This window comes from Pseudooceanicola spongiae, assembly GCF_014899185.1.
In the GTDB taxonomy this organism is placed as follows: Bacteria; Pseudomonadota; Alphaproteobacteria; order Rhodobacterales; family Rhodobacteraceae; genus Pseudooceanicola; species Pseudooceanicola spongiae.
Map to the genome: position 1 here is coordinate 113,158 of NZ_CP045201.1, position 56,176 is coordinate 169,333.

A 56,176-nucleotide genomic window follows, 5' to 3' on the forward strand; every position below is an offset into this window, starting at 1 on the left:
AGCGCGAGGTTCAGCCAGATCAGCGGAAAGATCCGCCAGCCGGAATGGCGCGACACGGTGACGCCGATGGTGGGGCGCTTGCGGCGGGGTTTTTGCGGCGGCTCTGTGGCGGTCACGCTGCTGCGTTTTCGCTTTTGAGCAGGGCGTCGTGGCCGGCGTCGCGCAGGATGGCGCTGGCGCGGTCGATCCAGGCATGCGGGACATGGGCGATCTGGCTGCGGTGATCGCGCCAAGCGGCGCAGAGGGCGTTCAGCGTGGTGCGATCCTCGGCCAGCGCCTCGATGGCGACCCAGAGCGCCCATTCGTGCGATACGCTCCAGCCGGGATCGTCGATGCGGCAGTCGGGCATGCGGTAGTGATAGGCGGGGCGGGCGCTGATGCCGTTGTCCTTGCCGAAGGTCTGCGTGATCAGGTCGGGGTCAAAATCGGCGATGATCGGCAGCAGGTCGAGCGCGTGATTGCGCGATGGCGCATGGGAGAGGTAGCTGTCGGCGAGGGCGCGCAGGGTCTCGGGCGGTCCTTCGGCCAGCGCATCCAGCAGGGCGCGGGGGTAGGAGTCGACAAAGGGCAGGACGCGGCGCGACAGGTCGATCGGATGGCTGTGGCGGATCAGCTGTTCGCTGAGCGCGAAGGCCGTGACGACGGACCAGATGTGATCGGCGCTCTGTGCGGCGGTCTGCACGTTCAGGTGCACGCCGTAGCCGAGCAGGATGCCCTTGTCGGTGCCATAAGCGCCGGCGTCGCGCATCGCGGCGATCAGCGCATCGAAGGCGGGCAGATGGGCGGGATCGAAGGGATCGCTGACCAGTTCAACGGGAACCAGATTGCGCGCCAGATCGAGCGCGGTTTTCGCCACTTCGCCGGAGGCGCGCTTGCGATAGGCGGTGTCGATATAGGCCTTGCAGGTGCCGAAGGGGGTGTCGGAAATCAGGTAGTCGGCCCCTTCCCGAGAGATGGCGCCGCCAGTTTCCTGCGCCACGAGGTCAGCCGTCTGCTGTTCGCTGAGGCCGCCAAACTCGACCTCGACCCCGAGGCTGCGGGGGCTGCCTTTCTCATCGAGCGGGGTCGGCAGGGAGAGGGCGGCGGGGGTGGCGTTATGTGTATCCATGCCAGACCAACGCAACCTCTGCGGGCAGGGTTCCAAGGTTGGGCGCAGACAGGGGGCAGGCGGGTGTGGGGGGAGGGCAGGCAGGGTCACCGCCGGAGCGCGAGGGATCGCTCCGGCGGCGGGCTCAGTAATCCAGCGCCTCTGGCTGGAAGCTGAGAACTTCGAACGACACGAACGCGCGGTATTCCGTTTCGGATTCCTCGGTTTCGATGCGGCTGCCGAGCTGGGTCGCAAAGGCACGGATCAGCTGCTTGCCCAGGCCGGTGGATTCGCCCTCGGCCGGTTCGCGCAGGACCTTGCCCTTTGAGTTGACCATCTGCAGGCGGGCGCGGTTGCCCTCCTGCACAAGAGAGAGGGTCAGCCAGGGTTCGCCGTTGTCGTTGCTTGTGTACTTGGCCGCATTCGCCATCAGTTCGGAGGCGAGCAGAGAGAGAGGCACCGCCTGATCGGGATAAAGGATGACGTCCTGAATCTCCATCTTGACGCGAATGCGATGGCCGCCGGAGGCGCTGGCCTGCAGCGTCTGGTTGGCCACCTCGCGCACCAGAGCACCGACGTTGACCTGCCCCTGCTGTTCGACCTGATGCAGGTTGCGGTGGATCGAGGCCATGGCCAGAACCCGGTCCTGCAGGCGCGACAGGATCGCCTTGGTTTCGGGCGAATGCGCCTTGCGGATGTTCATGTTCATGATCGAGGAGATCAGTTGCAGGTTGTTCTTGACCCTGTGGTGGACCTCTTTCAGCAGCACGTTGCGCTGACGCACGGCATTTTCCAGCTCGGCCTGATCATGCAGGATGGTTTCGGCCATCAGGATGAAATCCTGCTCCATGTGGCGCAGCTCTTCGGCGGCGTAGCGCATGGTGCGGTTGTCCTCAAACGTGCGGACCCGTTCAAAGCGGCGCATCCGGCGGCTGAGCATGCGGATATGACGCCCGGCCATGCGGTCTATGGCGACAAGGCCGACGACGACCGAGGCGATCCACATCAGCAGCGGGAACAGGATCACCGGCGCCTTGACCGTTTCCGACATCTCGGAGACCGAGGGCCAGATGCCAAGCGCGAAGACCTGATTTTCGACGACCGGCACGACGACATAGAGCTGATCCGCGCCATTGCGGCTTTGCCCCGAGAAGACGATGGGCGACAGGCCCGCCATTTCCTCAAGCGTGGAGCGGATCGGCAGCACGGATTCAGCGGTCTCTAGGCCCGTCGTCGAGGTCAGGATCTTGCCCGAGCCATTGAAGGTCATGATGTCCTTCGGGGCGGCCCCGAACCCGGCGCTCTGTTCCAGCTTGAGATTGGAGTGGGGCACCGAAATCGCGATATAGCCGGTGTACTTGCCATCGATGAACACGGGCTGCGACACGACAAGCACCGAGGTCTTGCTGACCGGGCCGTCGGTTGCGACCTGCACCGTCGGTTTCTGTTCACTGATCACGAACAGGTGGTTGGGACGTTGTGAAACATCCGCACCGATCCCCGCGGAGCCGCATCGGATCACCCCATCAATGGGGATATAGGCGGCCAGACTGAAGCGCGGCATTTCCTCGTTGAAGTCGGCCATCATCTTGCTGCAGGCGGCATCGTCGGGGGTATTGACCTGGACCGATTTGGCCAGGGCCGAGGCGGCGCCAAAGGCCTGTTGCAGCACGCTGCGCTCTCCCTCGACCCCTTGCTGGGTGAGGGCAAGCAGCGACAGCCGCGTCACCTCCTCGGCTTGCGAACTGACCTGGTTGGTCTGATAGATGGCAATGGACCCGATCGGGACCAGCGCAAGGGAAAGGACCCCCGCAATCCGAAAACTCAGACTGCGTATCCAGGGCGTGTTCGCGGAATTTGGCATTCGGGTGTGTGAACTGTCAGCGGGCTGTCATGGGTCGTGAATTGACCACGGCCATCGTCGCCGGGTCGGTCAGTTCCATCGCCTCATCATCGTTGAGATGCAGGAGTTCTGCAAGTTTGGCACGGCCACGATTAGCGCGGCTCTTGATCGTACCGACGGCAACGCCACAGGTCTCGGCGGCTTCCTCGTAGGATGCACCAAGGGCGCCGACGAGCACCAGCGCTTCGCGCTGTTCATCGGGCAGCTTTTCAAAGGCGCGCTTGAAGTCGGCCATTTGCAGGCGGCCGTCGTGGGCCGGTTTTTCGGACAGGCCAGCGGCAAAGATGCCGTCGACGTCGGGCACTTCACGACGTGTCTTGCGCAGGCTGGAGTAATACGTGTTGCGCAGGATCGTGAACAGCCAGGCCCGCAAATTGGTGCCCGCTTCGAATTTTTCGATGTTGGTCCAGGCCTTGACGATCGCATCCTGGACGAGATCATCCGCCGTGGCGCTGTTGCGAGTGAGGCCAAGGGCAAACGCCCTGAGCGCAGGAAGATGGTCGACAAGTTCGTCCCGCGGATGTTTGCTCATTTACGATCACCTTCGGCGCTGGCCGTGGTATCCTGATTTTTCAGCTGGTTGAGCAGGTCCTTGAAGCGATCGGGAATGTCTTCGTCCAGAGTGGATTGGAAAACCTTCCGGAGGCTGTCGTCGATCCCGCCTCGCTTATTTGCATTTGAGTGACTCAATGTCATGGTTCCTTTCGTCTCCGGAGAAATTCTCTGTGCTAGCGGAACCAAACGCAACCAGGTCGCGTTGGGTTCCCAAGAAAAGGACAATTAAGGGGATAAAATGTCGGTCTCTTCCGGTACTACGGATCTTTCCAGCCTCATCGGCACACACCTTCCATACCTGCGCAGATATGCGCGGGCCCTGACAGGATCGCAGAGCTCCGGTGACGCTTATGCGGCGGCCACGCTGGAAGCCATCCTGCAGGATCGTTCCGTATTCGAGGGCGGCATTGGCGACAAAGCTGCCCTGTTCAAAGTTTATCACACGATCTGGGCCAGTTCCGGGTCGCCCGTCGATATTGAGGCCTCTGGTATGGAGGCGCGCGCACAGGAACATATGGCCAAGCTAAGCCCCAACACGCGCGAAGCTCTTTTGTTGCATTCCATTGAAGATTTTAATGTCTCCGAAGTTGCAGCCATCATGAATACGGACGAGGAAGAAGTTGAATTGCTTCTGAAAACCGCCCGTCAGGAGATGGAAGACGCGATTTCCGGTCGTGTTCTGATCATTGAAGATGAAGCCATTATCGCGATGGACCTTGAGGCGCTGGTCGCCGAGATGGGCCACCGCATCACCGGCGTGGCGCGCACCCACAAGGAAGCCGTCGCTCTTGGTCGCAAGGAACAGCCCGATCTGATCCTGGCGGACATCCAGCTTGCCGACAACTCTTCGGGCATCGATGCCGTCAACGAACTGCTGGGCGAGTTTGGCCTGATGCCCGTGATCTTCATCACGGCCTTCCCCGAGCGTCTGCTGACCGGCGAGCGTCCGGAACCGGCCTTCCTGATTTCCAAACCGTACCGCGAAGATCAGGTCCGCTCGGCTGTCAGCCAGGCGATGTTCTTTGCCTCGACGGAAACGCTGAAGGGCTGAGATCTGCCCTGATACGAGATGTCAAAAAAACGCCCCGCCGGATTTTTCCGGCGGGGCGTTTTTTATAGAGGTCTGTGACCGCAGGGGGGTTCTTTTCAGAACCGATCCTCGAAATGATAGACAACAAGGGCCAGTATTCCCAATCCCATGAACAGGATAAAGAGAATCTGGGCGATCCCTGCGGATGCTGCAGCAATCCCCGCATAGCCGAACAAGCCCGCGACGATAGCAACAGCGAAGAAGACGATGGACCATAGTGGCATGGCATGTCCTTTCCTGCTGTCTGTCCAACCCCGATATGGGGTGCTCGCTAATCCAACGCCTCTCCCACAGAGCGGTTCCGGTCTGGATGGATTCAATTGGAACGATAGCGCGGTTGTGAGCCGTCACGGTATTTCTGCCACAGCGGGAGGCGGCGGGCAGGCTCAGCCGAGCTCATCACCCGCCGTGACGCCGCTGATCAGCTGATAGGACAGTAGGTCGGGGATGTCGGCGGGATCGCGCACCAGCGGCGTAACGCTGGCGGCCAGTTTGGCGAGCGCGGCGGTGTGGGTGGCGAGCAGGGCGTCGGCTTCGTCCCAGCCGATGAAGGTCAGGTGCAGCTCCGGCTTCGGTCCCGCCTGCACCATGCGCCCCATGTCGGCCGGGTGGACCGAGCCGATGCGAGGGTAGCCACCGATGGTCTGGCATTCGGCCAGCAGCAGATAGGGCGTGCCGTCGCCAGTGATCTGCACGTCGCCCGCCTGAATGGGTTCCGACGCCAGCCCGCCTGCGGCGCGGTGCCATGTCGGCTCGGTGTCGCTCAGCAGTTGCATCGCCTGACGGTTGCTGCGCGGCCCACGGGTGAAGGTGGCGGCAGTGAGGGCGGTACGCTGCGCGTCGTCGAACAGGGCGCTCTGCGGGCCAGGGATCAGGCGCACCGTGCCGCCAGTGAAGCGCGCACCGAACGGGCCGCCGGCGCGCAGGTGGCAGGCGGGGCGGTGCGGCGCGGGATCATCCGACAGGGGCAGGGTGTCGGCGGGCTGCAGCAGCGCGCCGATGCCGATGTTGAGGTGCGCGGCGCGACTGCCGAGGAACGCCTCGGTCGCGATGGCGGCGCCGGGGGTGAGATAGCCGACAACGCCACGCTCGACCCCGCCGATCTTGAGGATCTGCCCCGGTGCGATGGGGTGGGCGGCGTGCCAGCGCAGGGGCGTGCCGTCCAGCGTCGCCTTCATCGGTGCGCCGGTCAGCGCGATGCGGGTTGGGGCGGTGACGCGGAAGGTGCCCCCGATGCCCGGCATCTCGATCGCAGCGGCGGGTTTGGCGTGCAGCAGCGCCGCGGCCTCTTGCAGGGCCAGCGGGTCGAGCGCGCCACCGCGGGACAGGCCCTGCGCGCCATGCAGAGGGCGGCCCAGATCCTGCACCGACAGGCCGGGGCCGGCGGCGTCGATGATCAGCGCGGCGCTCATGCCAGATCCTCGCGCTTTGCGCCGCCGAGGGGCTGTTGGGCGAGGCTCTCCAACTCCGACGCGCTGACGCGGGCAAAGCGGATCTCGTCGCCCGCGCGCAGGGGTGTCGGGTCGCTGGAGCCCGGGCTGAAGGGGCGGAACGAGGTCCGCGCCACCTGCACCCAGCCGGTGGGCGAGGCGTTGGCAAAGAGCACCAGCTGACGGATCGCGGCGACCAGCGCGCCTGCGGGCACCGAGGTCAGTCCGGTCTGGCGGGGGAAGTCCCAGATCTGCGGCAGCAGGCCCATGTAGGGCTGACCGGGGGCAAAACCGATGGCCAGCACGCGGGGCGTGGCGGCAAGGATCTGGGTCACGGCCTCGGTCTCGCTGACGCCCGCCTGTTGGGCCGCACTGGCCAGACCGGGGGCATCCGCGCCGTCAAAGCTGAGGGGCAGGGTCCATATGCGGGTCGGAGACGTCGGGGGCAGGGCCAGCCAGTCGCGACTGTCGATCAGGGTTTGCAGGGCGTCGCGGGCCGGGGCGCGCGCACCCTCGAACCGCACCATGGTCGAGGTCAGGGCGGGCAGCACCTCAGTCACGCCCGCCAGATCGGCGGCCTCGGCGGCAAAAGCGAGGGCGGCGCGGTTGGCGGGTTCGGTAAACGCCGCGCTAAAACGCACCAGATAGGCATCCATGCCCAAAGGCAGCAGCTGCGGGGCGGGAATATGTGCCTGCGGATCCATCACCAGAGCCTTGCCTGTATAGGGGGGACAGAGGTTTCTCTTGACCTGAATGGCAAAACGCTGACAAATTGTCAACGTAATGTCACCGTAACCGCAAGCCGACCGTCAGAGTCGTGCCCGTTTATCCATCAGGAGAGAGAAATGCTGAGATTTGCTGCTGCCGTCGCCACCGGGATCTGCCTCGCGGCCCCGCTGTCCGCCGAAACCTGGAACATGCCGGTGCCCTACGGCGACACCACGTTCCACACCGTCAATATCCGTGAGTTTGCTGCCGATGTCGCGAAAGCCACCGATGGCGCGCTGGAGATCGAGGTGCATTCCGCCGGATCGCTGTTCCCCCACCCCGAGATCAAGGGCGCCGTCCGCTCGCGTCAGGTGCCGATCGGGGAATTCCTGCTGTCGCGCCTGTCGAACGAGGATGCGGCTTATGGCATCGACTCCCAGCCCTTCCTTGCGACCTCGTATGAGGATGCGAAAAAGCTCTGGGACGCGCAGAAGCCGGTGATCACCGAGCTGATGGCGAAAGAAGATCTGATGCCGCTGTTCTCGGTGCCATGGCCGGCGCAGGGGCTCTATACCAACGGCGAGATCAAGACCGTCGACGATCTGTCCGGCCTGCGCTTTCGCGCCTACAACGCCGCGCTGGAGACATTCGCGCAGCTCGCCAATGCCGCGCCGGTTCAGGTCGAAGAGCCTGATATCGCGCAGGCGTTCTCGACCGGGCAGGTTGCGGCGATGATGACCTCGCCCTCGACGGGCGCGAACTCCAAGGCCTGGGATTACGTCAACACCTATACGGCCGTGGACGCCTGGCTGCCCAAGAACATCGTCGTGGTGAACAAGAAGATGTTCGACCGTCTGCCCGAAGAGGTGCAGGCCGCTGTGCTGACCGCTGCCGCCACCGCCGAGACCCGCGGCTGGGAGATGTCGGCCGCCGAAGCCGACGCCAAGAAAGCCCTGATGCAGGAAAACGGCATGGCCATCGTGGCCCCGTCCGAGGAGCTGATGACCGGTCTCAAGGCCATCGGCGCCACCATGATGGACGACTGGAAAGCCAACGCCAGCGACGCCGGCAAGACAATCCTCAGCGATTACGAAGCAGATTGATCTCGTCCGGTCCCGCGCGTGCAGATGCGCGGGACCCTTTCGCCTTCAACGCGGTCTTTCAACAGGGGTGACGCAATGCGGCGCGGTCTGGACTTGCTCTATCTTGCGGGGGGCGTGGCGGCGGCTGCCGCGATCTCTCTGATCTGTCTCGTGGTGACGGCGCAGGTCTGTCTGAACATCCTCGCGCGCATCGGCGGGCCGGGCTATTCGTTCACCATTCCCTCCTACGCCGATTTCGCCGGGTTCCTGCTGGCCGCTGCCAGCTTTCTGGCGCTGGCCCCGACCCTGCGCGCCGGGGTGCATATCCGCGTCAACCTGCTGACCTCGCGCCTGGGCTCGCGCGCAAGCTGGGCGCTGGAGCTGCTGGTGCTGGTGATGGCGAGCGCCCTCGCGGGCTACGCCTGCTTCTACGCGATCAACCTGACCTGGGAGAGCTGGGATTTCGGTGACATGTCCACCGGCATGGTGGCGATCCCGCTGTGGATCCCGCAGCTGGCAATGGACGCCGGGCTGGCCCTGCTGACAATCGCGCTGCTGGATACATTGGTCGAGAGCCTGCGCGCAGGCCACGCCATCATCGCCGACGCGGGAGAGGCCTGATGTCCGATCCCGTGATCTTCTCGATCCTGCTGGGCGTGTTGCTGGTGATGCTGGCGGCGGGCCTCTGGGTGGCGCTGTCGCTGATGGCACTGGCGCTGGTGGCCCTGGTCTTCTTTGCCAATGCGCCGCAAGGGCTGGTGCTGGCGACAACCCTCTGGGCCAATTCGCACAGCTGGACGCTGGCAGCCCTGCCGCTTTTCATCCTGATGGGCGAGATTTTGCTCCGCTCGCGCCTGTCCAACGACATGTTCTCCGGTCTTGCGCCCTGGCTGGGGCGGGTGCCGGGGCGGCTGCTGCATGTGAACGTACTGGGCTGTGCGATCTTCGCCGCCGTTTCGGGCTCGTCTGCGGCAACGGCGGCCACCATCGGGCGCATGTCGGTGCCCGAGCTTGAGGCGCGCGGCTATCCACAAAGCCTGATCCTCGGCACGCTGGCAGGCTCGGCGACGCTGGGTCTGCTGATCCCGCCCTCGATCATCCTGATCGTCTACGGCGTGGCAACCGAGCAGAGCATCGCACGGCTGTTCGTGGCCGGGATCCTGCCGGGTCTGATGCTGGTGGCGATGTTCGCAGGCTACGTGGCCCTGCGCGCGCTGATGTCCCCCGGTCTCATTCCGGACGAAGGCGTCCACTACACGCTGCGCCAGAAACTGGCAGCCTCGCGGCGCCTGATCCCGGTGATGCTGCTGATCATCGGGGTGATGGGGTCGATCTACACCGGAGTCGCGTCGCCCACGGATGCGGCTGCGGTAGGGGTGTTCCTGGCGGTGGTGCTGGCTTTTGCTTCGGGTGGGTTCAGCTGGCGCGACCTGATGGCTGCGCTGATGTCGGCGACGCGAACCTCCTGCATGATCGCCTTCATCCTGATGGGGGCAGCGTTTCTGGCGATTTCAATGGGCTTCACCGGCATCCCGAGGAACCTCGCCGCCTGGATCGGCACGATGGAGCTGTCGCCCTATGCACTATTGGCGGTCCTGACGGTGTTCTTCATCGTGCTCGGCTGCTTTTTGGACGGAATCTCGGTCGTCGTGCTCACGACCTCGATCATCCTGCCGATGGTACAGGCGGTTGGCATCGACACCCTGTGGTTCGGGATCTACCTGGTGCTGGTCGTCGAGATGAGCCAGATCACCCCGCCGGTCGGCTTCAACCTGTTTGTCATCCAAGGGCTGACCGGTATCGATATCCTGCGCGTGGCCAAAGCCGCATTGCCATTCTTCGGGCTGTTGTTGCTGGGCGTGCTCCTGATCACGCTGTTTCCCGGGATCGTCACCGTTCTGCCCAATGCAATGGGGTAGGGGGCTCCGCCCCCGCCCGCTTCGCGGCCTCCCCCGGGATATTTCCAACAGGGAAACACTCCAGGCCGAGGCTCAATGTCATCTTGCCGAAAATACTTCCGCCGGAGGCGTTCCGGAGACATCAGGAAGAGCGCGATCGGATATTCTAGAGACTCGCAGCTGCACGGCTGGCCTGATCGTATTGGCCGGACATGGCGCGCAGGGCTGAGGCGACTTTTCGAAGTTCGTCACCGTCAAAGCCTGCGGGAAGGGTGCCGAGCAGGCATTGTTCGCGTATCTTGCGGTAGCTGAGGCAAAGTGCCTCGCCGGGCGGGGATGTGGTGTAGAACACCTCTTTGCCGCGCTTTTCGCTGTTCAGCAGGCCGAGCTTGAGGAGTTTGCGCAGGGCGTAATTCACCGTGTGGGAATCTTCGATATTCAGCAGGAAGGTGATGTCGGTGAGGCGTTTTTCTCGGCCACGGCTGTTGGTGTTGTGAAGCACCAGGATTTCGAGCGGTGACAGTTCGGGCAGTCCTGCGGCGGCCATGCACCGCTGCATCCAGCGGGTGAAGGCATTGTAGGCGATGATCAGGCCATATTCGAATTCTGACGCTTCCCAGCCCGTGCCCTCGGCCAGGTGACGGGAGGAGACGATGCGGCGGGTGTCCGTATCCATGGCGGGACCTTTCTGACGATGGCGATTTGTTGGTAAATTATCAGTAAAAGGCTGGCTCACATAGGCCTTTTTGGGCGCAAATCGTGGTGAACGGTTTCTGCCGGCGTCGGGGGTGTTTTCCGCCCGGTCTTGCCGTGCAGCGTTTCGGGTGCGATTGCGGGTAGAATGTGTACGCGGCGCAGGTGGCAGGACAGAAGGCGACAGGGATGCGGAGAAGGGGAAGGAATGTGATACGGGTTCTGGCGGGTGTGCTCGGGGCTGCTGCGGTGCTGGCCTTCGCCGGTGGGGCTGAGCGCGCCATGGCGCAGGGGTTTGGGGCGCAGACCTTCAGCGCTCTGGCACGGGTCGATCCTGCGCACAGCTGGATCCGGGATCGCAAGGGCGGGCTGGAGCTGGAGCTGGCGCTGAGCCAGGGGGTTCCCTATCGCATCTTCACGCTGGATGACCCGCGCCGGGTGGTGCTGGATTTCCGCGAGGCAGACTGGAGCGGGGTTCAGGGGGATGGCTTGCTGCGCTCTGATCTGGCCGGTGAGGCAACGATGGGTCTGGTGCGTCCCGGCTGGTCGCGGCTTGTGCTGAGCCTGAACGCGCCGCTGGCGTTGCAGCGCGCGGCGCTGAAGATTGACCCCGACAGTGGCAGCGCCGTACTGACTGCACGGTTCATCCGGGTCAGTGCGTCGGATTTTGCGGCTCGTGCCGGGGCGCCTTATGATGCGGCCTGGGCCTTGCCCCCGGCGGTGCAAAAGGCCGCTCCGCCGCGCGACGATGGTGTCTTGCGGGTGCTGCTGGACCCCGGTCATGGCGGCATTGACCCCGGTGCCATGCGTGACGGCATCCGCGAAAGCACGTTGATGCTGACCTTCGCGCGTGAGCTGCGCGAGGCGCTGGTGCGCGCTGGAGTCGAGGTCTGGATGACTCGGGAGGACGACAGCTTTGTCTCGCTGGAGGGGCGCGTCGAGAGGGCGCATGAGCTGGGCGCAGATGTGTTGATCTCGCTGCATGCGGATGCTCTGGCGGGGGGCGGCGCACGGGGCACGACGGTGCATACGCTGTCCAAGACGGCGACCGACGAGGCCTCGCGCAAGTTGGCGGAGCGGCATGAGCGGGGCGATATCCTGGCGGGTGTCGATCTCAGCCATAGTGATGATGTCGTGGCGGATGTGCTGATGGACCTGGCGCGGATGGAGACTCAGCCGCGCAGTGAAAAGCTGGCGGATGCCGTGGTCAACGGGCTGCGCAGTGCTGGCCTGCCGCTGAATTCGCGGCCCCGGCGGGCGGCGGGCTATTCGGTGCTGAAGGCCGCCGATATCCCCAGCATTTTGATCGAGGTGGGGTTTCTGTCCAGCGACCGGGACCGGGCCAATCTGCTGGATCCGGTGTTTCGGGCGCATCTTTCCGGGGCGGTGCGCGATGCCGTGCTGGCCTGGCACCTCGCCGACAAGGCCGAGGCTCCGCTGCGCCGCCAGTGATGCGCCGGGGCCCGACGCCGCAGGCGCGCGGCTGCAGCCGCCCCTTGGGCTGCAGGGCGCAGCGCAGGCGTGTTCCGGCGGATCGCGCCACTTTGCGGGGATGTGTTTTGACCCCTCCGGCACACCGCCCTATATACTGCTTTCAACCAGAAAGGCGCGCCGCCCGTGATCAGATTCGTTCTCTCCTTTTTCGGAGCCATATTTACCCTCATCACGCTGTCTGTCGCCGTGATAGCCCTGTCCATCGGGGCCGTGTTCTGGATCTATGGCCGCGACCTGCCCAGCCATGAGGCGCTGGCCAGTTACCAGCCGAAAACCATCAGCCGGATCTATTCCGGCGAGGGACGGATCATCGACGAATTCGCCCAGGAACGCCGCCTGTTCACCCCCGCGTCCGAGATCCCGGATCTGGTGAAAGAGGCCTTCATCTCGGCTGAGGACAAGAACTTCTACCAGCACCACGGCTATGACATGCGCGGCATGATGTCGGCGGCCTTTGATGCGGTGAAATCGCGCGGCAAGAACGTGCGCGGCGCTTCGACCATCACGCAACAGGTGATGAAGAACTTCCTGCTGACCGGCGATCGCAAGCTGGAGCGCAAGATCAAGGAAATCATCCTCGCCTCCCGGCTTGAGGAAACCCTGCCCAAGGACAAGATCCTTGAGCTCTATCTGAACGAGATCTTTCTGGGCCAGAACTCCTACGGGGTGACGGCGGCGGCGCAGACCTATTTCAACAAGCCGCTGTCCCAGCTGTCTCCGGCCGAGGCGGCGACGCTGGCCTCGATGCCGAAGGCGCCGTCCGATTTCCACCCGGTGCGCAACCACGACCGCCTGCTGGCGCGCCGTGACTATGTGCTGCGCGAGATGCATGAGAACGGCTATATCGACGACGGCACCTATGCCGCTTCCGTGGCCGAGCCGATCCGTTCGGTGCAGGGCGGCGATTATCCGGCCTTCCGCAGCACCCTGCCGCCACGCGATTACTTCACCGATGAGATCCGCCGCCAGCTGAGCCAGGACTTCGGCGAGGATGAATTCTTCACCGGCGGCTTCACCGTGCGCGCCACCATCGAGCCCCAGATGCAGGCCGATGCCGCCATGGCCCTGCGCCACGCGCTGGAAAAATTCGACCGCACGCTGGGCAAATGGCGCGGCACCGGCAAGAGCCTGACCGAAGAGCAGATGGCCGATGAGGCGACCTGGCGCGACGCCCTGCGCAACACCGGCGTGCCGCGCGACATTACCCTCGGGCATGAGTGGCTGCCGGCGGTGGTCTTCAACGTCGCCGATCAGACCCTCGACATCGGGATTGAGGGCGTGCCGACCGATGATGCGCGCGGACACAGCGTCCCGCGCTCCGACATCCAGTGGCTGCGCGGCGACTTCAAGGCCAACTTCAAGCGCGGCGATGTGGTGCTGGTGCGCGAAGTCACCAACGACAGTGGCGCTTTCGTCAACTGGTCCCTGCGTCAGGTGCCCGAGGTCGAGGGCGGCTTCATGGCGATGGACGTCAACAACGGTCGTGTCATCGCGATGCAGGGCGGCTTCTCCTATCAGGCGTCGGTGTTCAACCGCGCCACACAGGCCAGCCGTCAGCCGGGCTCGTCCTTCAAGCCCTTCGTCTATGCGGCGGCGCTGGATTCAGGCTATACCCCTGCAACCATCGTGATCGATGCCCCGATCGAGCTGAAGACGCCTGAGGGCACCTGGCGGCCGACAAACTCGTCGAACCAGTACTACGGCCCGACGCCGCTGCGCACCGGGATCGAGCAGTCGCGCAACCTGATGACCATTCGTCTGGCGCAGGAAATCGGCATGGACGTGGTGGCCGAATATGCCGAACGCTTTGGCGTTTATGACAATATGGGCACCTACCTTGCCAACGCCCTCGGGTCCGAGGAAACCACGCTCTACAAGATGGTTGCGGCCTATGCGATGTTCGCCAACGGCGGTGAGCGGGTCGAGCCGACGCTGGTTGACCGGGTGCAGGATCGCAATGGCCACACCATCTATCGCCACGATCACCGCATCTGCAACGAATGCCGCGAGCCGGAGCTGCCCGCAGGGCAGGGGCCGGACATCATCTCCAACAGCCAGCGCGTGATGAATGCCATCACCGCCTATCAGCTGACCTCGATGATGGAGGGCGTGGTGCAACGCGGCACAGCCGCGCGGGTCGTGCACCTGCCAGTGCCGACCGCAGGCAAGACCGGCACCACCAACGATGCCCGCGATGCCTGGTTCATCGGCTTCACCTCGAACCTCGTGGCGGGCTGCTATATCGGCTACGACAACCCGCGCCCGATGATGAACGGCCATGGCTACGGCGGCACGCTCTGCGGTCCGGTGTTCCAGGAGTTCATGACCAAGGCGATCAAGGAATACGGTGGGGCGTCCTTCAAGGTGCCGCCGGGGGGCCATTTCATCAATATCGACCGCTTTACCGGTGCACGCCTGCCCGATGGGGCCTCGGGCAACAACGTCGTGGCCGAGTATTTCCGTGATGGCGAAGAGCCGATCTTTGGTGTCGCCTATGACGGTGGTTTTGCCATGGGCTCGGATCTGCCGCTCTACCGCGAGGCGGGCGATGCCCAGCGTGGCCAGCAGATCATCACCTCCACCGGCGAGACGACGACCATCGCGCCGAAGGCGAACTTTGGCACCCTGTCTTCGGGCGGGCTCTACTGAGGCAGGCTGGCGCGCCCCTTCGGGGGTGTGCCGGCCCTGCCGCGTCGCGTGCGCTGCCCTTGCCCGCAACGGGCGCTTGGGATATCACGCGGCTCTGATACCATAAAGGAAAGGTGGCCCATGCGCGCCGAGGCCCAGAACTTTGTAGCCGAGATCGAGAAGTCGCTGGAGCTGTTGCGCCAGCGGATGGATTGGGACATGGCCCAGCACCGGCTGGAAGAGTTCAACGCCCGTGTCGAGGACCCGACCCTTTGGAACGACCCGGAAAAGGCGCAGGCGCTGATGCGCGACCGCCAGATGCTGGTCGATGCCATCGAAACCCATAACGCCATCCAGCGCGACCTGAACGACAGCGTCGAGCTGATCGAGCTGGGCGAGATGGAGGATGACCAGGAGGTCATCGCCGACGCCGAGGCGACCCTGAAGGCGCTGCGCGCCAAGGCGGCCGAGAAGGAGCTGGAGGCGCTGCTGAACGGCGAGGCCGACAGCAACGACAGTTTCCTCGAGATCAACTCGGGCGCTGGTGGCACCGAGAGCTGCGACTGGGCCAGCATGCTGGCGCGGATGTATGTCCGCTGGGCTGAGAAAAAAGGCTACAAGGTCGAGCTTCAGGCCGAGAGCGCGGGCGAAGAAGCCGGCATCAAGTCTGCCACCTACAAGATCACTGGCCACAATGCCTATGGCTGGCTGAAGAGCGAGAGCGGCGTGCACCGTCTGGTGCGCATCAGCCCCTATGACAGCGCGGCGCGCCGTCACACCAGCTTCAGCTCGGTCTGGGTTTATCCCGTTGTCGACGACAATATCGAGATCGAAGTGGCTGCGAATGACATTCGCATCGACACCTACCGCTCCTCCGGGGCCGGTGGGCAGCACGTCAACACCACCGACTCGGCTGTGCGGATTACCCACTTTCCGACGGGCATCGTGGTGACCAGCTCCGAGAAATCGCAGCACCAGAACCGTGACATCGCCATGAAGGCGCTGAAATCGCGCCTGTATCAGCTGGAGCTGGACAAGCGCAACGCAGCGATCAACGAGGCCCATGAGAACAAGGGCGATGCGGGCTGGGGCAACCAGATCCGCTCCTATGTTCTGCAGCCCTACCAGATGGTGAAGGATCTGCGCACGGGCTTCGAGACCTCGGATTCCAGCGGTGTGCTGGACGGGGATCTGGACGGGCTGATGGCGGCAACGCTGGCGATGAACGTCAGCGGCAAGAGCCGCGCCGAGGCTGCGGCCGACTGACACCTGCGACAGGTGATGGGATTGAAACCCGCGGTGGCCCTGAGCGGGCGCCGCGGGTTTTTTCGTGCGTGCATGTCTTGGGAGTGTTGCGCCTGCGGCGGGCGGGGGAAGGGGGCGCTGCCCCCTCTTGAGGCACAAAGGGGCCTCAATTCACCCCTGAAGTATTTCCGGCAAGATGACAGGGGAGGGACGTGTTGTGGGGGCCGGGCGATTGGGCCCGGCCCTTTGCATGTAGTGGGGTCAGTAGTCTTTTTCGAAGAAGATACCGAGGCTGGTTTCGCCGTCGGTCTTGACCGCGCCCTTGGCCTTGACCGTGTTGGAGAGGTCGAGGTTGATCGAGAGGCTGGTCTCGCCGTCGCCGGTGACTTCGGTTTCGGTATAGACGTTTTCGTTGATGTATTTCCCGGCTTTCAGGCTGGTCTGGCCGTCCTGCGTCGTCGAGATGTCGAGGTCGTCCAGACCGGTGCTGGAGCGGATCTTGTCGAGCACGCCGCCCTGACCGGAGCCGGTCAGCGTGGCGACGGCCGCCGCGAGGCGCGCAGCTTGCAGGGCCGAGAGGGTGTCGATGCCGCGCCCGAAGAACAGCTGCGACAGGATCTCGTCCTCGGGGAGGCCTGGGTTGGAGGAGAAGGTGACCTCCGGATCCGCAGCGGTGCCGTCGATGGCGATGGAGACGGTGTAGCTGCCGCTCTGCGAGGTGGCGACGAAGTGGATGATCGGCTCGAACCCTCCGGCGAGGCGGACGGAGCCGTCGGTGAGCTCAAGCCTTTTTGTCAGGATGTTGAGGCGGCCCCGCACGAGGTCGAATTCGCCCACCGGTTCGACGCTGGAGGTGGTGCCGAGCAATTGCAGCTGGCCGCGCAATTCAGCGTCGAGGCCGCGCCCCCGGATGAACACGGAGGTGTCCGTGGCCACCAGCAGGTTGAGGTTGAGGCCCCCGGAGGCACTGCCGCTGCCGCTGTCGGATTTGCTGTCGTCACCGATCAGCCCGGCACGTTCGCGGGTCAGACGGCTGGCGCGGGGTTCGTCGATATGGCGGATGTCGGGGATGGCTTCCTGACCGCCGAAGCCACCGGAGGACAGGCGCACCTCGGTATCCGAGAGGCCGATGCGACCGGAGATCGTGCCGCCGCCGGTCAGCCCGCCATCGATCTTGATCTGGCCGTTGAGGCGGGTGGTGGCGAGGCCGGCCTGCGTCGCGATGACGTTGTTGAGCGCCACGTTCAGCCCGGCGCGATAGGGCGCGGCAAGGCCGATAGGACCAGCGATTGTAATCTGGCCGCCCTCGGACGGGGTGGCGCGCAGATCGAGATTGGCCTGCCCACCGGAGAGCGTCACGCGCCCCGAGATGCCATCGATGACCTGTCCGAGCGTGGGCGCGACAAGGCGGGCATTGTCGAGGCTGATCTGGCCGTTGAGGGCCGCAAGCCCCGGCTGGCCGTTCATCGCGAGGTCGAAGCTGGCGGGCCCCGAGACCGAACGCGGCGCGATGAAGCTGTTGGCAAGGCCCAGCGGCGCCGCGCCCTTGATCGTCAGATTGACCGCGCCGTTCGGCATCAGCACATCGCCCGCGATCCGTGCATTCGCCCCCGCCGGGCCGTCTGCGGTGACGTTCAGCGTCGTGGCGCCGTTCGGCCCGGGCTTCGCGGTGCCGTCGAGCGACAGTGGGCCGCTGAGCCCGTCGACCAGCCGTGCGATATTGTCGAGGCGGGCGGTGAAGCTGACATCGGGCGCGCCATTCGCCACGGTGCCGCTGGCACTGGCGCTGACGGCGGTGGAGGACAGGCGGGCTTCGTTGATCTTGATCGTGCCATCTGCGGCCATGCCGACATTGGCGACAAGGCTGGTCTCGCCCCGAAACAGGGAGTCGATCTGCGGATTGCCGATGCCGATGGACTGACCAGAGCCGTTGGCGGTGATCTGGTAGCCACCATTGCTGCCGGTGACATTGGCGCTCAGCGTCAGCGGACCCGCGCGACCGCCCAGCGGGGCGGCGGAGTTCGGCAAGCTCGCCGTGAGGTCGAGGGCGAGGTCGCCGTCCTGCATCGTGCCGGTGGCCTTGGTGGTCAGCCCGGGGGTGGTGACATCGGCGCGTTTGATGGTGATCAGCCCGCCGTCGACCAGCACATCGGCGTTGATGTCGGTCTGCCCGTTCAGCAGCGCATCGACGGCTGCGATCCCGGTGCCGATATTGGCGCCGCCGCCCGACAGGATGGCGTGGATCACGCCGCCCTCTTCGGTGCGGACCTGACCGGCGAGGGTCAGCGGACCGGCCTTGCCCCCTGTGAAGACGGCGGAGTTGGCCAGACGCGCATCGACGTCCAGCGCCATGGCGGCGGGATCAATCGCACCTGAGGCGTTGAGGCGCAGCGCATCGCTCTGGATCAGGGCGCGTTCCAGCTGCATCGGGCCCTCGGTCGGGCGCAGCAGCGACACATCGAGGTCGAGCCCACCTGCCAGCAGCGCATCAACAGGCGCGATGCCGAGGGCGAGGTCCTGACCGCCGCCCTTGGCGGTGACGCGCAGCCCATCCGTGCCCTGACTGATCGCGCCAGAGACATCGACGGGACCGGCATCCGCGCCGGTCAGTAGCCCCGCATCCGCAAGGTGCAGGTTGTAGGTGATGGCGCCATCCTTGCTGCCAAGGCGGCCTTGTCCGGTCAGGCGCAGCGCTTCGGTGCCGAGGATCAGGTTGTTGAGCGTGATGCCCTGTTCGCCGCGATCGACATCAAGCTCTAGCTGCACGGGCGTTGTCAGCAATGCATCGGCCTGTGCGATGCCGGTGCGTATATTCGTGCCGCTGCCTGTGGCGGTCAGTTTTGCCGTGCCTGCGGGCAGTTGCAGTTCCAGGTTCATGTCGAGATCGGCTTGCCCTTGCAGCGACAACCCCGAGAGCGAGGAGAAGGCCGCCAGATCCTTGAGCTTGGCATTGGCCGCCAGATCGAACTGGGCCTGACCCTCGTTCGGGGTGAAGTTGAGCGAGCCTGCAAGGGTCAGCGCCTTGCCGTCGACCTTCAGATCCTCGACCCGCACGGGGCCGCTGCCAAAGACCACGGCGGCAGAGCCGGTGATCTGGTCGCCGAGCGCCTGCGCCACGGCAGGGTCGGTCGCCGACAGGCCCGTGGCGTCAAAGCCGATCACGGCGCGGCTGGTGCCGGTTTCGTTCAGCGGACCCGACAGGCTGAGCACCAGTTTTTCCGCCGCAAAGCCGCTGGAGGTCGGGGACAGCGCCTCGATCTGGCCGGACATGTCGTTGGAGGTGCTGCGATCATAGGTGAAATTCATCGTCGCCGAGGCCAGCGACACGCCGGACGCGAAGGGCAGATCGACGCGCTCTTCTCCCGCGGGAGAGGCGAGGGTGCCGCGCAGATCAAAGCTGGCGGGCTTGGCGTTTTCGTCCATCGCCAGCTTGCCCTGAATGTTCAGCGCGGCCGAGCTGAGGCGCAGCAATTGCAGATCAATCGCGCCATTGGCAGCGCGGGTGCCGGTCGCGACAAAGCCGATATCGGTGCCGAGGAACTCGCGGTAATCGGGGGCGGCCAGCGGCGTCAGATCGCCACCGACCTGCAGGGCAAACTCACGCCCGCCATCGTCGCGCCCGCTGAGGCTGACGGTCCCGGTCAGGCGACGCTCGCCGTCGGTGTCGAGCAGCATTTCGGCCTTGTAGTCGTCCAGTGGGCCGGTGCCGGCGATGGTCATGTCGACCGAAGGACGTCCGGGCAGGTTCATCAGGCTGGCGACGATGCCGCCTTCGGGTTCCTGCACGCCGATATCGACGGCCAATTGGCCCTGTTCGGGGTCATAATTTGCGCTCAGCTTGACCTGTCCGTCCTTGTCCTGACGCAGGATGTCGAGGGCTGCGTCCAGACCACCATCGGCCAGCGCGGCGCGGCCGGTCAGGCTGATCACGGCGGCCTGACCGATCACCGGCTCTTTCAGATCGAACTTGGCGATATTGATTTCGTCGATATTGATCGCGACCGGCAGATCGGGAATCGAGAATCCCGACGCCTCGGGAGAGGTCGACTTGGGGTCGCTCTTGGGCAAGCGGTAGAGGGTGATCGACTCCGCCGAAAGCTTCTGCACTTGCAAACGGCCGCGCAGCAGGGCGGTGCGGCTCCAGTCCAGCTCGGCGTTGTTCAGCTCCAGCCAGACGCCCTCGTCATCGGCGATGCTCAGCCGGGCCATCCTCGCACTGGAGGACAGCGCCCCGGTGAAGCCCGAGATGCTGACCTGACGGCCCGCACCCGACAGCAGATCCTGGATCTTGCGGGTCAGAAAGCCCTGACCGTCGTCATTGGCATCCTGCGCGATGGCGGCGGGGCCGACCGACAGGCAGACCAGCAGGGCAAGCAGGGCGGTGCGCAGCAGAGTGAGAGAGCGATTGATCATCAGAAGGACTGCCCGATACCGACATAAACAGAAACAGAATTGCTGGAGCCGGTGACGGGCACCGCAACATCCAGACGCACGGGGCCGAGCGAGGTGAAGTAGCGCGCACCGACACCGGCGCCGCCCTGCCATTCGCCACCCTCAAAGGTTTCGCTGCCCGCGACATAGCCATAATCGACGAAGGCCGCGGCGCCCCAGTTGCCCACGATCCGGGCGCGCAGCTCGGTGCTGATCGCGCCATAGCTGCGTCCGCCGGTGGTATTGCCGCCGCTGGTCACCCCGAGCGACTGATAGGCCTGACCGCGCACCGATCCGCCGCCGCCCGAATAGAACAGCCAGTCCGAGGGCGTCTCGGCGAGGCTGGGCCCGACGACGGAGCCGAGCTGGACCCGCGCCGCCAGAACGAACTTGTCGCTGCCAAGGCGCTGATATCCCCGGATATCCGCCGTCGACATCACACCCGAAGCCGAGCCTGAGACGCCGATGAAGGGCATGATGGCCGCTTCGGCGTAGATGCCTTTGGTGGGATCGGTCTTGTTGTCGCGGTTTTCCCAGGTCAGCCCGCTGTTGAGCAGCAGATGATAGAAATCCCGTTCGCCCAGATCATCTTCGGTGCGCGACACCCGCACGCCGAGGCCGAGGTTGGCCGTCAGCTTTTCATTGATATAGCGGTCCACACCGACATTGGCCGTGGCGGAGGAGGCGAGATAGCTCGGCTCATCCTCGCGGCTGATCTTGGCGCTGTAGGTCAGGTCCATGTCGGGGTGACGGAAGGCGGGGCGGGTCAGCGACACGCCAAGGCTGTAGTCGATGCCGCCGGTGCCGCCACCGATCCCGGCGACCTCGCCATCGACGCGGAACCGCTCGGCCCCGCCGAACAGGTTACGATGCATCCAGTAGGTGCTGAGGGTCAGCCCCTCGGTGCTGGAAATCTCGGCACCAAAGCCCAGACGGCGCGGCTTGGCGTCGGTGACATCGACGCTGGTGCCCAGCTGGTCGACCGGGGTGATCGCGTCATCCTCGGTCACAACCGCCGAAGCAAACGAGCCTGCGCGACGCAGACGGGTCTCGGCACGCGCCACCTCGGTCGGATCATAGACCTCGCCTTCGGGCAGCCCGGCAATGGCCAGAATGCGTTCGGGGCGCACATTGCTGTCGTAGCTGCGCGCGCTGAGGCGGACCTTGCCGAAGCTCAGACGCGGCCCCGGCTCCAGACCAAAGCGGGCGGCGACGGTATCCGTGTCGTGATTGGCGGTGATCTGCTGGCTCTCGACACGCGCCTTGGCATGCCCCTCGTCGCGCCAGGCGTCGACGCCGTTCTTGGCGGCGCGGCGCATCAGCCCGGTGCCGGCGGTCTTGCCGACCTCAAAGCCCTCGGTCGGTTCGGCCTTGGGGGGCAGGGGAGTCACGGTGGCGTCGGAAAAGGTGAACTTTTCGCCCGGCACCACGTCGATGACGATCTGGTTGACCGCCGTCTTGGGGTTCAGGATCGACACGCTGCTGGCTTCGCGCCCGTCGACCTTGATCGACACGGTGCCGCCGAAATAGCCCTTGTCATAGAGCGCCGCGACCAGACGCTTGTAATCGGCCTGTGCGGCGGCGATCAGCTCCTGCGGGTCGGTGATGTCATCGGTCTCGATCGCCGAGACCGACAGCGAGGCCTCGCGCAGGCTCCTCGACAGCTCCGTGTTGGACCCCGCGTTCAGAACCACCTCGGCGGCGCCAAGCGGCGTGATGGAGGTCAGAGCAAGGGCAAGCGCGACTGCGGTTGTGGTGGCGGCTCTGGCGGCGGAAGAACGCGTCGTCATTTAAGCGCGGAACCTCTGAATGCTGGGGGTCGGCCGCCGACGGTGGCACACGCACCGTTTTGCACGCATGCCTGTCGGGGCGGGAAAGGGCTCACCCCGCAAGGTAGAGCGCTGTTGCCCTGTTGACCAGCGTTTCAACACGCGTTTTTTTGATCGGCGGGAAAGCGCGCCTGCAATGCGCGCCCGTCTCGATGCCAAGGGGACGGCCCGCCTGCTCCAGGATGCAGCGTCGCCACCCGACGGCACCGCATGGCGCAGCTCTGGCCCCCTTGCGACCGCTCAAGGAACGCCGCGCAACCGCACAGGGAAAAAAGACGCTTTGCTGCATCCGGCAATTTAGTCTGCGCTAACCCCTTGACGGTTTGACGGAAAACCCGGCAAATCAAAGGACACGGTCGCAGACCATGCGCAACGGAGGAGGCCGCTGCGCCCTTGCCAGAGCGCGCGGTTGCCATAAGTCAACACTCACACGACCCGCAAGCAGCGCGATAAAATTGTGCAGATGGCCGACATTCTGACGACGAAAGCGACCCATCTGAAGCAGGTGGTCTCGCATCCCGCCACGGCCTCTGCAACGATCAGGCAGTCAGCGATGGCCAATGCCTGAGCAACGATGAAAGTCCGGGCGCAGATCCGGAGCGCCGACGGTAAAAATAAAAGGTCCGGGGGTAGCATGACCGAAAGACGATTTTTTGATGAAATGGTACTGGAGGGCGGCGATGCACGTTCGCCCTACGCCGATTACCAGAAGTGGTTCGCCAACGAGGATCCCAAATCGCTGCTGAAGAAATCGGCCGAGGCCGAGACCTTCTTCCGCCGCATCGGGATCACCTTCAATGTCTACGGACAGAAGGATGCCGACGAACGCCTGATCCCCTTTGATATCGTGCCGAGGATCATCTCCGCCAAGGAATGGCGTGTGCTGGAAAAGGGCATTGAACAGCGCGTGCGCGCGCTCAATGCCTTCCTCGCGGATATCTACAACAAGCAGGAGATCCTGAAGGCGGGCCGCGTGCCTGAGCATATCATCAGCCGCAACGCCGCCTTCCTGCCGCAGATGATCGGGATGATGCCGCCGGGCGGCGTTTATACCCATATCGTCGGCACCGATCTGGTGCGCACCGGCGAGAATGAATTCTACGTGCTGGAAGACAACGCCCGCACGCCCTCCGGCGTCTCCTACATGTTGGAAAACCGCGAGACGATGCTGCAGATGTTCCCGGAGCTCTTCACCAAGATGAAGGTGCGCCCGGTGTCGTCCTATCCGGCCGAGCTGCGTCGCTCGCTTGGTGAATGCGCGCCGCCGAACTTCAACGGCACCAAGCCCGCCGTGGCCGTGCTGACGCCGGGCATCCACAACTCGGCGTATTTCGAACACAGCTTCCTCGCCGATCACATGGGCGCTGAACTGGTCGAGTCCAGCGATCTGCGCGTTATCGACGGCCGTGTGCAGATGCGCACGACCCGTGGTTACAAGGCGCTGGACGTGATCTATCGCCGGGTCGACGACGAATACCTCGATCCGCTGACCTTCAATCCCGACAGCCTGCTGGGCGTGCCCGGGATCATGGACGCCTACCGCGCGGGCAATATCACCATCGCCAACGCGCCCGGCACCGGCATCGCGGACGACAAGGCGCTCTATTCCTATATGCCTGATATCGTTGAGTTCTATACCGGCGAAAAGGCCATCCTGCAGAACGTGCCGACCTGGCGCTGTTCCGAGGAAGACAGCCTGAAGTACGTGCTCGACAACCTCGCCGAACTGGTGGTCAAGGAAGTCCACGGCTCGGGCGGCTACGGCATGCTGGTCGGACCGGCGGCGTCGAAGAAAGAGCTCAAGGCGTTTGAGGCGAAACTGCGGGCGCGCCCCGACAATTACGTGGCACAACCGACACTCGCCCTGTCGACCGTGCCGATCATGACAAAAGCAGGTCTCGCGCCGCGGCACGTGGATCTGCGACCCTTCGTTCTTGTTTCCCCGAAGCGTGTGCATATCACCGCAGGCGGCCTGACGCGCGTGGCGCTGAAAGAAGGCTCTCTGGTGGTGAACAGCTCGCAAGGGGGCGGGACCAAGGACACATGGGTGCTGGGGGACTGAGTGGATATGCTAGGACGGACAGCCGGTGGGCTTTTCTGGATGTTCCGCTATCTTGAGCGGAGCGAAAATACGGCACGACTGCTGGAAACCGGGTTCAGGATTGCCCTGACCGGGGCGCAGGAGTCCAATGACAGTGAATGGGAATCCATAGTTGCGACGGCGGGCGTGCGCCCGGCCTATGTCGCGAAATTCGACGACGACTTTGAACAGGCGACAGTGGTCAACTACCTGCTGCGCGACCGCGACAACCCGTCTTCGGTGATGTCGTGCATCGAGGCCGCACGCTCCAACGCCAAGATGGTGCGCACCGCTCTGTCGTCCGAGGTCTGGGAGGCCGTGAACGAGGCTTGGATGACCCTGAAGGATCAGATGAAGCGCCCGGTTTCGACCAAGAACCTGGCCGAAGTGCTGACCTCGATCCGCCAGCATTCCAGTCTGGTGCGCGGCGCGCTGCACGGCACCATGCTGCGCAACGACATCTTCGATTTCGCGCGGCTCGGCACCTATATCGAACGGGCCGACAACACCTCGCGCATTCTCGACATCAAGTACTACGTTCTGCTGCCCTCGACGGCCTATGTCGGTTCGTCGCTGGACAATGCCCAGTGGGAAACCATCCTGCGCTCGGTTTCGGCGTTCCGGTCTTTCCGCTGGCTGAACGAGGGCGAGGTGACGCCGATGGCGATTGCCGACTTCATGATCCTGGACAAGCGGATGCCGCGCTCGCTCGCGTTCTGCCATTCCAAGATCGTCGGCAACCTCAGCTATCTCAATCACGGTGCGGATCCCGAACTGCCCTGCCTCAAACAGGCCAGCCAGATCCACGCCCGGCTCTCCGGGCGCGACATCGAATCGGTCTTCGACGAGGGCCTGCATGAATTCCTGAAATCCGCGATCGCGGATACGGGCCGTCTCGCGGCCCAGATCCAGGAAGATTTTCGTTTTTACGGGTAGGAACCTATGCGGCTCAACATCACCCACAAAACCACTTATAGCTATGACCGGCCGGTGCACTACGCCCTGCTGCAGCTGCGCATGACGCCGCGCAACAGCATCGGTCAGGATGTCCTCAACTGGACCACGACGCTGGAAGGGGCGACCCGTCAGGTCAAATACGACGATCATTTCCGCAATGTCACCGAGATGATCGAGATGGACGCGGGCGCCAGCAGCGTCACCATCACCTGTCAGGGCGAGGTCGAGGTGCAGAACCTGCACGGCGTCATCGGTGCCGGGACCGGCCTCGCGCCGCTCTGGCTGTTCCTGCAACAGACGCCCGCCACCGCGCCGGGGCCGACGATCCGCAAGATCGCCCAGCAGGTGAAAAAGGCGACCGAGGCGAACCAGCTCGATGGCATGCACCGCCTTTCGGAGGCCATTGCCGAGGCGGTGACCTATCGCACCGGCATGACCCTGTCGACGACCACCGCCGAAGATGCGGCGAGCGAGGGGCAGGGGGTTTGTCAGGATCACACCCAGATCATGATCGCCGCCGCACGCCACCTCGGACTGCCCGCGCGCTATGTCTCGGGCTATCTGCTGATGGACGAAGTCGTCGATCAGGAGGCCAGCCACGCCTGGGCCGAAGTCTGGATCGACAGCCTCGGCTGGGTCGGGTTCGACGTCTCGAATGCGGTCTGTCCTGATGACCGTTATGTGCGCGTGGCTCTTGGCCGAGACTATGGCGAAGCCGCCCCGGTGCACGGTTTGCGTCAGGGCGACGCCGCAGAAGAGCTTTGCGTTTCGTTACAAGTTCAGCAATAGAGTCTTCCGGCTCGGGCATACTGATACCCGAGTCGGAAACGGAGCGCCTGACAGATGACATATTGCGTAGGGATGATGCTGAATCGCGGCGTCATTTTCATGTCCGACACCCGTACCAACTCCGGCGTCGACAACATTTCAATCTTCCGCAAGATGTTCCATTTCGATGTTGAGGGCGATCGCTCCATCACGCTGATGACCGCCGGCAACCTTGCCACGACGCAGGCCGTGATCTCGATCCTGCAGGAACGCGGCAAAAGCCCGGATGAACGTTCTCCCGATATCGAACGCCTGACCTCGATGTTTCAGGTCGCGCAGCTGGTCGGCCAGACCCTGCGCGAGGTGATCTCGGGTCACGACGGCAATGGCCAGAAGGCCAGCACCGTCACCTTCGGCGCGACCATCCTGCTCGGCGGCCAGATCAAGGACGGCGAACCGCGCCTGTTCCTGATCTATCCCGAGGGCAACTTCATCGAAGCCAGCACCGACACGCCCTTCTTCCAGATCGGCGAGACGAAGTATGGCCGTCCGATCCTGATCCGCGCCTATGATCCCGACATGTCGTTTGAAGAGGCGATGAAACTGCTGCTGGTCTCTTTCGACAGCACCATCAAGGCCAACCTCTCGGTCGCGCTGCCGCTGGATTATCACATCTACCGCAGCAACACGCTGAGCCGTGGCCTGATGGGCCGGGTCGAGGCGGATGACGGCTATTTCCAGGAAATTTCCTCGGGTTGGGGCGTGGCGCTGCGCGATGCCTTTTCGGCACTGCCTGCCTTCGCTTTCAGCGATGATGCGGACACAGACGCAATCAGCTGAGACCGCATAATCGCCTGCTTTCAGCGGTTCAACGCTGTAATTTTGCAAAATTTGTCTGATTTGGGCTGAATTTTGCCAGCGGCGGGCGAAATCACCCACCCATTCGGCGGAATCTTGCGACTCAGCTGTGTCGCACGAATGTCGTATTCCTGATTTCTGTCAGCTTAATTTTTGCGCAGTCGCCGCAGTGGCTGCCTATCCGTTGGGCGCTCACCCTGAATCAGCTCGAGGGTTGTATGCAGCATCGTAGGATTCCCCCGACGTTGCGGCATTGATTGGACTGCACCCGGGACGGGAGCATCAAGGGACGTGCGGTGGCATCCAATCTGGCGGTTCGGTCACCACCGCACAAACACAACTGTAAAGCTGCTTGAGGACATGTAGGGGGGAGCGGATGTTTTTTCAAATGACATCTGGATTACCACCCCGCCTCAACGCGGCATTAATGAGGGGATAAACCATCCTATGTCGCACTTTCTGAAAACGATGCTTGGCGCCGCTGCGGGCTCGATCCTGCTGGCAGGCTCCGCTTATGCACAAGACACCATCAAGGTCGGTGTCCTGCACTCGCTCTCCGGCTCCATGGCGATCTCCGAGACCACTCTCAAAGACGCCGTTCTGATGATGATCGACGAACAGAACGCCAAGGGCGGCGTGCTGGGCAAACAGCTGGAAGCGGTTGTCGTCGACCCGGCCTCCGACTGGCCGCTGTTTGCGGAAAAAGCGCGTGAACTGCTGACCGTCTCCAAGGTCGACGTCATGTTCGGCTGCTGGACCTCCGTGTCGCGCAAATCCGTGCTGCCGGTGATTGAAGAGCTCGACGGCCTGCTGTTCTACCCGGTGCAGTACGAGGGCGAAGAATCCTCGCGCAACGTGTTCTACACCGGCGCCGCGCCGAACCAGCAGGCGATCCCGGCCACCGATTACTTCCTCGATGAACTCGGCGTTGAAAAGTTCGCTCTGCTCGGCACCGACTATGTCTATCCGCGCACCACGAACAACATCCTCGAAGCCTACCTGAAAGACAAAGGCATCGCGGCTGAAGACATCTTCGTCAACTACACCCCCTTCGGTCAGTCCGACTGGTCCAAGATCGTCTCTGACGTTGTGGCGCTTGGCGCAGACGGCAAGAAAGTCGGCGTGATCTCGACCATCAACGGCGACGCCAACATCGGCTTCTACAAGGAACTGGCGGCACAGGGCGTCTCGGCTGACGATATCCCCGTCGTCGCCTTCTCGGTCGGCGAAGAAGAACTCTCCGGTCTCGACACCTCCAACCTTGTTGGCCACCTGGCCGCGTGGAACTACTTCGAATCCGCTGAATCCGACGCCAACACCGCTTTCATCAAGGCGTGGAAAGCCCGCATGGGCGACGATCGCGTGACCAACGACCCGATGGAAGCCACCTATATCGGCTTCAACATGTGGGTGCAGGCGGTTGAGCAGGCCGGCACCACCGACGTTGACGCGGTGATCAAGGCAATGCCCGGCCAGACCTTCCCGAACCTGACCGGCGGCGTGGCGGAAATGCTGCCGAACCACCACCTGACCAAGCCGGTTCTGATCGGCGAGATTCAGGCCGATGGTCAGTTCGACATCATCTCGGAAACCGATCCGGTTCCCGGCGATGCCTGGACCGACTTCCTGCCGGAATCCGCAGTGCTGGAATCCGACTGGGTGACGCTGGACTGCGGTATGTACAACACCGAAACCAAAACCTGCGTGCAGCAGAAGTCCAACTACTGATGTGACCGGGGTCCGGAGCCTCTCCGGGCCCCTCACATATCGGCGATGTCAGTGGCCCTGATGCCCTGACAGCTCTCGGGCGGGGCGGTTCTCCTCCTCCCTCAGCGGTTCCGCCCGACCCAAGGCGCGCTCTCCATTGCAGTGTGCATGTCTCCTCCTTCCGGCCTGCAGGACATTATGATCAAACGCATTTCAACAGCTCTTGCGCTGGTGGTCGGCCTTGCCTTCGCCACACTGGCCCCGGTCGCGCGCGCTCAGGACGCCAGCATTCAGCCGATCCTGCAAGCCAATGCCGCGCTGATCGTCGAAAGCTCCCGCGTGACCATTCAGCCCGCGATTGATGCCGTCGCCGCCTCTGGCCTGGCGCAGGCGCCCTTCGTGCTGGTGACCTGGGCCGACCGCGACATGTGGCAGCGCAAAGCCGACGGGCTGTTCTTCAAGGCGGTCAAGAACGCCAAGCAATATGACCTGATCGATTTTGACACCGGCGCTGTCGTCGCCACCGTCGACAAGGACGCCATCGACCAGCTGAAACCGAACTCCGGCATCCGCGCCGTGATCGCCGTCGCTCTGGTGAAATTCCAGCTGACCGACCCCAACCCCGCCAAACGCGCCGAGGCGCTCGACGCGATTGAGCGCAACGGCGAGCAAAGCCACCTCGCCCCCCTGCGCGACTCCATTGCCTCCGAGACGGACCCGGGCCTGAAGGCGCGCAAGGAACACCTGGAAACCCTGCTGACCATCCGCTTCGATGCCGACACCGCCACCCGCATCGCCGCCATCGAAAAGGTCGCGGGCGACACCGGCGTCGATGTCCGCGCCACGCTGAACCCGCTGGTCGCCACCACGCTGAAGGCCGCGAAAACCCTCCCCGACGCCAAGAACGTCGCGCGCCAGATCAAGCCCGGCTCCGAGATCCTCTCGCGCGAGGCCGCCTATCAGCTGCTGGTCGCCGAGGGCCTTGCGCCGCGCCTGCTCAACGACCGCGATCTGCGCGACACCCTGACCGCCAATATCGTCGATGGCGCTGTCGGCGGCGTGCCCGTGGCCGAGCTCGGCACCAATGCCGCCCGCAACCGCGCCTATGACGCGCTGGTCGCCGCCGGCACCGCCGAGGCCGCCGCCACCACGGACGAGATTGACGAGATCATCGATGACTTCACCTTCTACGAGACCTACTCCGAACCCAATTCCGAGGTGACGCAGGCTGCCAACGCGGCCCTGCACAAATCCGCCCTCAAGGTCGGACTGATGCAGTTCATCGACCTCTGTCTCGACGCGCTCTCGCTTGGTTCGATCTACTTCCTTGCTGCCATCGGCCTCGCCATCACCTTCGGCGTCATGGGCGTGATCAACATGGCGCATGGCGAATTCATCATGATGGGCGCCTATACCGGCTATGTGGTTCAGCAAATCATCCCCAATTACACCGTCTCGATCATCGTCGCGATCCCGCTGGCCTTCGCCGTCACCTTCGCCGCTGGCGTCGCGATGGAGCGTCTGGTGATCCGCTGGCTCTACTCCCGCCCGCTGGAAACCCTGCTCGCCACCTTCGGCATCTCGATCGCGCTGCAACAGCTCGCCAAGAACATCTTCGGCACCCAGGCCCGCCCGCTGACCTCGCCCGCCTGGCTGGATGGAGGTCTGGTGATCAACGATGTCGTCGGCATCTCCTATATCCGCATCGCCATCTTCGTGCTGGCGCTGATCTTCCTCTGCCTGTTCCTCTTCATCATGAAGAAGACCCGCCTCGGGCTTGAAACCCGCGCCGTGACGCAAAACCCCAAGATGGCCGCCTCGATGGGCATCAACCCCGAATACGTCAACATGCTGACCTTCGGCCTCGGCTCCGGCATTGCCGGCATCGCCGGCGTCGCCATCGGCCTCTACGCCAAGGTCACGTCAGAGCTCGGCCAGGACTACATCGTGCAGTCCTTCATGACCGTGGTGGTCGGCGGCGTCGGCAATATCTGGGGCACGCTGTTCGGCGCCCTGATGATCGGCTCGCTGCAAAAGGGCATCGAGTGGTTCAACCCCTCCAACACCCTCGCCGCCCAAACCTACATGATCATCTTCATCATCATTTTCATCCAGTTCCGCCCAAGGGGCATCATCGCCCTCAAGGGCCGCGCCGCGGGAGATTGACACCATGTTCCCCTACAAACGCCCCGCCAACCTCGACCGCCCCCGCTCACCGTCATCGACGGCGGCCGGGACCGTACGGAGCCGCGCCCATGATGATGTACCCCGCCGCCTTCACTCTGACCCTGCTGCCCCCGGCTTACCTCAACAAGCCGGTCAAAAGTTTCCCTGTTGAAAATATCCCGGGGGGAGTCAGCGCCGCTGACGGGGGGCAGCGCCCCCCCGCCGTCGCCCCCAAAGACGCCGAAGGCCCCATGCCATGAGACGCAGCTTCATCGCCCGCAACCCATCGATCCTGGTGTTCCTTGCCTGCCTTGCACTCTTCACCCTCGCCATCACCCTGATGAGCGAGGCCACCGGCGCAGGCCTGATCTCCACCTCCTTCGTCAAGACGCTAGGCAAGACGCTCTGCCTCTGCCTCGTCGCCGTGGCGATGGATATCGTCTGGGGCTACTGCGGCATCCTCTCGCTCGGCCACTTCGCCTTCTTTGGCCTTGGCGGCTACATGGTCGGCATGTGGCTGATGTACGCCCGCACCGAGATCATCGTCGCAGGCTCCCTCGCCAATTCTCCCATTCCCCCGACCCCGGGCGAGATCACGGACGCCATCGGCTCCCAGATCTTTGGTGTCGTCGGCTCCTCGGACTTTCCGCCGATCTGGTATTTCGCCCATAGCTTCTGGGCGCAGATGGCGCTGGTGGTGATCGTGCCCGGCATCCTGGCCCTCGTCTTCGGCTGGCTCGCCTTCCGCTCCCGCGTCACCGGCGTCTACCTCTCGATCCTGACGCAAGCCATGACGCTGGCGCTCTCGCTCTATCTTTTCCAGAACGAATCCGGCCTGCGCGGCAACAACGGCCTGTCGGGCCTGCAGAACCTTCCCGGCGTCAAGGCGGGGCAGGACGACATCTCGATGTGGTTCTTCTGGGGCTCGGCCTTTGCGCTGGCCCTCGGCTACCTGGTCTGCGCCTGGGTCGTCTCGGGCAAGTTCGGCTCGGTCGTGCGCGGTATCCGCGATGACGAAGCGCGCGTGCGCTTCCTCGGCTACTCGGTCGAGGGCTACAAGCTGTTCATCTTCACCTTCACGGCGATCATCGCCGCCATCGCCGGCGCGCTCTACTACCCACAGGCCGGCATCATCAACCCCGGCGAGGTCGCGCCGATCGCCTCGATCTACCTCGCCGTCTGGGTCGCCATCGGCGGGCGCGGCCGCCTCTACGGCGCCGTCATCGGCGCGGCGCTGGTCAGCCTCGTTTCCACATGGTTCACCGGCGGCGGCGTGCCCTCGATCCCGCTGGGCTTTTACACCATCGACTGGGTCGACTGGTGGCTGGTGCTGCTCGGCCTGTCGTTCGTGCTGGTCACGCTGTTCGCCCCCAAGGGCATCGGCGGGCTGGTCGACCTGATCACCGACCGCATCGCCCCCAACCGTCACGGCGCAGACTACGGCCCCGACAAGGGTGCCCTGCGCGAAGGGGAGGGCCGCAAGTAATGCCCACACTGCTCGAAGTTTCCGGCGTTTCCGTCACGTTCGACGGCTACAAGGCCATCCGCAACCTGTCCTTCCAGATCGGCGAGTCCGAGATGCGCGCCATCATCGGCCCGAACGGTGCGGGCAAGACCACCTTCATGGACATCGTCACCGGCAAGACCAAACCCGACGAGGGCCGCGTCATCTGGGGCGAGAAATCCATCAACCTGCTCAAGATGAACGAAGCCAGGATCGCCCAGGCTGGCATCGGCCGCAAATTCCAGCGCCCCACGGTGTTCGAGGATCAGACCGTCCACGCCAACCTGCTGATGGCGCTGAAGAACCCGCGCGCCTCCTTCTCCTGCCTGTTCTACAAACCCTCCTTCAAGGATCTCGGCCGCGTCGAACAGCTCGCCTCCGAGGTCGGACTTTCCGACGCGCTGATGCGCACCTCTGGGGAGCTCAGCCACGGCCAGAAGCAATGGCTCGAAATCGGCATGCTGCTGGCGCAGGAACCCCGCCTTCTGCTGGTTGATGAACCTGCCGCCGGCATGACCTTGGCCGAGCGTGAACACACCACCGACCTGCTGAAAGAGGCCGCAAAGACCCGCGCCGTCGTCGTCGTCGAACACGATATGGAGTTCGTCCGCCGGCTGGAGTGCAAGGTCACGGTGCTGCACGAGGGCTCGGTGCTGGCCGAAGGCTCACTCGATCACGTCACCGCCAATCCCAAAGTCATCGAAGTTTATCTGGGGCGCTGAGAAATGCTGAATGTCCAAGGCCTTACCCTGCACTACGGCCAAAGCCAGATCCTCAACGGGATCGACCTGCAGGCCCATACCGGCCAAGTCACCTGCATCATGGGCACCAACGGGGTCGGCAAGACGTCGCTGCTCAAGGCGATCTCCGGCACCCACCCCCGCTCTGGCGGCAGCATGAGCCTCGACGGCGAAGACCTCGGCAAACTCCCCGCCCATGTCCTGGCGCACAAAGGCATCGGCTACGTGCCGCAAGGCCGGATGATCTTCCCGCTGCTGACGGTCGAGGAGAACATGCAAACCGCCTACGCCTGCCTACCACGTTCTGAGCATGTCATCCCCGACGAGATCTACGAGCTGTTCCCGATCCTGAAGGAATTCCTGCACCGCCGCGGCGGCGACCTCTCGGGCGGTCAGCAACAGCAACTGGCCTTCGCCCGCGCGATCATTACGAAACCAAAACTGCTGCTGCTGGACGAACCGACAGAAGGTATCCAGCCCAACATCATCCAGCAGATTGGCCGGGTCATCGAATACCTGCGGGACAAAGGCGACATGGCCATCGTGCTGGTCGAGCAGTATTTCGAGTTCGCCTATACCCTCGCCGACCGCTTCTACGTCATGCGCCGCGGTTCAGTCACGGCGTCGGGCACCAAGGAGGACATCACCAAGGATGCCCTGATGGCCGAAGTCTCGGTTTGAGCCAAGTCAGGGGGCTCTGCCCCCTCTGACGCCTGCGGCGCCATTCACCCCCGGGATATTTCCGACAGGGAAATCATGCAGGGCGGCCCCTCGTTTCCCTGTTGCAAATATCCCCGCCGGAGGCTCGCCTCAGAGAGGCGATATTAGTCTCAAACCTCAAGTGAGATGGTGATCGGCCCGTCGTTGATCAGAGACACCTTCATATCGGCGCCGAATTCTCCGGTTTCCACGGCTATTCCCTGAGCGGCCAGCGCGAGGGTGAAATGCTCATAGAGCATGCGGCCCTCGTCCGGTGCGGCGGCGGCTGAAAAGCCGGGCCGGTTGCCGCGGCTGGTGTCTGCGGCCAGCGTGAACTGGCTGACCACCAGTGCGCTGCCGCCGATATCGAGGATCGAGCGGTTCATCTTGCCTTCACCGTCGTCGAAGATCCGGAGTCGCGCTATTTTGGTGGCCAGCTTGTCGGCATTGGCTGTGGTGTCGCCCTGCATGGCACAGACCAGCACCATGAGGCCGGGCCCGCATTGCCCGATGACGTCGCCTGCCACGCGCACCTGCGCCTCGCTCACCCTTTGCAAAATCGCCCGCATGTCTTTACCTCTTGGGTCTGCTCAGCGCCTCGGCACCGATTGTGCCGTTGTCTCGCCCAGACCGGTGGCATGGGATTTGGCCTGCGACAGGGCATCGCGCAAGTCCGCCTCCATTTTCCTGAGGTCGGCTTCGGCGGCGGCGCGGCGGGCCTTGCCCTGATCGGCGATCGCCAGGCTTTCGCGGATCGCGCCAATCAGATCGTCGTTCGCCTGCTTTACGGCCTCGATGTCGAAGACGCCACGCTCGTTCTCTTCGCGCACCACGCGGTTGGTCTGGCGCAGCTGTGCCGCATTGCCCTTCAGCAGGTCATTGGTCAGGTCATTGGCGGCGCGCACCGCATCCGCCGCCTCGGCGCTGCGCCGGATCGTGATGGTCTGCGCCAGCTGGCTTTCCCAGAGCGGCACGGTATTGACGAGGGTCGAGTTGATCTTGGTCACCAGCGTTTTGTCGTTTTCCTGCACCAGCCGGATCGAGGGCAGGGACTGCATCGTCACCTGCCGCGTCAGTTTCAGATCATGCACCCGACGTTCCAGATCGTCTCTTGCGCTTCGCATGTCGCGCAGGTCCTGCGCCGCCTTCATCTGGGCATCGTCCCCGGGCGCGGCCTGCATTGCCCGTTCCAGCGCCGGGATTTCCTGCTTGTCGAGCTGCCAGAGCCGCTGCGTGCCCGCCGCGATATAGAGGCCGAGTTCGTCATAGAACCCCAGCGTCTTTTCATAGAGCAGGTCGAGCGCCTTGATATCCTTCAGCAGCCGATGCTCGTGCCCCAGCAGGTCATCGGTGATACGGTCGATCTGGGTCTGGATATCTTCGAACCGCGCGGTGAAGCGGGCGAAGGGCGCGGCGCGTCCGGTGACACGTTCCCAGAGCGAGCGGTCGCGGCGCACGTCGAGCTCGCTGACGGCAAAGCCGCGCAGGGTGCTGACGATCTCGCGCAGGCTGTCACCGGCGGGGCCGACGTCCTTGGTGCGCACATCCGACAGCATCGCCTGGCTGATCTGCTGCAATTCGCCCTGCGCGGCGGCCCCAAAGCCGACGATGGACTGGCTGCTGGTCATGTCGATCTGCGCCATGCGGGCGCGGATCTCGTCGCTCAGCGGGCTGTCATCGTCGTCAAAGGCCGCCTCTTCGCCGGGGTCGAGGCCCAGTTCGGGCGAGGGTTCGGGCAATTCCAAAGCCGTCACCTCTTCGACCAGCTTTTGCGATTGTTTCGCCTTGGTTCGCACATCCTGGGACATGTCAGCTCACTCCGTTTCTGCGGGATGGGTCGGCGTGACGCCATCGCGTTGCAAACGCTCTCGCAGCACCTCGATCTCGATGCTCATATCCGTGGCGTCATCCTGTAACATCTGTTGTGTGCGGGCGGTAAAATTCTGTTCCAGATCATCCAGAAGCGCCTCATATGTGCGCCGTGCCCCGACCTCGCCGTGGCGGGCATAATGGGCGGCGAACTTCTCCGAGGCGTCCTGCGCGCCCTGCAGGTAAACCCCGAGGTAGCGCCGCGCCTGGGGCAGATCGCGCGGGTCATCCTCGACCTCGGCAATCATCTCGCGGGCGCTGTGTTCAAAGGCGGCGACGCGGCTGTTCAGGGACCGGTCGTGCAGCGCTGCAATGGCGGTGCGGATGCCCGACAGATGCTCTTCGGCGCGCTCGACCACACGGGCGACACGGTCATGCTGATGGGCATCGACCCCCTCGCCAAAGCGATCGCGCAGCGGATCAAGGCCAAAGGCCACGGCGTGCAGCGCCCCGGCAACCAGCGCATAGATCACCGCGCCCCCCGCCGTCTGGCCATGTGCCAGCGCGCCAAAGGCGGTGCCGAGCGCGATCATCGCGCTGCCCAGCATCTTGCGCGGCAGGGCAGGTCGGCGGGCGGTCTTGCGCCCCAGAAACGCCTGCTCGGCCGCCAGCCCCTCACGCGTCATCAGCGCCGCGCCCCACCACAGGGCCGCGCCGCCAAGGCCAAAGGCCAACCCTGCGGGCGGGGCAAAGAGCGAGGTCACCGCCAGCAGCACCGACGGCAGGTAGAGCGTGTTCACCCGCGCCCCGCCCGGCGCCACAACAGCGCGGGGGCCGCCGCGTTTGCCCAAGGGGCCCGCGTTGCTCTGCCGATCCATCATTGCCGAAGGTCCTTTCCGCCGCTCATGCGCCCATCAGTCCCGAGGCGACGCCGAACATCACCGCGATCAGCAAGCCATAGGCGACTTTCTGCGATGTCGTGCTGCGCAGCTGTGTCGGCAGGCGCTGGCCAGAGGTCAGCCGCCGCCGGTCCGCCGCCCCGCCAATCGCCGCCATCAGCGTCGCGGCGAGGGCCACAACGCCGCCCAAAATCAACAGAACAAAGATCACGCGTGCCATGTCAGGGCCTCCAGCTGCCTAAGGAACACTTAAGAAGCCGGGGACGGCTTTCCTAGTGGTGTCCCGCGATAGGGCCGCCCGGCCCGCGCGCCCCCTGCCAACACTAGAGCAGGCAGCCGCACTGGCAAGGCGTATGGCAAAAGGCACCGCCCGCGCGCAGCAGGGCGATGCCTTTCGTCAAACGTCGATGGCCGCTGACAGCCGACAGCCTTCAGCAAACCGATGCGCTCAGCCCCGGTCGCGCGGCTTGCCGCGCGGTGGCCCCTTGGGACCGCCCGGACCACGGCCCGCGGGTTTGCCGCCAGACGGCCTGCCGCCAGAGGGTTTGCCAGCCGGTTTGCCGGTGCTCGGCTTGCTGAAGCCGGGATTGGCCGCCGTTGGCCGCGGCCCGGCAGAGCTTGCGCCAGAATTCCCCGAGGAGGCAAAGCGACGCGGCCCACCCGGTTTCGCCTCAGCGCCACCGGACGAGAACGTCCGCCCGCCACCCGTCGCGCCACCGCGACCCTCAGCAGACCGGCCCTCAGAAGACCGCCCTTCAGACGAGCGACCCTCACCCTTGCCCGCATAGCCTTTGCCAGCATAGCCCTTGGACTCGCCGGGCCGCCCGCCAAAACTTTTGCCGCCTGGCTTGCCGCCGGCCGCGCCACGTCCCTCAAAGGTGCCCGCAGGCTTCGATCCCGTGCCACCGCCCGCACGCAGGCCGCTTTTCGCGGCGAACTTGGCACCAGACTTCGGGCCTGCGTTCGGCCCCGCTTTCGGGCCTGCCTTGGCACCGGGACGACCCCGCCCGCCAAAGGTCTCTTCGGTGATGTCCGACCCGATGCCCGCAGGTTTGCTTTTGCGCACCAGCCGCTTGCGCGGGGCAGGGGCGGCGGTCTCTTCGTCTTCCGGCTCCAGACCCAGCTGATCGCGCATGACGCGCCGCTTGATCTCTTCCACAGCACCGACCTTCAGCGTGCCCAGCTGGAACGGGCCATAGCTGACCCGGATCAGCCGGTTCACCACCAGCCCGACATTCTCCAGCGCGCGCCGGATCTCGCGGTTCTTGCCCTCGCGCAGCGCAATCGTCAGCCAGGCATTGGCGCCCTGCTGACGGTCGATCGACACGATCATCGGCTGAAATTCCTCGCGATCGACCACGATGCCTTCGCGCAACGGCTCCAGCATCTCCTCGGTCGGATCGCCCTTCACGCGCACCCGGTAACGCCGCAACCAGCCGGTCGAGGGAAGCTCCAGCTGGCGCTTGATGCCGCCGTCATTGGTCAGCAGCAACAGCCCCTCGGAATTGAGGTCGAGCCGCCCGACCGACAGTACCCTCGGCATATCCTCGGGCAGGGCGTCAAAGATCGTGTCGCGCCCCTGTTCATCCTTGGTCGTGGTCACCAGACCCGTGGGCTTGTGATACAGCCACATGCGCGCCGGCTCGGCCGCGGCAATCGGCTTGCCATCGACGGTGATGCGCGCACCGCCGGTAATGTTCAGCGCCGGGCTGTCGATGACCTTGCCGTTCACCGCAACGCGGCCCTCGGCAATCATCTTCTCGGCGTCGCGACGGCTTGCGACACCGGCGCGCGACAGCACCTTGGCGATGCGATCTCCGGGGCGGCCAGCGCTCTCGGTCTCTGGCTGGGGCGCGGGCTTTTCGGGCACGCCAGCAGCACCGGTTTCGGGCGCCATCGCGGCCCCGTCCTGCATGTCGCGGCGGGGGGATGTCGGTTCGGGGCTCTCGGGGCGGGGCGTGGGCTTGCGTGTCATGCACCGGCTCTAGCGCGGATCACGTCGCCAAGGAAGAGATCTTCTTGCAAGGCCGCGCTGCACAGGCCACCTAAGGCGCATGATGTTCACCTCTCATATGCAGATCGCGCTCACCGAGGCCCGCGCCGCCGCCGCCCGCGGCGAGGTGCCGGTCGGCGCCGCCCTGATCGACCCCTCTGGCCGCCTCGTCGCCGCCGACGGCAACCGCACCCGCGAACGCAGCGATCCCACCGCCCATGCCGAGGTGCTGGTGATCCGCGCCGCCTGTGCTGCGCTGAAAACCGAACGCCTGCCGGGCTTCTCGCTCTACGTCACGCTGGAGCCTTGCCCCGCCTGCGCCGCCATCATCGCTGCCGCCCGCATCGCCCGCCTTTACTACGGCGCGGCGGACCCGAAATCTGGCGGCATCGCACAAGGCCCTCGCATCTTCACCCACCCCCAGTGCCACCACATCCCCGAGGTCTACGACGACATCGCCGCCCCCGAGGCCCAAGCCCTGCTGAAAACCTTCTTCGCCGCCCGCCGCTAACGCTCCCCCCCCGCGCGCCGCCCGTCTCTCGCCCCGCCCAAAAGCTCTCTCATCTTGCCCGAAATACTTCGGGGGAGGCGCCCCGCGCCGGGGGCAGCGCCCCCTTCCGCGCGTGCCAAAATCGCACCGCCCACTTACCGACGGCATACCGACCAGATACCGACACCCCGATGTCCGCCAAAATGCAAAAAGGGCGCAGGCCCGGCATCCCGGTCCCACGCCCCAATTTCAGCTTTCAGCCGCCGCGATCAGCCGCGAAAGTAGCCCTCATAGATCGGCTCCAGCGTGCCGGTCTCGAACAGCGAACTGACCGAGGTGCCGTTCCAGATGTTCAGGATGGCTTGGGCGAACATCGGCGCCGTCGGCAGGATGCGGATCTTGTCGCAGGCTTTCACCGGATCGGTGGCGGCGATGGAATCGGTGATCACCAGATTCTTCATGACGGAATTCGAGATCCGCTCGACCGCAGGCCCCGACAAAACCCCGTGCGAGATGTAGGAGTGCACCTCGGTCGCGCCGTATTCCATCAACAATTCCGCGGCCTTGCAGAGCGTACCTGCCGTGTCGCAGATGTCATCGACGATAATGCAGATCTTGTCCTTCACCTCACCGATGACGGTCATCTCGGCAATCTCACCGGGCTTCTCGCGGCGCTTGTCGACGATCGACAGGGGCACGTTGATCCGCTTGGCCAGCTCACGCGCACGCGCCACACCGCCAACGTCGGGCGAGACGACCATGACATCCTGCAGGCGGTCCTTGAACTGCTCCATGATGTCCAGCGCAAAGATCGGGCTGGCATAGAGGTTGTCGACGGGAATGTCGAAAAACCCTTGAATCTGAGCCGCATGCAGGTCCAGCGTCAGCACCCGTTCGACGCCGGCCTCGACCAGCATATTGGCCACCAGCTTGGCGGTGATGGGGGTGCGCGCCTTGGTGCGGCGGTCCTGACGGGCATAGCCGAAATAGGGGATCACGGCCGTGATGCGTGCCGCCGAGGACCTGCGTAGCGCGTCGGTCATGATCAGCAGTTCCATCAGGTTGTCGTTGGCCGGGTTCGACGTGCTCTGGATGATGAACATGTCCTCACCACGCACGTTTTCAAAGACTTCGACGAAGATTTCGCCGTCGTTGAAACGCTCGACCCTGGCCTTCACCAGATCCACGCTCATCCCGCGGTGCATCGACATGCGTCGTGCAATCGCTGTGGCCAGGGGCATGTTAGAATTGCCCGCAATCAGCTTGGGCTCGATAATATTAGGCATGGATTGGTCTCCGGGGGCCTGCGCAATGACAGATTCGTGACGTTGAACCCCGCTTAACACCCCGTTACGGTCTTGCCAAACAACCCGCGTTCAGAAGGCTGGGAAAATGACCAAGCATATCGATTACTATTTCACCACGATTTCGCCTTTTGCCTATCTCGCTGGCGGGCGGCTGGAGCAGATTGCCGCCAGACACAGCGCGACGATTGCCTATAAACCCGTTGATCTCCCGAGGGTTACGTCGCTCAATGGCGGCATTGCCCTGAAGGATCGTTCGGCGTCCCGCAAGGAATATCGTCTGCAGGAACTGCGTCGCGCGAGTGTGAAGACCGGTTTGCCGCTGACACTGCATCCGGCGTTTTTTCCGACCAATCCCGCGCCGTCCTGCTATGCGATCATCGCGGCGCAGGCCGCAGGGGGCGGCGATGTCGGTTTGCTCTGCCAACTGATACTGGCGGCGTGCTGGGTTGAGGAAAAGAATGTCGCCGAGGATGACGTGATCCGGGCGTGCCTCTCCAAGGCCGGTTTCGACCCTGCTCTGGCCGACAGCGGCCTGCTCGCCGGTGCCGAAACCTTCACCCGCAACACCGAAGAGGCGCTGAATGCCGGTGTCTTCGGTGCGCCCTTCTATATCGTCGACGGTTCGGAGCGCTTCTGGGGCCATGACCGCCTCGATGATCTTGAGGCCTTCCTCGACGGGACGCTCTGATGTTGCACTCTCTTTTCGGCGGCCATGAAACCGCGTGGCGATCCTGGGGCGAGGAGGACAGTGCCAGGCGTCGCATGCTGATGATCCACTGCTCTCTGGCCCATTCCGGAGCCTGGCAGGGCGTGGCGACGCGGCTGGCCCCCGAGATGGACATGCGGGCCTTTGATCTGCCGGGCCATGGCAAAAGCGGTGACTGGCATGCCGATGTTTCCTTTCAGGAACAGAGTGTTGAGATGGCCGCCGGGCTGCTGGAGAGCTGGGGGGATGGCCCTGTCGATGTGCTGGGTCATTCCTTTGGCGCGACAGTCGCACTGCGTCTCGCCGTCGAGCGGCCTGAGCTTGTCCGCTCGCTTGCTCTCTATGAACCGGTGTTCTTTACCGCTGGTTTCCGGGCCTTTCCGGGTCTGCAGGCCGAGCACGATGCCAAGATGGCGCCCTATGCCGAGGCCTATGCGGCGGGTGATCACGAGGGTGCGGCCCGTGCCTTCATGAGCGTCTGGGGTGATGGCCGTGCATGGGAGCGTCTGCCTGAGGCGCAGCGCGAGGCCTTCACGGCGCGCATCCCTCTGATCGATGCGATCCGCGAGACGAACTATGGCGACCCCGCTGGCATGTTGTCGCGCGGCCGTCTGACGGCGCTTACCTGTCCGGTTCTGCTGATGGAGGGCGAGGTTGGCCCGATATTTGCGGCGCGTATCAATGATGCGCTGCAAGTTCAGATGCCCTTTGCTGAGCGTGTGGTGATCGAGGGCGCTGCCCACATGGGGCCCGTGACGCATGCGGCGCAGGTCGCTGATGCCGTCCAGGCGTTTCTGGCGTCCGATGTTGTCAGGAGCGAGGCGTAAGCCCCGCCCCTGACAGCAAAATCTCAACCAGCGGCGATGTCGAGGAACCGGCGGATCTCAGCTTCGGGGAGGGACCAGTCGCAGACAAAGCGGCCAGTCAGCAACTCCGTCTCGTCGTCGCCTTCCAGCTCTCCGATGGTCAGATAGTACAGCGCGCCGGCGTCTTTAAGACGTTTGTGCGTGGCGCGGGGCAGGCGGGCAAAGACCATATTCGCCTGCGGTTCCTGCACGAAGCTGGCACCGATCTTACGCAGGCCTTCAGCCAACATCGCCATGCGCGCGTTTGACTGCCGCGCGAGGTCGAGCCAGAGGTCGCCCTCAAGGTAAGCCAGCATCTGCGCCGAGAGGTAGCGATGCTTGGAGAACAGATGCGCGCCCCGCTTGCGGCGCAATTCGAACTCCCAAGCCTTTGCGGGATCGAAGAAAATCACCGCCTCGACACCAATGCAGCCGTTCTTGGTGCCGCCGAAGCTGACAACATCAACGCCCGCTTTCCAGGTCATCTCCGCCGCCGTACAGCCAAGCGCGACCAGAGCATTGGCAAAGCGCGCGCCATCCAGATGCGTCGGCTGGCCCAGGTCTGCGGCAATCGCGGACAGCGCTGCGATCTCGTCACAGGTGTAGATGCGACCCTTTTCAGTGGCTTGCGTGATCGAGAGTGGGCCGGGCTGGGCCGAGTGCACGGCGATGCGGGCCTCGTGCCCCATGGCGGCGCGCAGGGCGTCGGGGGTCATCTTGTCACTGTCGCCCACAAGGGTCAGCTTGGCGCCCCCCATGTAGAATTCGGGCGAATTGCACTCGTCCTCAAAGATATGGGCGACGGGGCTGCAGTAGACAGTTTGCCATGGCTGGCAATAGGTTGCGAGAGCGAGCGAGTTCGCAGCCGTGCCGGTGGCCACCAGATAAACAGCGGCCTCGGGGGCCTCGAAGATCACGCGCAGACGGTCGCGGACCTTCTCCATGATCGTGTCGTTGCCGTAAGGCATCTGATAGCCGTCATTGCCCGTCGCCATCGCTTCGATGATGGAGGGATGCGCAGGGCCTGCGTTGTCAGAGGCAAAAAACATTAGGTCGGCTCCTCGATGATGTAGTCCTCCCAGTCCTCCTCGTCGATCTCGAACTCGGGCACCGTGATGTCCTGTGCGGAAACGCCCGCGTCATGCACGCTCTGCGGATCGCCCGAGATCAGCGGATGCCAGTGAAACAGCGGGCGCCCTTCATGCAGCAGGCGATAGGCGCAGGTTTCGGGCATCCAATACAGATGGCTTTCGAGGTTCTTGGCCGAGAGAGAGATGCATTCGGGCACGAACTGGTGGCGGATCGGATATTGCGAACACAGGCACGAATGCCCGTCCAGCAGGCGACAGGCAACCCGGGTCAGGGCGACCTCGCCGGTTTCCTCGTCCTCCAGCTTGTTCAGGCAGCACTTGCCGCAGCCGTCACAGAGCGCTTCCCATTCCTTCTGGGACATCTTCTTGAGCGGGACATGTTCCCAGAAGCGGGGGCGCAAGCCTGTGCGATCAATGGGATCTTTGTACGGGCCGCTCATACCGCATCCAGTATCTGGCGGGCGCGCAGGCAGTCGGCATCCATCTGGGCGATCAGCCCCTCAAGTCCGTCGAAGGTCATCTCGGGGCGCAGATACTCGACCAAGGCGACCGACAGCTCTGCACCATAGAGATCGCCGCTGAAATCGAACACGAAGGTTTCCAGGTTGGGCACCTTGCCGTCGAACATCGGGCGCAAACCCAGCGAGGCGGCCCCCTTGTAGCTGCCCTGATTGGGGCCGTTCAGCACATCGACCAGCACTGCATAGACGCCAAAGCAGGGCTTGTGCAGGCCGCGTAGCCACATGTTCGCCGTCGGATAACCAAGGTCACGGCCGCGCTGATCGCCACGCACCACGGTGCCCTCAATCCGGTGCCAGTGGCCCAGCATGGCCGCGGCGTCGCGTGGGCGCCCCTCGGCCAGTGCGGTGCGGATCGCGGTGGAGGAGACCTCCTCGGATTCGTTTTCCAGCAAGGGGACGACCTCCACTTCGATACCATAGGCGTCGCCAAAGGCGATCAGGTCCGCGACGCCGCCCGCGCGACCCTTGCCGAAATGAAAATCCGCGCCGACGACGATCTTGCGCAGCCCCAGCCCCGCACGCAGCACGCCATTGGCGAAGGCTTCCGGCGTCAGATTGGCGAGGGAGGGGGTGAAATTCAGCTCATACAGCACATCGACACCCAGCTTTTCCAGCCGATGGGCGCGGGCCGTGGAATTGGTCAGCCGGAAATCGGCAGAGTCGGGCGCAAACAGCTGTCGCGGATGCGGCTCGAACGTGACGACGCCAAGGGGGGCACCCAGTCGGGTGGCCTCGGCCCGGGCGAGGTCGATCACGGAGCGGTGGCCCAAGTGCACGCCATCGAAGTTTCCGATGGCTGCAACGGCACCGCGATCGCGGTCCGTGACGAATTGATGGTCTCTGACAATGCGCATGGGCGCTTGCGTAGCGCCCATGCGAGAGAGAGGCAAGAGGCCCTGTCTCAGAGTCCGGGGTAGAGCGGGAAGCGCGCGCAGAGCGCGGCAACTTCGCCCGCAACCTTGGCTTCGACCTCGGTGTTACCCTCTTCGCCATTGGCGGCCAGACCATCGACAACTTCGACGATCCAATCGGCAATCTGACGGAACTCAGCCTCGCCAAAGCCACGGGTGGTGCCGGCAGGGGTGCCGAGACGCACGCCCGAGGTCACCATCGGTTTTTCCGGGTCAAACGGGATGCCGTTCTTGTTGCAGGTGATATGGGCGCGCTCGAGTGCCTTTTCGGTCGCGTTGCCCTTCACGCCCTTGGGACGCAGATCAACCAGCATGACGTGTGTGTCGGTGCCGCCGGTGACGATGTCGAGGCCACCTTTCATCAGCTGATCGGCCAGAGCGACGGCGTTGGCACGCACCTGCTTCTGGTAGACCTTGAAGTCGGGACGCAACGCCTCGCCAAAAGCGACCGCCTTGGCGGCGATCACGTGCATCAAAGGACCGCCCTGAATGCCGGGGAAAATGGCCGAGTTGACCTTTTTCGCAATGGCTTCGTCGTTGGTCAGGATCATGCCGCCACGGGGGCCGCGCAGGGTCTTGTGAGTGGTCGTGGTGACGACATCGGCATGGGGGAAGGGGCTGGGGTGTTCACCCGCGGCAACCAGACCGGCAAAGTGCGCCATGTCGACCATCAGGTAAGCGCCAACGCTGTCGGCAATCTCGCGCATTTTTGCGAAATCCACCTGACGCGGGATCGCTGAGCCGCCTGCGATGATCATCTTGGGCTTGTGCTCGGTCGCCAGCTCCTGAACCTGATCGTAGTCGATCAGGCTGTCCTGCTTGCGCACGCCGTACTGGATGGCGTTGAACCATTTGCCCGACTGGTTCGGCTTGGCGCCGTGGGTCAGGTGACCACCTGCGTCGAGGCTCATGCCCAGAATGGTGTCGCCGGGCTGCAGCAGGGCAGTGAAGACACCCTGGTTGGCCTGGCTACCGGAGTTCGGCTGCACGTTGATGAACTCACAGCCGAACAGCTGCTTGGCACGGTCGATGGCCAGCTGTTCCGCGATATCGACGAATTCACAGCCACCATAGTAGCGACGGCCCGGATAGCCCTCGGCGTACTTGTTGGTCATGACCGAGCCTTGGGCTTCCATCACGGCGGCGGAGACGATGTTTTCCGAGGCGATCAGCTCGATCTCGTCACGTTGACGGCCAAGTTCCTTGCGGATGGCGCCAAAGATTTCCGGATCGCGGGCTTCGAGGCTGTCTGTGAAAAAGCCGGTATCGGTCATGGGGTACTCCATCAACTGCTGTTGAGCGGGTACCTACAATGACAGTGCCATGTGAGGAAGTGTCCAAATCGTCATGATCAATATGAAAAGCGGCAGGGCTGGCACCTTTGCCCGAGTTGTGATTGTTTCGGAACCGAAAGACGGCTTTCGGAAACGCGTGACGCGCTCCGGGCCTTTGGTTTCAGGGTTCGCAAGCGAGGCAGCCACCTGATGAGCATCAAGCTTGCTTTTACCGCCAGTCGTGGCCCGTCGGCGCAGGCGGCGCGCAAGAGCCTGACCGCGCGGTTCGGCTCCGTTCCCGAAAGTGAAGCCGATGTGATCGTGGCGCTTGGCGGTGATGGCTTCATGCTGGCGACGCTGCATCGCACGACAAACCTGCGCGCGCCGGTCTACGGGATGAATCGCGGCACGGTCGGGTTTCTGATGAACGACTATTCCGAAGAGGATCTGGTCGAGCGTCTGACCGCCGCCGAGGAAGAGGTCATCAACCCGCTTGAGATGCGCGCCACCCGCGCCGATGGTAAAATCCAGACCGCGCTGGCCATCAACGAGGTGTCGCTGCTGCGTGCGGGCCCGCAGGCCGCCAAACTGCGGATCACCGTTGATGGCCGCGTGCGGCTGGACGAACTGGTCTGTGACGGAGCGCTGATCGCAACACCTGCAGGCTCGACTGCCTATAACTATTCCGCGCACGGCCCGATCCTGCCCATCGGGTCGGACGTTCTGGCGCTGACAGCGATTGCGCCGTTTCGCCCGCGCCGCTGGCGCGGTGCCCTACTGCGCAAGACCGCCGTCATCCGCTTTGACGTGCTGGAACCTGAAAAGCGCCCCGTCATGGCCGATGCCGACAGCCGCCGCTCGGTCACCAACGTGCTGTCTGTTGAGGTCAGTTCGGCCTCGGATGTCCGGCACAATATCCTCTTCGATCCCGGCCACGGGCTGGAGGAACGGCTGATCCAGGAGCAATTCGTCTGAGGAGAGGCCTGCGCGCTCAGCAGGGTGGCAGATCTTCGCCAATCCTACGGCGCACTTTTTCGGGGTAGTGGAACCGGGACGCCTGTGGCCACGTTTTGTCTGTGAAGGATGCAGCAGCATCCAGAAACTCAGATGGAGGATACTCTTATGAACTGGGATCGCATTGAAGGTAACTGGAAGCAATTCAAAGGTTCGGCCCAAGAGAACTGGGGCAAGCTGACCAATGACGACGTCGATGTCGTCGCGGGCAAGCGCCAGCAACTGGTCGGCAAGATCCAGGAACGCTATGGCATCGAAAAAGACGAAGCCGAGCGTCAGGTCGACGAATTCATGGCCAAACACTGATCTTTTCAGTGTTGAGTGGAAGGGGCGGCTCTCAGGAGCCGCCCTTTCTGCATGTCACGCTGGGTGCTTTTGCTTGGCATAGCCAAGGCTTTGCAGCGCCAGGCGGATCTCATCAAGCACGGCCGGGTCATCAATGGTGGCGGGCAGTTTGAACTCCTCCGCGTCCGCGATCTTGACCATCGTCGCACGCAGGATCTTGCCAGAGCGCGTCTTGGGAAGGCGATCCACCACCACCGCCAGCTTGAAGGCCGCAACCGGGCCGATGCGGTCACGCACCATGGTGACGCATTCGCGCACGATCTCCTCATACGGGCGGTTCACCCCCTTCGAGAGGCAGACAAACCCGAGTGGAAGTTGCCCTTTCAGCGGGTCGGACACACCGATGACGGCGGTTTCGGCCACGTCCGGGTGGCTCGCGAGGATTTCCTCCATCGCGCCTGTCGACAGACGGTGCCCTGCGACGTTGATGACATCATCGGTGCGCGCCATGATGTAGACATAGCCGTCCTCGTCGATCATCCCGGCGTCGCCCGTCTCGTAATAGCCGGGGAAGTGCGTCAGGTAGCTTGAGCGGAACCGCGCCTCGGCCTGCCAGAGCGTCGGTAAAGTGCCGGGGGGCAGGGGCAGCTTGATGGCAATCGCGCCGAGCTGGCCGGCGGGCATGGGCTGACCCGCCTCATCCAGCACCTGCACATCGTACCCGGGCATCGGAACGGAGGGCGAGCCGAGCTTGAACGGTAGCGGTTCGATCCCCATCGGGTTGGCGGCAACGGGCCAGCCGGTTTCGGTCTGCCACCAATGGTCGATCACCGGCTTGCCCAGCTTTTCCTGTGCCCAGATCAGCGTGTCGGGATCGGCCCTCTCACCCGCGAGGTAGACGTTCTTGAGGCAGCTGAGGTCATACTTGCGCACATATTCGCCCTCCGGATCCTCGCGTTTGACGGCGCGAAAGGCGGTGGGGGCGGTGAAGAAACTCTTGACCTTGTGCTCGGAGATCACCCGCCAGAAGGTACCCGCGTCCGGTGTGCCAATCGGCTTGCCCTCAAACACGATGGTGGTGTTGCCATGCACCAGCGGCCCGTAGCAGATATAGCTGTGCCCGACGACCCAACCGACATCGGAGGCCGCCCAGAATACATCACCGGGGTCGACGTCGTAGACGTTCTGCATTGACCATTCCAGCGCCACCAGATGCCCGGCGGTGTGGCGCACGACGCCCTTTGGCTGGCCGGTGGTGCCGGAGGTATAGAGGATATAGGCCGGATGATTGCCCTCGACGGGCAGGCAGTCGACCGGCTGAATGCCATACTGAAAGCCGTGCCAGTTCACGTCACGCCCCGGGATCAGCTGAGCCACTTCCTGTTCACGCTGATAGATCACGCAGAAATCGGGCTTGTGCTTCGCCAGATCAATCGCCCCGTCGAGCAGAGGTTTGTAGTGCACGGTGCGCCCAGGCTCCAACCCGCAGGAGGCGGCGATGATCGCCTTGGGCTGGCAATCGTCGATCCTCACCGCCAATTCGTTCGCGGCAAAGCCGCCGAAGACAACCGAATGCACCGCGCCGATGCGCGCACAGGCCAGCATCGCCTCGATCGCCTCAGGGATCATCGGCATGTAGATGATGACTCGGTCGCCCTTTTCCACGCCTTTGGCGCGCAGGGCCCCGGCAAGGGTGGCAACGCGGTTGCGCAGCTCGACATAGGAAATTTCGCGCTTGGTGTGGGTGATCGGGCTGTCGTAGATGATGGCCGTCTGCTCCCCCCGGCCATTTTCGACATGGCGGTCGACGGCGTTCCAGCAGGCGTTGACCATCCCGTCCGAGTACCACTCATAGAGCGGCGCGTTTTCGTCATACAGGGCCTTGCTCGGCTTGCGGTCCCAGTCGATGGCGTCGGCGGCCTGCATCCAGAATGCCTCCGGATCCGCAGCCCAAGCGGCATAGACGTCTTTGTAACCCATAAGATCCTCCTCCTTGACCTTGGCAACCTGCAGTTGCCTCGGGTACCCAATGAGGTACGGGAGCGAGTGCCCTCAGGGCAAGAATGGAATGCGGATCTGTACGGCTACGCGCGAAAAACTTGCGTGTTCAGCGGGATCTGGCCTGCAAAACTTTGCAAATTTTCCGAAGTTTTCATGAATGATGTGAAGGTTGGGCGACTTTGCAAAGTCTGCAAAACCTGTCTCCGGGACATAGCTTTGCGGGGTGCGCCACCTGACAGGCGGCGCACCTTGGTTGATCAGCCGTAGTGGGCGACCGGGGTGCCGGCAATTGCGGCCATGTTCAGCAGGCCGCGCGCAGTGGTCGAGGCGCTGACGATATGGGCGCAGTTGCGCATCCCCATCAGGATCGGCCCGACTTCCAGCCCGCCGCCCTTCATCTTGAGGATGTTGCGCACGCCGGATGCTGTATCGGCATGGCCGAAGACCAGCACGTTGGCAGCCCCTTCAAGACGCGAGTCGGGGAACACTTCATGACGCAGTTTTGCGTCCAGTGCGGTGTCCACGTTCATCTCGCCCTCGTACATGAAGTCGCGCGGTGCGGAATCGAGGATGTCCATGGCGAGGCGCATGCGAATGGCGGCCTCGGTATCCTGATTGCCGAACTGAGAGCGGCTGCAGAGCGCGATCTTCGGCGTCAGGCCAAAGCGCTTGACGTGACGCGCCGCGCCGATGGCGGCCTCTGCGATCTGCTGAGGGCTCGGCTCGGGGTTGATATGCGTGTCGGTCAGGAACAGCGGGCCGTCTTCAAGGATCATCATCGACAGGGCACCTGTGGCCTGACGGTCCGGGCTGCCGAGAACCTGTGTGACATAGTTCAGGTGCCAGCGGTATTCGCCGAACATGCCGCAGATCAGGCTGTCGGCCTCTTCACGGTGCACCATGATCGCGCCGATGGCGGTGGTGTTGGTGCGCATGATGGCGCGCGCGACCTCGGGCGTGACACCGCGACGGGCCATCAGTTTGTGATAGGTCATCCAGTAGTCGCGGTAGCGCGGATCGTTTTCCGGGTTCACGACATGGAAATCGACGCCCGGCTTGATCTTGAGGCCGGCGCGGGTGCAGCGGGATTCGATGACCTCGGGGCGACCGATCAGGATCGGCTGCTCGGTGGTTTCTTCAAGGATCGCCTGGGCGGCACGCAGGACGCGCTCGTCCTCACCTTCTGCAAAGACGATGCGGCGCGAGGCGGTTTGCGCGGCCTCGAAGACCGGACGCATCAGCATGGCCGATTTGAAGACTGAGGAATTCAGCTTGGCCTTGTAGGCGGCAAGGTCGTCAATCGGCAGCGTCGCCACGCCGCTTTCCATCGCGGCCTTGGCCACGGCAGAGGAGACGATGCCAGACAGGCGCGGATCGAAGGGCTTGGGGATCAGGTAATCGGTGCCGAAGGTCAGACGCTCGCCCTGATAGGCGGCGGCGGCCTCGGCGCTGGTGGTGGCGCGGGCGAGGGCGGCGATGCCTTCGATGCAGGCGATCTTCATCTCGTCGTTGATCTCGGTCGCGCCGACGTCAAGCGCGCCGCGGAAGATGAACGGAAAGCACAGGACGTTGTTGACCTGGTTCGGGAAGTCGCTGCGCCCTGTGGCGATGATCGCATCGGGGGCAACGGCACGGGCGAGGTCGGGCATGATCTCCGGCGTCGGGTTGGCAAGGGCGAAGATGATCGGCTGCTTCTTGGTCATCCGGCCGACTTGTTCTGCGGTCAGAACGCCGGGACCGGAGAGGCCCAGGAAAAGGTCCGCACCGTCGATCACATCATCCAGTGTGCGCAGGTCGCTCTTCTGCGCGAAGGCGGATTTGTGCGGGTTCATATCCTCGTTGCGGCCCTCGTGGACCAGCCCGTGGATGTCGCAGAGCCAGATATTCTCGCGCTTGACGCCCAGCTTGACGAGCATGTTCAGGCAGGCGATCCCGGCAGCGCCGCCACCGGTCGAGACGATCTTGATGTCCTCGAATTTCTTGTTGGCGACGCGCAGGGCGTTGGTCGCCGCCGCGCCGACGACGATGGCGGTGCCGTGCTGGTCGTCGTGAAACACGGGGATATTCATCCGCTCGCGGCAGATCTTTTCCACGATGAAACAGTCGGGGGCCTTGATGTCTTCTAGATTGATGGCCCCGAACGTCGGCTCAAGCGCGCAGACGATATCTGCCAGCTTTTCCGGATCGCTCTCGTTCAGCTCGATGTCGAAGCAATCGATACCGGCGAACTTCTTGAAGAGGACCGCCTTGCCCTCCATCACGGGCTTGGAGGCCAGTGCGCCAATGTTGCCGAGGCCAAGCACGGCAGTCCCGTTTGATACGACAGCGACAAGGTTACCGCGCGACGTGTAGCGCGATGCGGCCTTGGGGTCTGCCTTGATCTCAAGGCAGGCCTCGGCGACGCCGGGCGAATAGGCCAGGCTGAGGTCGCGGCCATTGGCCAGCGGCTTGGTTGCGCGGACCTCCAGCTTACCGGGTTTGGGGAATTCGTGATAGGCCAGCGCTGCATCGCGAAGCGTGGTCTTGTCGGTATCGGACATGAGCGGCCTCATCCTCTTTGGAAGTAGTTTAACGCTAAACCATATCCCGGTCAGGGGGAACCCCTCGCCGGGCCCGATATTCTGGCCGCGCCGATTCATCATAGAGCGTGTTGAGGCCGCCTGAAAGCCATTCACAAGGTGGTGAAGCGTCGGGGGCCGAAAAGCCGACAGGGGGCGTTGGGTTAGCCCTTGCAAAGTGTTTCGCAGGCTTGAAGACTGCGCTGGAAACCCCGGTGTTGCGGCACCTGGGGCCTACATGACTGACTGACGCACAAGGAAACTTCCCAATGGACCTGCTGAAAGCCGCCACCGCCGTGCGTGAAAACGCCTATGCGCCCTATTCCAAATTCAAGGTCGGCGCGGCAATCCGCTCGGCCTCGGGTGTGATCTACGCGGGCTGCAACGTCGAAAACGTCGCCTATCCCGAAGGAACCTGCGCCGAAGCCGGGGCGATTGCCGCCATGGTCGCCGCGGGCGAGACCGAGCTGACCGAGGTCTACGTCATCGCCGACAGTCCCGCGCCGGTGCCGCCCTGTGGTGGCTGCCGCCAGAAGCTGGTCGAGTTCGGCAAGCCAGAGGTCAAGGTGACGATGTGCACCACGGACGGCAAGACTTTGGAGATGACGCTGGACGAAATCCTGCCAGGGCGGTTCGTGGCGGACCATATGGCCAACACCTGAGATGACTGCGCGACGGATCATTGCCGCCCTGCGTGATGGGCGCACACCCTCGAAATCCGATCTTACGTGGTTCGCACAAGGGCTGTCGGATGGATCGGTGACGGATGCTCAGGCGGGGGCCTTTGCCATGGCCGTGCTGCTCAAGGGCATCGGAGAGGAGGGGCGGGTCGCCCTGACACTGGCGATGCGCGACAGTGGCCGGGTGCTGACCTGGGATCTGCCGGGGCCGGTGCTCGACAAGCACTCCACCGGCGGTGTCGGGGATTGCGTCAGTCTGGTGCTGGCCCCGGCGCTGGCGGCCTGCGGCGCCTATGTGCCGATGATTTCGGGCCGTGGGCTGGGCCATACCGGCGGGACGCTGGACAAGATGGAGGCGATACCTGGCGTTTCCACGCAGGTGTCCGAGGGCGCGTTTCGCCAACTGGTACGCGAGGCGGGCTGTGCCATCGTTTCGGCCAGTGCCGATATCGCCCCGGCGGATCGGCGGCTCTACGCCATCCGCGATGTCACGGCGACGGTGGAAAGCCTTGATCTGATCACGGCGTCGATCCTGTCGAAAAAGCTCGCCGCCGGGCTTCAGGGGCTGGTGCTGGACGTCAAATGCGGCTCCGGTGCCTTCATGAAATCGCAGGGTGATGCAGCGGCGCTGGCGCGGGCACTGGTGTCGACGGCCAATGCCTCGGGTTGCCCGACGGAGGCCGTGCTGTCGGACATGAGCCAGCCTCTCGCCTCCTCGCTCGGCAACGCTCTGGAGGTCGCGGCCTCGATGCGGGTGCTCTGCGGGCAGGAGCGGGGGCGTCTGGGCGAGCTGAGCATCGCTCTCGGTGCCGGGCTGCTGCTGCAGGGCGGTTTGGTCAAGAGCGTCGAGGCGGGGGCCGAGGCGATGGAGCAGGCCCTGACAAGTGGCCGTGCGGCCGAACATTTCGGGCGCATGGTGGCGCTGATGGGCGGGCCGGTGCGCTTTACCGACGACTGGCAGCGGTTCCTGCCCGAGGCGACGGTGATCCGAGAGGTTGTCGCAGATCGGTCTGGGGTTATCGCGGCGATTGACGGAGAGGCGCTCGGCCTCGCGGTGGTCGATCTGGGCGGCGGGCGCAAGGTCGAGGGCGATGCCATCGACCCCGCCGTAGGCCTGACGGATGTGCTGCGGCTTGGGCAGCGGGTTGAGGCGGGGCAAGCCATTGCGCGGGTCCATGCCGCACGCGAGGGCAGTGCCGATGCTGCGGTGCGCGCGGTGCAGGCTGCGGTAACCATCACGGACGCGGCAGAGGCGACGCCCGGTCCGCTGATCCTGGAAAGGATCACGGGATGAGCCGCGCTTTTCTGGTGGTGATGGACTCGGTCGGGATTGGCGGCGCGCCGGATGCTGCGGATTTCTTCAACGGTGCGCGGCCTGATACCGGGTCCAACACCCTGGCGCATATTGCGCAGGCCTGCGCCGAGGGGCGGGCAGAGGAGGGGCGCAGCGGTGCTCTGCAGTTGCCGAACCTTGCCGCTCTGGGTCTGGGGGCGGCGGTCGAGCTGGCCTCTGGCACGAGCGCGCCCGGACTGCAGGCCACGCCGACCGGCCTCTGGGGCGCGGCGAGCGAGGTCAGTCCCGGCAAGGACACCCCCACCGGCCACTGGGAGCTGGCGGGCGTGCCGGTGCCCTGGGACTGGCATTATTTCCCCGACACAACGCCTGCCTTCCCAGCCGAGCTGGTGGCCGAGGTTTGCCGCCTTGCGGGCACCGACGGGATCCTTGGCAACTGCCACGCCAGCGGGACCGAGGTGATCGCCCGCCTTGGCGCGGAGCACCTGAGAACCGGCTGGCCGATTTGCTATACCTCTGCTGACAGCGTGTTCCAGATTGCGGCGCATGAGGGCAGCTTTGGCAACGACCGCCTGCAAACGCTGGCAAAAGATCTCTCGCCCATGCTCCACGTGATGAAGGTGGGGCGGGTGATCACGCGACCTTTCGTGGGCGAGGAGGGCACGTTCACCCGCACCGCCAACCGTCGCGATTATGCCATGGCGCTGCCCAGCCCGTCGCTGTGCGACTGGGTGCAGGCGGCAGGGGGCACTGTCCACGGGGTCGGCAAGATCGGCGACATCTTCTCGATGCAGGGGATTGATGACGTGGTGAAGGGCTCTGACGCGGCGCTGATGGATCAGCTGGACCGACTGGTCGGGGAGGCCGAAGAGGGCGCGCTTACCTTCGCCAATTTCGTGGAATTCGACAGCCTCTATGGACATCGGCGTGATATTTCGGGATATGCCCGCGCGTTGGAATGGTTTGATGGCCGGATCGGCGCTGTGATCAATCGGCTGAGGCCGGGGGACATGCTGCTCTTGACGGCGGACCACGGGAATGATCCCAGCTGGTTCGGCAGCGACCACACCCGGGAACGGGTGCCGGTGCTGATTGCGGGCCTTGGGGCCGGGCCGCTGGGCCTGTGCCAGTTCACAGATGTTGCGGCCACCGTGGCGCGTCACCTTGGCGTGGCGGCGCAGGGGCCGGGAAGGAGCCTGATATGAGAGACCGAGAGCGAGATCGCGACTCCGACCTGGACCTGGAATTCGACGTGGCCGAGCTGCGCAAGGTGGAGCTGCACCTGCACCATGAAGGCGCCGCCCCGCCGGAGTTCATCCGTCGCATCGCGCAGGAAAAGCGCATCGACCTCGGCAAGGTTTTTGACGCCCGTGGTAACTATGCCTACACGGATTTCGTCGATTTCCTGAGGGTTTACGAGGCCGCGACCGAGGTGCTGAAAACGCCCGAGGACTACGCCCGCCTGACCACCGCTGTGCTGGAGCAATCCGCCGAGAACGGGGTGATCTATTCCGAGACCTTCCTGTCGCCGGATTTCTGTGGTGGCAGCGATGTCGGCGCGTGGAAGGAATACCTGCATGCGATCCGCGAGGCGGCGGACGCGGCAGAACGCAATATGGGCATCGTGTTGCGTGGCGTGATCACCTGCATCCGCCACTTCGGCCCCGACAAGGCCCGTGCCACGGCTGCCTGCGCGGCCGAGACGGCGGGCGACTGGATCGTCGGCTTCGGCATCGCCGGGGATGAGGCCAAGGGCAAGCCCAAGGACTTTTCCTATGCCTTTGATATGGCACGCGAAGCTGGCTTGCACCTGACCGCCCACGCGGGCGAATGGGGCGGGCCGCAATCGGTGCGCGACGCGATCAATGACCTTGGCGTCAGCCGCATCGGCCATGGCGTGCGCGCGATCGAGGATCTGGCGCTGGTCGATCAACTGGCCGAATCCGGCGTCGTGCTGGAGGTCTGCCCCGGCTCGAACGTGGCGCTGAGGGTCTATCCCGACATCGCCCGCCATCCCATTCAGATGCTGCGCGAGCGTGGCGTCAAGGTGACCGTCTCGACCGACGATCCGCCGTTCTTTCACACCACGATGAACCGTGAATACGAGGCATTGCGCACGACCTTCAGCTGGGACAGGGAGGTCTTTGCCGAGATCGCCCGCAACTCGCTGGACGCCGCTTTCTGTGATGCCGACACCAAAGCAAAACTGGCCAAGCGCCTTGAGGAGACCCCGGCATGAGCGACAGCCCCGAGATCGAACACCTGACCATCGTCACCCACCCGATGGTGCAGCACAAGCTGACACTGATGCGCGAGGAAGAGACCTCGACCGCGAAGTTCCGTCAGTTGTTGCGTGAAATCAGCCAGTTGCTGGCCTATGAGATCACCCGCAACATGGAAATGACCACCAAGCGCATCAAGACCCCGATGGAGGAAATGGACGCGCCTGTGCTGGATGGCAAGAAGCTGGCGCTGATCTCTATCCTGCGGGCAGGCAACGGTCTGATGGATGGCATTCTTGAGCTGGTTCCAGCGGCGCGCGTCGGTTTCGTCGGGCTGTACCGGGACGAGGAAACGCTGCAGCCGGTCCAGTATTATTTCAAGGTGCCGGAGAGCCTCGGCGACCGGCTGGTGATCGCGGTCGATCCGATGCTGGCGACGGGGAATTCGTCGGTGGCGGCGATCGACCTGCTGAAAAAGGCCGGTGCGACGAACATCCGCTTTCTCTGCCTGCTGGCCGCGCCTGAGGGCGTTGCGCGCATGAAAGAAGCGCACCCGGATGTGCCGATCGTGACCGCCTCTCTCGACAGTCATCTGAACGAGCAGGGCTATATCGTGCCGGGTCTGGGCGATGCCGGTGACCGGATGTTTGGCACGAAATAAGCCCTTTTCAGGGGCGTCAATGCAACGGCCCGCAGTTTGCGCTGCGGGCCGTTTTGCGTTGTG

49 protein-coding genes (1 of these 49 cut by a window edge) are annotated in these 56,176 nt (G+C 64.0%); 26 read left to right on the forward strand and 23 right to left on the reverse strand.

From position 1 onward, the window contains the following. From F3W81_RS00525 to F3W81_RS00540, 5 genes are all read right to left on the reverse strand, one after another. Positions 1 to 116, reverse strand: the beginning of a protein-coding gene (locus F3W81_RS00525) for a gamma-glutamyl-gamma-aminobutyrate hydrolase family protein (RefSeq protein WP_226941778.1). The gene continues 664 nt to the left of window position 1, outside the view; only the first 116 of its 780 coding nucleotides appear in the window; its start codon is at positions 114 to 116; the stop codon falls past the left edge of the window. Next, complete coding sequence (locus F3W81_RS20660; RefSeq protein WP_226941779.1) at positions 113 to 1,108, reverse strand: amidoligase family protein; 996 nt, start codon at positions 1,106 to 1,108, stop codon at positions 113 to 115. Before F3W81_RS20660 ends, F3W81_RS00525 begins: the two co-directional genes overlap by 4 nt. Positions 1,109 to 1,232: 124 nt before the next feature. Continuing rightward, positions 1,233 to 2,951, reverse strand: a complete 1,719-nt coding sequence (locus F3W81_RS00530) for a histidine kinase dimerization/phosphoacceptor domain -containing protein (RefSeq protein ID WP_193081627.1) — start codon at positions 2,949 to 2,951, stop codon at positions 1,233 to 1,235. A 16-nt stretch (positions 2,952 to 2,967) separates the two neighbouring features. Then, the gene (locus tag F3W81_RS00535; RefSeq protein WP_193081629.1) at positions 2,968 to 3,522 is read right to left on the reverse strand and encodes an RNA polymerase sigma factor; all 555 of its coding nucleotides are present in this window, start codon (positions 3,520 to 3,522) and stop codon (positions 2,968 to 2,970) included. Further along, the gene (locus F3W81_RS00540) at positions 3,519 to 3,686 is read right to left on the reverse strand and encodes a NepR family anti-sigma factor (protein WP_193081631.1); all 168 of its coding nucleotides are present in this window, start codon (positions 3,684 to 3,686) and stop codon (positions 3,519 to 3,521) included. Before F3W81_RS00540 ends, F3W81_RS00535 begins: the two co-directional genes overlap by 4 nt. A gap of 97 nt (positions 3,687 to 3,783) precedes the next feature. On the opposite strand from F3W81_RS00540, the gene F3W81_RS00545 reads away from it, so the two are divergent. Next, positions 3,784 to 4,596, forward strand: coding sequence for a response regulator (locus F3W81_RS00545; RefSeq protein ID WP_193081633.1), 813 nt, complete (start codon positions 3,784 to 3,786; stop codon positions 4,594 to 4,596). 95 nt (positions 4,597 to 4,691) lie between these two features. On the opposite strand, the gene F3W81_RS00550 is transcribed toward F3W81_RS00545, so the two are convergent. The 3 genes from F3W81_RS00550 to F3W81_RS00560 all read right to left on the reverse strand — a co-directional run bounded on the left by F3W81_RS00550 (position 4,692) and on the right by F3W81_RS00560 (position 6,769). After that, positions 4,692 to 4,859: a DUF1328 family protein gene (locus tag F3W81_RS00550; protein WP_193081634.1), complete on the reverse strand. Its 168-nt coding sequence runs from the start codon at positions 4,857 to 4,859 to the stop codon at positions 4,692 to 4,694. A 162-nt stretch (positions 4,860 to 5,021) separates the two neighbouring features. Next, positions 5,022 to 6,047: a 5-oxoprolinase subunit C family protein gene (locus F3W81_RS00555; protein WP_193081636.1), complete on the reverse strand. Its 1,026-nt coding sequence runs from the start codon at positions 6,045 to 6,047 to the stop codon at positions 5,022 to 5,024. Then, complete coding sequence (locus tag F3W81_RS00560) at positions 6,044 to 6,769, reverse strand: 5-oxoprolinase subunit B family protein (RefSeq protein ID WP_193081638.1); 726 nt, start codon at positions 6,767 to 6,769, stop codon at positions 6,044 to 6,046. Before F3W81_RS00560 ends, F3W81_RS00555 begins: the two co-directional genes overlap by 4 nt. A gap of 141 nt (positions 6,770 to 6,910) precedes the next feature. Between F3W81_RS00560 and F3W81_RS00565 the strand changes: the two genes are divergently transcribed. From F3W81_RS00565 to F3W81_RS00575, 3 genes are all read left to right on the forward strand, one after another. Next, positions 6,911 to 7,876 (forward strand): TRAP transporter substrate-binding protein, encoded by a 966-nt coding sequence (locus F3W81_RS00565; RefSeq protein WP_193081639.1) that lies wholly within the window; start codon positions 6,911 to 6,913, stop codon positions 7,874 to 7,876. 75 nt (positions 7,877 to 7,951) lie between these two features. Further along, positions 7,952 to 8,476 carry a TRAP transporter small permease gene (locus tag F3W81_RS00570; protein WP_193081641.1) on the forward strand — a complete coding sequence of 175 codons (525 nt, stop codon included), beginning with the start codon at positions 7,952 to 7,954 and terminating at the stop codon, positions 8,474 to 8,476. Then, a complete protein-coding gene (locus F3W81_RS00575; RefSeq protein WP_193081643.1) occupies positions 8,476 to 9,774 on the forward strand; it encodes a TRAP transporter large permease in 1,299 nt (432 codons plus the stop codon). Before F3W81_RS00570 ends, F3W81_RS00575 begins: the two co-directional genes overlap by 1 nt. 145 nt (positions 9,775 to 9,919) lie before the next feature. Here the strand turns inward: F3W81_RS00575 and F3W81_RS00580 are convergent, their stop codons facing one another. Beyond that, complete coding sequence (locus F3W81_RS00580; protein ID WP_193081644.1) at positions 9,920 to 10,429, reverse strand: winged helix DNA-binding protein; 510 nt, start codon at positions 10,427 to 10,429, stop codon at positions 9,920 to 9,922. Between the two features lie 227 nt (positions 10,430 to 10,656). Between F3W81_RS00580 and F3W81_RS00585 the strand changes: the two genes are divergently transcribed. The 3 genes from F3W81_RS00585 to prfB all read left to right on the forward strand — a co-directional run bounded on the left by F3W81_RS00585 (position 10,657) and on the right by prfB (position 15,834). Then, positions 10,657 to 11,898, forward strand: a complete 1,242-nt coding sequence (locus F3W81_RS00585) for an N-acetylmuramoyl-L-alanine amidase (RefSeq protein ID WP_226941780.1) — start codon at positions 10,657 to 10,659, stop codon at positions 11,896 to 11,898. Positions 11,899 to 12,063: 165 nt separating this feature from the next. After that, complete coding sequence (locus F3W81_RS00590; protein ID WP_193081646.1) at positions 12,064 to 14,589, forward strand: penicillin-binding protein 1A; 2,526 nt, start codon at positions 12,064 to 12,066, stop codon at positions 14,587 to 14,589. Between the two features lie 120 nt (positions 14,590 to 14,709). After that, positions 14,710 to 15,834: a peptide chain release factor 2 gene (gene prfB, locus F3W81_RS00595; RefSeq protein WP_193081648.1), complete on the forward strand. Its 1,125-nt coding sequence runs from the start codon at positions 14,710 to 14,712 to the stop codon at positions 15,832 to 15,834. Positions 15,835 to 16,074: 240 nt separating this feature from the next. Here the strand turns inward: prfB and F3W81_RS00600 are convergent, their stop codons facing one another. Together F3W81_RS00600 and F3W81_RS00605 are read right to left on the reverse strand one after the other, a co-directional pair. After that, positions 16,075 to 20,226: a translocation/assembly module TamB domain-containing protein gene (locus F3W81_RS00600; protein WP_193081650.1), complete on the reverse strand. Its 4,152-nt coding sequence runs from the start codon at positions 20,224 to 20,226 to the stop codon at positions 16,075 to 16,077. Further along, complete coding sequence (locus F3W81_RS00605) at positions 20,226 to 22,034, reverse strand: autotransporter assembly complex protein TamA (RefSeq protein ID WP_193081652.1); 1,809 nt, start codon at positions 22,032 to 22,034, stop codon at positions 20,226 to 20,228. Before F3W81_RS00605 ends, F3W81_RS00600 begins: the two co-directional genes overlap by 1 nt. A gap of 673 nt (positions 22,035 to 22,707) precedes the next feature. On the opposite strand from F3W81_RS00605, the gene F3W81_RS00610 reads away from it, so the two are divergent. The 9 genes from F3W81_RS00610 (at position 22,708) to urtE (ending at position 33,534) form a co-directional block, all read left to right on the forward strand. Beyond that, positions 22,708 to 24,135 carry a circularly permuted type 2 ATP-grasp protein gene (locus F3W81_RS00610; protein ID WP_193081654.1) on the forward strand — a complete coding sequence of 476 codons (1,428 nt, stop codon included), beginning with the start codon at positions 22,708 to 22,710 and terminating at the stop codon, positions 24,133 to 24,135. A gap of 6 nt (positions 24,136 to 24,141) precedes the next feature. After that, positions 24,142 to 25,089 (forward strand): alpha-E domain-containing protein, encoded by a 948-nt coding sequence (locus tag F3W81_RS00615; protein ID WP_193081655.1) that lies wholly within the window; start codon positions 24,142 to 24,144, stop codon positions 25,087 to 25,089. A gap of 6 nt (positions 25,090 to 25,095) precedes the next feature. Continuing rightward, positions 25,096 to 25,899, forward strand: coding sequence for a transglutaminase family protein (locus F3W81_RS00620; RefSeq protein ID WP_193081657.1), 804 nt, complete (start codon positions 25,096 to 25,098; stop codon positions 25,897 to 25,899). 54 nt (positions 25,900 to 25,953) lie between these two features. After that, on the forward strand, positions 25,954 to 26,718 hold the full coding sequence (locus F3W81_RS00625; RefSeq protein ID WP_193081659.1) for a peptidase: 765 nt from the start codon (positions 25,954 to 25,956) through the stop codon (positions 26,716 to 26,718). Between the two features lie 486 nt (positions 26,719 to 27,204). Beyond that, positions 27,205 to 28,464 carry an urea ABC transporter substrate-binding protein gene (gene urtA / locus F3W81_RS00630; protein ID WP_226942003.1) on the forward strand — a complete coding sequence of 420 codons (1,260 nt, stop codon included), beginning with the start codon at positions 27,205 to 27,207 and terminating at the stop codon, positions 28,462 to 28,464. A gap of 177 nt (positions 28,465 to 28,641) precedes the next feature. After that, the gene (gene urtB / locus F3W81_RS00635) at positions 28,642 to 30,609 is read left to right on the forward strand and encodes an urea ABC transporter permease subunit UrtB (RefSeq protein WP_193081663.1); all 1,968 of its coding nucleotides are present in this window, start codon (positions 28,642 to 28,644) and stop codon (positions 30,607 to 30,609) included. Between the two features lie 256 nt (positions 30,610 to 30,865). Continuing rightward, positions 30,866 to 32,095, forward strand: a complete 1,230-nt coding sequence (gene urtC / locus F3W81_RS00640) for an urea ABC transporter permease subunit UrtC (protein WP_193081664.1) — start codon at positions 30,866 to 30,868, stop codon at positions 32,093 to 32,095. Then, entirely contained in the window at positions 32,095 to 32,835 is a 741-nt protein-coding gene (gene urtD, locus F3W81_RS00645) for an urea ABC transporter ATP-binding protein UrtD (RefSeq protein ID WP_193081666.1), read from the forward strand. Before urtC ends, urtD begins: the two co-directional genes overlap by 1 nt. A 3-nt stretch (positions 32,836 to 32,838) precedes the next feature. Further along, positions 32,839 to 33,534 (forward strand): urea ABC transporter ATP-binding subunit UrtE, encoded by a 696-nt coding sequence (gene urtE, locus F3W81_RS00650; RefSeq protein WP_193081668.1) that lies wholly within the window; start codon positions 32,839 to 32,841, stop codon positions 33,532 to 33,534. A gap of 149 nt (positions 33,535 to 33,683) precedes the next feature. Here the strand turns inward: urtE and dtd are convergent, their stop codons facing one another. The 5 genes from dtd to F3W81_RS00675 all read right to left on the reverse strand — a co-directional run bounded on the left by dtd (position 33,684) and on the right by F3W81_RS00675 (position 38,235). Further along, positions 33,684 to 34,121, reverse strand: coding sequence for a D-aminoacyl-tRNA deacylase (gene dtd / locus F3W81_RS00655; protein WP_193081670.1), 438 nt, complete (start codon positions 34,119 to 34,121; stop codon positions 33,684 to 33,686). Between the two features lie 21 nt (positions 34,122 to 34,142). Continuing rightward, positions 34,143 to 35,360 (reverse strand): toxic anion resistance protein, encoded by a 1,218-nt coding sequence (locus F3W81_RS00660; protein ID WP_193081672.1) that lies wholly within the window; start codon positions 35,358 to 35,360, stop codon positions 34,143 to 34,145. Positions 35,361 to 35,366: 6 nt separating this feature from the next. Continuing rightward, complete coding sequence (locus F3W81_RS00665; RefSeq protein WP_193081673.1) at positions 35,367 to 36,242, reverse strand: 5-bromo-4-chloroindolyl phosphate hydrolysis family protein; 876 nt, start codon at positions 36,240 to 36,242, stop codon at positions 35,367 to 35,369. Positions 36,243 to 36,264: 22 nt separating this feature from the next. Then, entirely contained in the window at positions 36,265 to 36,480 is a 216-nt protein-coding gene (locus F3W81_RS00670) for a hypothetical protein (protein WP_193081675.1), read from the reverse strand. A gap of 228 nt (positions 36,481 to 36,708) precedes the next feature. Then, positions 36,709 to 38,235, reverse strand: a complete 1,527-nt coding sequence (locus tag F3W81_RS00675; RefSeq protein WP_193081677.1) for a pseudouridine synthase — start codon at positions 38,233 to 38,235, stop codon at positions 36,709 to 36,711. A gap of 79 nt (positions 38,236 to 38,314) precedes the next feature. Between F3W81_RS00675 and F3W81_RS00680 the strand changes: the two genes are divergently transcribed. Beyond that, complete coding sequence (locus F3W81_RS00680; protein ID WP_193081679.1) at positions 38,315 to 38,764, forward strand: nucleoside deaminase; 450 nt, start codon at positions 38,315 to 38,317, stop codon at positions 38,762 to 38,764. Between the two features lie 248 nt (positions 38,765 to 39,012). On the opposite strand, the gene F3W81_RS00685 is transcribed toward F3W81_RS00680, so the two are convergent. After that, a complete protein-coding gene (locus F3W81_RS00685; protein ID WP_193081680.1) occupies positions 39,013 to 40,029 on the reverse strand; it encodes a ribose-phosphate pyrophosphokinase in 1,017 nt (338 codons plus the stop codon). A 106-nt stretch (positions 40,030 to 40,135) separates the two neighbouring features. Between F3W81_RS00685 and F3W81_RS00690 the strand changes: the two genes are divergently transcribed. Together F3W81_RS00690 and F3W81_RS00695 are read left to right on the forward strand one after the other, a co-directional pair. Continuing rightward, positions 40,136 to 40,738: a 2-hydroxychromene-2-carboxylate isomerase gene (locus tag F3W81_RS00690; RefSeq protein WP_193081682.1), complete on the forward strand. Its 603-nt coding sequence runs from the start codon at positions 40,136 to 40,138 to the stop codon at positions 40,736 to 40,738. Beyond that, positions 40,738 to 41,583 carry an alpha/beta fold hydrolase gene (locus F3W81_RS00695; protein WP_193081684.1) on the forward strand — a complete coding sequence of 282 codons (846 nt, stop codon included), beginning with the start codon at positions 40,738 to 40,740 and terminating at the stop codon, positions 41,581 to 41,583. Before F3W81_RS00690 ends, F3W81_RS00695 begins: the two co-directional genes overlap by 1 nt. Positions 41,584 to 41,606: 23 nt before the next feature. Here F3W81_RS00695 and F3W81_RS00700 read toward each other — a convergent pair whose 3' ends face one another. Genes F3W81_RS00700 through glyA form a run of 4 tightly spaced genes read right to left on the reverse strand, consistent with a single transcriptional unit; the run spans position 41,607 to position 45,398 of the window. Beyond that, positions 41,607 to 42,650 carry a threonine aldolase family protein gene (locus tag F3W81_RS00700; RefSeq protein ID WP_193081685.1) on the reverse strand — a complete coding sequence of 348 codons (1,044 nt, stop codon included), beginning with the start codon at positions 42,648 to 42,650 and terminating at the stop codon, positions 41,607 to 41,609. Next, a complete protein-coding gene (locus F3W81_RS00705) occupies positions 42,650 to 43,132 on the reverse strand; it encodes a YcgN family cysteine cluster protein (RefSeq protein ID WP_193081687.1) in 483 nt (160 codons plus the stop codon). Before F3W81_RS00705 ends, F3W81_RS00700 begins: the two co-directional genes overlap by 1 nt. Beyond that, the gene (locus F3W81_RS00710; protein ID WP_193081688.1) at positions 43,129 to 44,067 is read right to left on the reverse strand and encodes a bifunctional riboflavin kinase/FAD synthetase; all 939 of its coding nucleotides are present in this window, start codon (positions 44,065 to 44,067) and stop codon (positions 43,129 to 43,131) included. Before F3W81_RS00710 ends, F3W81_RS00705 begins: the two co-directional genes overlap by 4 nt. A 47-nt stretch (positions 44,068 to 44,114) precedes the next feature. Next, the gene (glyA, locus tag F3W81_RS00715) at positions 44,115 to 45,398 is read right to left on the reverse strand and encodes a serine hydroxymethyltransferase (RefSeq protein WP_193081690.1); all 1,284 of its coding nucleotides are present in this window, start codon (positions 45,396 to 45,398) and stop codon (positions 44,115 to 44,117) included. 210 nt (positions 45,399 to 45,608) lie between these two features. Here glyA and F3W81_RS00720 point away from each other — a divergent pair, with 210 nt between their 5' ends. Then, positions 45,609 to 46,373 (forward strand): NAD kinase, encoded by a 765-nt coding sequence (locus tag F3W81_RS00720; protein WP_193081692.1) that lies wholly within the window; start codon positions 45,609 to 45,611, stop codon positions 46,371 to 46,373. A 147-nt stretch (positions 46,374 to 46,520) separates the two neighbouring features. After that, positions 46,521 to 46,718 carry a CsbD family protein gene (locus F3W81_RS00725; protein ID WP_193083520.1) on the forward strand — a complete coding sequence of 66 codons (198 nt, stop codon included), beginning with the start codon at positions 46,521 to 46,523 and terminating at the stop codon, positions 46,716 to 46,718. Between the two features lie 54 nt (positions 46,719 to 46,772). Here F3W81_RS00725 and prpE read toward each other — a convergent pair whose 3' ends face one another. Then, on the reverse strand, positions 46,773 to 48,677 hold the full coding sequence (prpE, locus tag F3W81_RS00730; protein ID WP_193081694.1) for a propionate-CoA ligase PrpE: 1,905 nt from the start codon (positions 48,675 to 48,677) through the stop codon (positions 46,773 to 46,775). A 278-nt stretch (positions 48,678 to 48,955) separates the two neighbouring features. Next, positions 48,956 to 51,238: an NADP-dependent malic enzyme gene (locus tag F3W81_RS00735; protein ID WP_193081696.1), complete on the reverse strand. Its 2,283-nt coding sequence runs from the start codon at positions 51,236 to 51,238 to the stop codon at positions 48,956 to 48,958. Positions 51,239 to 51,525: 287 nt separating this feature from the next. On the opposite strand from F3W81_RS00735, the gene F3W81_RS00740 reads away from it, so the two are divergent. From F3W81_RS00740 to upp, 5 genes are read left to right on the forward strand one after another with little or no spacing between them, the layout of a single operon-like run. Continuing rightward, entirely contained in the window at positions 51,526 to 51,918 is a 393-nt protein-coding gene (locus tag F3W81_RS00740) for a cytidine deaminase (protein WP_193081698.1), read from the forward strand. Position 51,919: 1 nt separating this feature from the next. After that, a complete protein-coding gene (locus F3W81_RS00745) occupies positions 51,920 to 53,230 on the forward strand; it encodes a thymidine phosphorylase (RefSeq protein ID WP_193081700.1) in 1,311 nt (436 codons plus the stop codon). Beyond that, a complete protein-coding gene (locus tag F3W81_RS00750; RefSeq protein ID WP_193081701.1) occupies positions 53,227 to 54,435 on the forward strand; it encodes a phosphopentomutase in 1,209 nt (402 codons plus the stop codon). The genes F3W81_RS00745 and F3W81_RS00750 overlap by 4 nt, the downstream gene beginning before the upstream one ends. Next, entirely contained in the window at positions 54,432 to 55,469 is a 1,038-nt protein-coding gene (locus tag F3W81_RS00755) for an adenosine deaminase (RefSeq protein WP_193081703.1), read from the forward strand. Before F3W81_RS00750 ends, F3W81_RS00755 begins: the two co-directional genes overlap by 4 nt. Then, positions 55,466 to 56,113 (forward strand): uracil phosphoribosyltransferase, encoded by a 648-nt coding sequence (gene upp / locus F3W81_RS00760; protein WP_193081705.1) that lies wholly within the window; start codon positions 55,466 to 55,468, stop codon positions 56,111 to 56,113. Before F3W81_RS00755 ends, upp begins: the two co-directional genes overlap by 4 nt. The last annotated feature ends 63 nt before the right edge of the window (positions 56,114 to 56,176 follow it).

What these genes read in the sequence shown, in the direction of transcription:
- F3W81_RS20660 (WP_226941779.1), bottom strand. Translation starts at nt 1,108, where the DNA reads ATGGATACACATAACGCCACCCCCGCCGCCCTCTCCCTGCCGACCCCG.
- F3W81_RS00530 (WP_193081627.1), bottom strand. Translation starts at nt 2,951, where the DNA reads ATGCCAAATTCCGCGAACACGCCCTGGATACGCAGTCTGAGTTTTCGG.
- F3W81_RS00535 (WP_193081629.1), bottom strand. Translation starts at nt 3,522, where the DNA reads ATGAGCAAACATCCGCGGGACGAACTTGTCGACCATCTTCCTGCGCTC.
- F3W81_RS00540 (WP_193081631.1), bottom strand. Translation starts at nt 3,686, where the DNA reads ATGACATTGAGTCACTCAAATGCAAATAAGCGAGGCGGGATCGACGAC.
- F3W81_RS00545 (WP_193081633.1), top strand. Translation starts at nt 3,784, where the DNA reads ATGTCGGTCTCTTCCGGTACTACGGATCTTTCCAGCCTCATCGGCACA.
- F3W81_RS00550 (WP_193081634.1), bottom strand. Translation starts at nt 4,859, where the DNA reads ATGCCACTATGGTCCATCGTCTTCTTCGCTGTTGCTATCGTCGCGGGC.
- F3W81_RS00555 (WP_193081636.1), bottom strand. Translation starts at nt 6,047, where the DNA reads ATGAGCGCCGCGCTGATCATCGACGCCGCCGGCCCCGGCCTGTCGGTG.
- F3W81_RS00560 (WP_193081638.1), bottom strand. Translation starts at nt 6,769, where the DNA reads ATGGATCCGCAGGCACATATTCCCGCCCCGCAGCTGCTGCCTTTGGGC.
- F3W81_RS00565 (WP_193081639.1), top strand. Translation starts at nt 6,911, where the DNA reads ATGCTGAGATTTGCTGCTGCCGTCGCCACCGGGATCTGCCTCGCGGCC.
- F3W81_RS00570 (WP_193081641.1), top strand. Translation starts at nt 7,952, where the DNA reads ATGCGGCGCGGTCTGGACTTGCTCTATCTTGCGGGGGGCGTGGCGGCG.
- F3W81_RS00575 (WP_193081643.1), top strand. Translation starts at nt 8,476, where the DNA reads ATGTCCGATCCCGTGATCTTCTCGATCCTGCTGGGCGTGTTGCTGGTG.
- F3W81_RS00580 (WP_193081644.1), bottom strand. Translation starts at nt 10,429, where the DNA reads ATGGATACGGACACCCGCCGCATCGTCTCCTCCCGTCACCTGGCCGAG.
- prfB (WP_193081648.1), top strand. Translation starts at nt 14,710, where the DNA reads ATGCGCGCCGAGGCCCAGAACTTTGTAGCCGAGATCGAGAAGTCGCTG.
- F3W81_RS00600 (WP_193081650.1), bottom strand. Translation starts at nt 20,226, where the DNA reads ATGATCAATCGCTCTCTCACTCTGCTGCGCACCGCCCTGCTTGCCCTG.
- F3W81_RS00605 (WP_193081652.1), bottom strand. Translation starts at nt 22,034, where the DNA reads ATGACGACGCGTTCTTCCGCCGCCAGAGCCGCCACCACAACCGCAGTC.
- F3W81_RS00610 (WP_193081654.1), top strand. Translation starts at nt 22,708, where the DNA reads ATGACCGAAAGACGATTTTTTGATGAAATGGTACTGGAGGGCGGCGAT.
- F3W81_RS00615 (WP_193081655.1), top strand. Translation starts at nt 24,142, where the DNA reads ATGCTAGGACGGACAGCCGGTGGGCTTTTCTGGATGTTCCGCTATCTT.
- F3W81_RS00620 (WP_193081657.1), top strand. Translation starts at nt 25,096, where the DNA reads ATGCGGCTCAACATCACCCACAAAACCACTTATAGCTATGACCGGCCG.
- F3W81_RS00625 (WP_193081659.1), top strand. Translation starts at nt 25,954, where the DNA reads ATGACATATTGCGTAGGGATGATGCTGAATCGCGGCGTCATTTTCATG.
- urtA (WP_226942003.1), top strand. Translation starts at nt 27,205, where the DNA reads ATGCTTGGCGCCGCTGCGGGCTCGATCCTGCTGGCAGGCTCCGCTTAT.
- urtB (WP_193081663.1), top strand. Translation starts at nt 28,642, where the DNA reads ATGATCAAACGCATTTCAACAGCTCTTGCGCTGGTGGTCGGCCTTGCC.
- urtC (WP_193081664.1), top strand. Translation starts at nt 30,866, where the DNA reads ATGAGACGCAGCTTCATCGCCCGCAACCCATCGATCCTGGTGTTCCTT.
- urtD (WP_193081666.1), top strand. Translation starts at nt 32,095, where the DNA reads ATGCCCACACTGCTCGAAGTTTCCGGCGTTTCCGTCACGTTCGACGGC.
- urtE (WP_193081668.1), top strand. Translation starts at nt 32,839, where the DNA reads ATGCTGAATGTCCAAGGCCTTACCCTGCACTACGGCCAAAGCCAGATC.
- dtd (WP_193081670.1), bottom strand. Translation starts at nt 34,121, where the DNA reads ATGCGGGCGATTTTGCAAAGGGTGAGCGAGGCGCAGGTGCGCGTGGCA.
- F3W81_RS00660 (WP_193081672.1), bottom strand. Translation starts at nt 35,360, where the DNA reads ATGTCCCAGGATGTGCGAACCAAGGCGAAACAATCGCAAAAGCTGGTC.
- F3W81_RS00665 (WP_193081673.1), bottom strand. Translation starts at nt 36,242, where the DNA reads ATGATGGATCGGCAGAGCAACGCGGGCCCCTTGGGCAAACGCGGCGGC.
- F3W81_RS00670 (WP_193081675.1), bottom strand. Translation starts at nt 36,480, where the DNA reads ATGGCACGCGTGATCTTTGTTCTGTTGATTTTGGGCGGCGTTGTGGCC.
- F3W81_RS00675 (WP_193081677.1), bottom strand. Translation starts at nt 38,235, where the DNA reads ATGACACGCAAGCCCACGCCCCGCCCCGAGAGCCCCGAACCGACATCC.
- F3W81_RS00680 (WP_193081679.1), top strand. Translation starts at nt 38,315, where the DNA reads ATGATGTTCACCTCTCATATGCAGATCGCGCTCACCGAGGCCCGCGCC.
- F3W81_RS00685 (WP_193081680.1), bottom strand. Translation starts at nt 40,029, where the DNA reads ATGCCTAATATTATCGAGCCCAAGCTGATTGCGGGCAATTCTAACATG.
- F3W81_RS00690 (WP_193081682.1), top strand. Translation starts at nt 40,136, where the DNA reads ATGACCAAGCATATCGATTACTATTTCACCACGATTTCGCCTTTTGCC.
- F3W81_RS00695 (WP_193081684.1), top strand. Translation starts at nt 40,738, where the DNA reads ATGTTGCACTCTCTTTTCGGCGGCCATGAAACCGCGTGGCGATCCTGG.
- F3W81_RS00700 (WP_193081685.1), bottom strand. Translation starts at nt 42,650, where the DNA reads ATGTTTTTTGCCTCTGACAACGCAGGCCCTGCGCATCCCTCCATCATC.
- F3W81_RS00705 (WP_193081687.1), bottom strand. Translation starts at nt 43,132, where the DNA reads ATGAGCGGCCCGTACAAAGATCCCATTGATCGCACAGGCTTGCGCCCC.
- F3W81_RS00710 (WP_193081688.1), bottom strand. Translation starts at nt 44,067, where the DNA reads ATGCGCATTGTCAGAGACCATCAATTCGTCACGGACCGCGATCGCGGT.
- glyA (WP_193081690.1), bottom strand. Translation starts at nt 45,398, where the DNA reads ATGACCGATACCGGCTTTTTCACAGACAGCCTCGAAGCCCGCGATCCG.
- F3W81_RS00720 (WP_193081692.1), top strand. Translation starts at nt 45,609, where the DNA reads ATGAGCATCAAGCTTGCTTTTACCGCCAGTCGTGGCCCGTCGGCGCAG.
- F3W81_RS00725 (WP_193083520.1), top strand. Translation starts at nt 46,521, where the DNA reads ATGAACTGGGATCGCATTGAAGGTAACTGGAAGCAATTCAAAGGTTCG.
- prpE (WP_193081694.1), bottom strand. Translation starts at nt 48,677, where the DNA reads ATGGGTTACAAAGACGTCTATGCCGCTTGGGCTGCGGATCCGGAGGCA.
- F3W81_RS00735 (WP_193081696.1), bottom strand. Translation starts at nt 51,238, where the DNA reads ATGTCCGATACCGACAAGACCACGCTTCGCGATGCAGCGCTGGCCTAT.
- F3W81_RS00740 (WP_193081698.1), top strand. Translation starts at nt 51,526, where the DNA reads ATGGACCTGCTGAAAGCCGCCACCGCCGTGCGTGAAAACGCCTATGCG.
- F3W81_RS00745 (WP_193081700.1), top strand. Translation starts at nt 51,920, where the DNA reads ATGACTGCGCGACGGATCATTGCCGCCCTGCGTGATGGGCGCACACCC.
- F3W81_RS00750 (WP_193081701.1), top strand. Translation starts at nt 53,227, where the DNA reads ATGAGCCGCGCTTTTCTGGTGGTGATGGACTCGGTCGGGATTGGCGGC.
- F3W81_RS00755 (WP_193081703.1), top strand. Translation starts at nt 54,432, where the DNA reads ATGAGAGACCGAGAGCGAGATCGCGACTCCGACCTGGACCTGGAATTC.
- upp (WP_193081705.1), top strand. Translation starts at nt 55,466, where the DNA reads ATGAGCGACAGCCCCGAGATCGAACACCTGACCATCGTCACCCACCCG.